At 61.5% G+C, this 45,264-nt stretch carries 43 protein-coding genes; 13 read left to right on the plus strand and 30 right to left on the minus strand.

Annotated features, from left to right (window positions below):
• Nucleotides 1–509: 509 nt before the first annotated feature.
• On the minus strand, nt 510–1,109 hold the full coding sequence (locus tag BUB04_RS14860) for a hypothetical protein (RefSeq protein WP_073040893.1): 600 nt from the start codon (nt 1,107–1,109) through the stop codon (nt 510–512).
• Between the two features lie 618 nt (nt 1,110–1,727).
• The gene (locus tag BUB04_RS14865) at nt 1,728–2,399 is read right to left on the minus strand and encodes a CBS and ACT domain-containing protein (protein WP_073040895.1); all 672 of its coding nucleotides are present in this window, start codon (nt 2,397–2,399) and stop codon (nt 1,728–1,730) included.
• A 276-nt stretch (nt 2,400–2,675) separates the two neighbouring features.
• Here BUB04_RS14865 and BUB04_RS14870 point away from each other — a divergent pair, with 276 nt between their 5' ends.
• Complete coding sequence (locus BUB04_RS14870) at nt 2,676–3,089, plus strand: hypothetical protein (RefSeq protein ID WP_073040897.1); 414 nt, start codon at nt 2,676–2,678, stop codon at nt 3,087–3,089.
• Between the two features lie 108 nt (nt 3,090–3,197).
• Here BUB04_RS14870 and BUB04_RS14875 read toward each other — a convergent pair whose 3' ends face one another.
• From BUB04_RS14875 to BUB04_RS14885, 3 genes are all read right to left on the minus strand, one after another.
• On the minus strand, nt 3,198–3,398 hold the full coding sequence (locus BUB04_RS14875; RefSeq protein ID WP_073040899.1) for a hypothetical protein: 201 nt from the start codon (nt 3,396–3,398) through the stop codon (nt 3,198–3,200).
• Between the two features lie 13 nt (nt 3,399–3,411).
• Nucleotides 3,412–4,434 carry a rod shape-determining protein gene (locus BUB04_RS14880; RefSeq protein WP_073040901.1) on the minus strand — a complete coding sequence of 341 codons (1,023 nt, stop codon included), beginning with the start codon at nt 4,432–4,434 and terminating at the stop codon, nt 3,412–3,414.
• Between the two features lie 127 nt (nt 4,435–4,561).
• Entirely contained in the window at nt 4,562–6,010 is a 1,449-nt protein-coding gene (locus BUB04_RS14885; RefSeq protein WP_073040903.1) for a sensor domain-containing diguanylate cyclase, read from the minus strand.
• A gap of 116 nt (nt 6,011–6,126) precedes the next feature.
• Here BUB04_RS14885 and mutL point away from each other — a divergent pair, with 116 nt between their 5' ends.
• From mutL to BUB04_RS19445, 3 genes are all read left to right on the plus strand, one after another.
• Nucleotides 6,127–7,998 (plus strand): DNA mismatch repair endonuclease MutL, encoded by a 1,872-nt coding sequence (gene mutL, locus BUB04_RS14890; RefSeq protein WP_073040905.1) that lies wholly within the window; start codon nt 6,127–6,129, stop codon nt 7,996–7,998.
• A 21-nt stretch (nt 7,999–8,019) separates the two neighbouring features.
• Nucleotides 8,020–8,988, plus strand: coding sequence for a tRNA (adenosine(37)-N6)-dimethylallyltransferase MiaA (gene miaA, locus BUB04_RS14895; protein WP_073040907.1), 969 nt, complete (start codon nt 8,020–8,022; stop codon nt 8,986–8,988).
• Nucleotides 8,989–9,552: 564 nt separating this feature from the next.
• Nucleotides 9,553–11,841 carry a dynamin family protein gene (locus tag BUB04_RS19445; protein WP_073040909.1) on the plus strand — a complete coding sequence of 763 codons (2,289 nt, stop codon included), beginning with the start codon at nt 9,553–9,555 and terminating at the stop codon, nt 11,839–11,841.
• Here BUB04_RS19445 and BUB04_RS14905 read toward each other — a convergent pair.
• The 4 genes from BUB04_RS14905 to speD form a co-directional block, all read right to left on the minus strand.
• A complete protein-coding gene (locus BUB04_RS14905; RefSeq protein ID WP_073040910.1) occupies nt 11,777–12,709 on the minus strand; it encodes an RluA family pseudouridine synthase in 933 nt (310 codons plus the stop codon). The genes BUB04_RS19445 and BUB04_RS14905 overlap by 65 nt on opposite strands.
• Nucleotides 12,687–13,064 carry an FmdB family zinc ribbon protein gene (locus tag BUB04_RS14910; protein WP_073040911.1) on the minus strand — a complete coding sequence of 126 codons (378 nt, stop codon included), beginning with the start codon at nt 13,062–13,064 and terminating at the stop codon, nt 12,687–12,689. Before BUB04_RS14910 ends, BUB04_RS14905 begins: the two co-directional genes overlap by 23 nt.
• A 67-nt stretch (nt 13,065–13,131) precedes the next feature.
• Nucleotides 13,132–14,052 carry a fused MFS/spermidine synthase gene (locus BUB04_RS14915; protein ID WP_073040912.1) on the minus strand — a complete coding sequence of 307 codons (921 nt, stop codon included), beginning with the start codon at nt 14,050–14,052 and terminating at the stop codon, nt 13,132–13,134.
• A complete protein-coding gene (gene speD / locus BUB04_RS14920) occupies nt 14,049–14,429 on the minus strand; it encodes an adenosylmethionine decarboxylase (RefSeq protein ID WP_073040914.1) in 381 nt (126 codons plus the stop codon). The genes BUB04_RS14915 and speD overlap by 4 nt, the downstream gene beginning before the upstream one ends.
• A gap of 485 nt (nt 14,430–14,914) precedes the next feature.
• Between speD and BUB04_RS14925 the strand changes: the two genes are divergently transcribed.
• Nucleotides 14,915–16,477 (plus strand): 2-isopropylmalate synthase, encoded by a 1,563-nt coding sequence (locus BUB04_RS14925; RefSeq protein WP_073040916.1) that lies wholly within the window; start codon nt 14,915–14,917, stop codon nt 16,475–16,477.
• Nucleotides 16,478–16,782: 305 nt separating this feature from the next.
• A complete protein-coding gene (locus BUB04_RS14930; RefSeq protein WP_073040918.1) occupies nt 16,783–18,078 on the plus strand; it encodes a D-alanyl-D-alanine carboxypeptidase family protein in 1,296 nt (431 codons plus the stop codon).
• A 516-nt stretch (nt 18,079–18,594) separates the two neighbouring features.
• Here the strand turns inward: BUB04_RS14930 and BUB04_RS14935 are convergent.
• Nucleotides 18,595–18,801 (minus strand): FmdB family zinc ribbon protein, encoded by a 207-nt coding sequence (locus tag BUB04_RS14935; RefSeq protein WP_073040920.1) that lies wholly within the window; start codon nt 18,799–18,801, stop codon nt 18,595–18,597.
• A 102-nt stretch (nt 18,802–18,903) separates the two neighbouring features.
• A complete protein-coding gene (locus tag BUB04_RS14940) occupies nt 18,904–19,326 on the minus strand; it encodes a carboxymuconolactone decarboxylase family protein (RefSeq protein WP_218588483.1) in 423 nt (140 codons plus the stop codon).
• A gap of 128 nt (nt 19,327–19,454) precedes the next feature.
• Here BUB04_RS14940 and BUB04_RS14945 point away from each other — a divergent pair, with 128 nt between their 5' ends.
• Complete coding sequence (locus tag BUB04_RS14945; RefSeq protein ID WP_073040924.1) at nt 19,455–20,342, plus strand: Mrp/NBP35 family ATP-binding protein; 888 nt, start codon at nt 19,455–19,457, stop codon at nt 20,340–20,342.
• 59 nt (nt 20,343–20,401) lie between these two features.
• Here BUB04_RS14945 and BUB04_RS14950 read toward each other — a convergent pair whose 3' ends face one another.
• The 7 genes from BUB04_RS14950 to BUB04_RS14980 form a co-directional block, all read right to left on the minus strand.
• On the minus strand, nt 20,402–20,824 hold the full coding sequence (locus BUB04_RS14950; protein ID WP_073040926.1) for an arsenate reductase ArsC: 423 nt from the start codon (nt 20,822–20,824) through the stop codon (nt 20,402–20,404).
• Between the two features lie 33 nt (nt 20,825–20,857).
• Nucleotides 20,858–21,382 carry a (Fe-S)-binding protein gene (locus BUB04_RS14955; RefSeq protein ID WP_073040928.1) on the minus strand — a complete coding sequence of 175 codons (525 nt, stop codon included), beginning with the start codon at nt 21,380–21,382 and terminating at the stop codon, nt 20,858–20,860.
• 137 nt (nt 21,383–21,519) lie between these two features.
• The gene (locus BUB04_RS14960; RefSeq protein WP_245795211.1) at nt 21,520–21,897 is read right to left on the minus strand and encodes a putative zinc-binding protein; all 378 of its coding nucleotides are present in this window, start codon (nt 21,895–21,897) and stop codon (nt 21,520–21,522) included.
• Between the two features lie 314 nt (nt 21,898–22,211).
• Nucleotides 22,212–22,448, minus strand: a complete 237-nt coding sequence (locus BUB04_RS14965) for a thioredoxin family protein (protein WP_073040931.1) — start codon at nt 22,446–22,448, stop codon at nt 22,212–22,214.
• Between the two features lie 22 nt (nt 22,449–22,470).
• Nucleotides 22,471–22,989, minus strand: coding sequence for a thioredoxin family protein (locus BUB04_RS18855; protein ID WP_084076538.1), 519 nt, complete (start codon nt 22,987–22,989; stop codon nt 22,471–22,473).
• A gap of 7 nt (nt 22,990–22,996) precedes the next feature.
• Entirely contained in the window at nt 22,997–23,344 is a 348-nt protein-coding gene (locus BUB04_RS14975; RefSeq protein ID WP_073040934.1) for an ArsR/SmtB family transcription factor, read from the minus strand.
• Nucleotides 23,345–23,473: 129 nt separating this feature from the next.
• Nucleotides 23,474–26,374, minus strand: coding sequence for an insulinase family protein (locus BUB04_RS14980; RefSeq protein WP_073040936.1), 2,901 nt, complete (start codon nt 26,372–26,374; stop codon nt 23,474–23,476).
• A 174-nt stretch (nt 26,375–26,548) separates the two neighbouring features.
• Between BUB04_RS14980 and BUB04_RS14985 the strand changes: the two genes are divergently transcribed.
• Complete coding sequence (locus BUB04_RS14985) at nt 26,549–27,430, plus strand: lytic murein transglycosylase (RefSeq protein ID WP_073040939.1); 882 nt, start codon at nt 26,549–26,551, stop codon at nt 27,428–27,430.
• 365 nt (nt 27,431–27,795) lie between these two features.
• On the opposite strand, the gene coaD is transcribed toward BUB04_RS14985, so the two are convergent.
• The 10 genes from coaD to ilvB form a co-directional block, all read right to left on the minus strand.
• Complete coding sequence (coaD, locus tag BUB04_RS14990) at nt 27,796–28,287, minus strand: pantetheine-phosphate adenylyltransferase (protein ID WP_073040941.1); 492 nt, start codon at nt 28,285–28,287, stop codon at nt 27,796–27,798.
• Between the two features lie 101 nt (nt 28,288–28,388).
• Entirely contained in the window at nt 28,389–28,937 is a 549-nt protein-coding gene (gene rsmD, locus BUB04_RS14995; RefSeq protein ID WP_073040943.1) for a 16S rRNA (guanine(966)-N(2))-methyltransferase RsmD, read from the minus strand.
• Between the two features lie 33 nt (nt 28,938–28,970).
• Entirely contained in the window at nt 28,971–29,990 is a 1,020-nt protein-coding gene (locus BUB04_RS15000) for an aspartate-semialdehyde dehydrogenase (protein ID WP_073040945.1), read from the minus strand.
• Nucleotides 29,991–30,074: 84 nt separating this feature from the next.
• Nucleotides 30,075–30,605 carry a 3-isopropylmalate dehydratase small subunit gene (gene leuD, locus BUB04_RS15005; RefSeq protein ID WP_073040947.1) on the minus strand — a complete coding sequence of 177 codons (531 nt, stop codon included), beginning with the start codon at nt 30,603–30,605 and terminating at the stop codon, nt 30,075–30,077.
• 23 nt (nt 30,606–30,628) lie between these two features.
• A complete protein-coding gene (gene leuC / locus BUB04_RS15010; protein WP_073040949.1) occupies nt 30,629–31,891 on the minus strand; it encodes a 3-isopropylmalate dehydratase large subunit in 1,263 nt (420 codons plus the stop codon).
• Between the two features lie 72 nt (nt 31,892–31,963).
• A complete protein-coding gene (gene pssA, locus BUB04_RS15015) occupies nt 31,964–32,809 on the minus strand; it encodes a CDP-diacylglycerol--serine O-phosphatidyltransferase (RefSeq protein ID WP_084076539.1) in 846 nt (281 codons plus the stop codon).
• Nucleotides 32,794–33,459: a phosphatidylserine decarboxylase family protein gene (locus BUB04_RS15020; RefSeq protein WP_073040952.1), complete on the minus strand. Its 666-nt coding sequence runs from the start codon at nt 33,457–33,459 to the stop codon at nt 32,794–32,796. Before BUB04_RS15020 ends, pssA begins: the two co-directional genes overlap by 16 nt.
• A 385-nt stretch (nt 33,460–33,844) precedes the next feature.
• A complete protein-coding gene (gene ilvC / locus BUB04_RS15025) occupies nt 33,845–34,846 on the minus strand; it encodes a ketol-acid reductoisomerase (protein WP_073040954.1) in 1,002 nt (333 codons plus the stop codon).
• A 489-nt stretch (nt 34,847–35,335) separates the two neighbouring features.
• Nucleotides 35,336–35,818, minus strand: coding sequence for an acetolactate synthase small subunit (gene ilvN, locus BUB04_RS15030; RefSeq protein ID WP_073040970.1), 483 nt, complete (start codon nt 35,816–35,818; stop codon nt 35,336–35,338).
• 20 nt (nt 35,819–35,838) lie between these two features.
• A complete protein-coding gene (gene ilvB / locus BUB04_RS15035) occupies nt 35,839–37,557 on the minus strand; it encodes a biosynthetic-type acetolactate synthase large subunit (RefSeq protein WP_073040956.1) in 1,719 nt (572 codons plus the stop codon).
• Between the two features lie 241 nt (nt 37,558–37,798).
• On the opposite strand from ilvB, the gene BUB04_RS15040 reads away from it, so the two are divergent.
• Nucleotides 37,799–38,275 (plus strand): FKBP-type peptidyl-prolyl cis-trans isomerase, encoded by a 477-nt coding sequence (locus BUB04_RS15040; protein WP_073040957.1) that lies wholly within the window; start codon nt 37,799–37,801, stop codon nt 38,273–38,275.
• Between the two features lie 153 nt (nt 38,276–38,428).
• Nucleotides 38,429–39,049: an HD domain-containing protein gene (locus tag BUB04_RS15045; RefSeq protein WP_073040959.1), complete on the plus strand. Its 621-nt coding sequence runs from the start codon at nt 38,429–38,431 to the stop codon at nt 39,047–39,049.
• Between the two features lie 555 nt (nt 39,050–39,604).
• Here BUB04_RS15045 and BUB04_RS15050 read toward each other — a convergent pair.
• Nucleotides 39,605–39,973 carry a hypothetical protein gene (locus BUB04_RS15050; RefSeq protein ID WP_073040960.1) on the minus strand — a complete coding sequence of 123 codons (369 nt, stop codon included), beginning with the start codon at nt 39,971–39,973 and terminating at the stop codon, nt 39,605–39,607.
• Between the two features lie 147 nt (nt 39,974–40,120).
• Entirely contained in the window at nt 40,121–41,029 is a 909-nt protein-coding gene (locus BUB04_RS15055) for an ADP-ribosylglycohydrolase family protein (protein WP_073040961.1), read from the minus strand.
• A 160-nt stretch (nt 41,030–41,189) separates the two neighbouring features.
• Between BUB04_RS15055 and BUB04_RS15060 the strand changes: the two genes are divergently transcribed.
• From BUB04_RS15060 to BUB04_RS15070, 3 genes are all read left to right on the plus strand, one after another.
• Entirely contained in the window at nt 41,190–41,906 is a 717-nt protein-coding gene (locus BUB04_RS15060; protein ID WP_143156513.1) for a hypothetical protein, read from the plus strand.
• Between the two features lie 925 nt (nt 41,907–42,831).
• Nucleotides 42,832–44,142 (plus strand): hypothetical protein, encoded by a 1,311-nt coding sequence (locus BUB04_RS15065; RefSeq protein WP_073040964.1) that lies wholly within the window; start codon nt 42,832–42,834, stop codon nt 44,140–44,142.
• 107 nt (nt 44,143–44,249) lie between these two features.
• Nucleotides 44,250–44,996, plus strand: coding sequence for an SAM-dependent methyltransferase (locus tag BUB04_RS15070; protein WP_073040966.1), 747 nt, complete (start codon nt 44,250–44,252; stop codon nt 44,994–44,996).
• The last annotated feature ends 268 nt before the right edge of the window (nt 44,997–45,264 follow it).

Genomic DNA, 45,264 nt, shown 5'->3' on the forward strand with positions numbered 1-45,264 from the left:
GGACGTTTCCCCGTCTCGACTCATGGGTTCGTCGGCGACTGCGCAGTATTCTGCGTAAGCGCAGCGGACGAAAGGGGATCAGCCGAGGCCGCGATCATAACAGATGGCCGAATGCTTTCTTTGAGCGCCATGGGTTGTACAGCCTCGTGGCAGCCCATCGCGCAATGCTCCAGTCCTCAGCGGGGTAAAACCACCAACCGGAGAGCCGTATGCGGGAGATCCGCACGTACGGTTCGGAGGGGGGAGGGACTCGGCAACGAGTCCTTCCTACCCCTATCAGGGGGCTTCTTCCCAAAGGAGCGTTTCATCCTTCGTTGTCACGGCCCGTGCGTGATGGGTGCTGATCGGAAAGAACAGTGCTTCCGACTCCTTGTAGGAGCGGCCTTGGCCTCGATTGGGATCCCCGGCAAGCCGGCTACTACAGAGGATGCTTCCTGGTTCACTCTTTCATCCCGGCGTGGTGGCGAGCCTCGCCATGATCGTTGGGTCACAGGAAGGACGGCTCTTGCTCAGAGTGCCTTGAAGCACCGGGGGACATAAATGACGTAGTGGGATCCCAGAAGGTCGAATTGGCGATCGGTTTCCTCTTCGATGACCCTGAAGAGGTTCTGGAGGGATTCGGAAGTGCGGATCCGGGCCAGGAGCCGATCGCCACCGCCGTGTTCCGGATACAAGGGCAGCAGGTAGTGATCCACGGCGCCCTTCCAGGAAACCCCCAGGGCGTCGCGCTCCCGCACGATGGTCTGGTAGAGGCGCCGCAGAAGATCCGTTCTGAGGACCGGGGCCGTTCCCCGGGTGACGCACTCCATCATGGCGGCCAGCCGGTACACTCTGCGCATGGAGGTTTCGTTGTCCCGGTGCCGGAAGAGCCCGGCAACGGTGAAGTGGCTCCCCCCCGCCAGCTTCAAGTGGTTGGGAACCCAAGCCACGTGCTGATGCCCCGGGGTGCCGCGGGCCTCCTGGCGGTGCTTTTCGAACCGCACCGATTCGCTTCGCGTGCACAGCAAGGCCACCCCGGTGGTCCAGTCGCCCCAGCGGAATTCCAGGGGGCGACTGGTGATGAGGTTCGCCCCCCTCTTCCATTCGTCGATGTGGATCAGGTCCGCCATGGGGTTCCTTGATGGACGCCGGCCAACTCTTCTTTCCCAAACTTGGCCGAAAGGGATTCGTCAGCGGCCGCGAAAGGGTTTCCTTTCGGCGGTCGGTTTCATGAAGGGGCGGCTCGCCGCCTCCCCTGCGGGCCGGAGGCCCGCCCTCCAGGGAAGAGGCTTTCGTGTGCGTTATGGCACACGCCGCGGGAAGGCTGTCCGACAACGCCGGCGATGACCGCCTTTCCCATAGCGCAGCCCTTTAGGGCTGCGGAAAAACCCTCGGATCTTGGGGATGGGCCGTCGCGCATTTCCTGTCACTCCATGGGGCTACGATGGCCCTTCCCGCGGGGCTCAAGCCCCGCGGCTACGAAGAGATCGGAAAGTCACCGGCCTCTTGAGCAGGAAAGCCGCCGCCGGACAAGCTTCTGGTAGAAAGCGGCAGCGTTCTTCCTGCGCCTAACCCCATCTTGGCCTCTTCAGTGGGGGGTCCAAGGAGGCTGCCCGACAATTCTATCTTCCTGGGAGCGCGGGCGTCTCGCCCGCTTCTCGTGCGGGCCGGAGGCCCGAGCTCCCAGGAGAAGAGGCTCTCGGGTTCGTTCTCGGACAAGCTCCAAGGGTGTGTTCCGTTCTTCCGCCTCAATTGGGCAGGAAGGGGGTGATGTCCTCCACATAGTGCGTGATCACCTTGAAGCCCTTGGCTTCCAGGGCCTGCACGGCCTTCTCGTGCACGTTCATGTTCACGCGCATGATGAGCTGCCACAGATCCGCATAGCCCCGCAGCGGGAAGGTGATGACGCTCCGGATATTGATGCCGGCTTCCTGCATGGTCCTGCCCACCTCGGCCAGAATGCCGATGCGGTCTTTGACGATCATGGAAATACGACCGCTGTCGTCGCTCATTCCCAGTGCGGTGAGCAGGACCTCCATGAGGTCGGTGGCCGTGATGATCCCCACCACCTTGTCGTCTTTCACCACCGGCAGTGCCCCGATGCGGTTGTCATGGATGATACGGGCCGCCCTTTCGATGGTCATGTCGGGGGTGGCGGTGAGCACGTCCTTGGTCATGATGCTTTCCACTTTGAGCTTCTGCAGCACGTAGGTGAGTTCGTAGACGCTGAGGGTGCTTGCGGGAGACGCCCAAGCCGCCTTGAGATCCCGGTCCGTCACGATACCCAGGAGCCGGGCCTTTCCGTCCGTGACGGGAAGATGCGAGATTTTCTTGGTGTCCAGGATCTCTCGGGCCTTCAAGACCGGCGTGTCCGGCGAGACGGTGATCAGGTCCGTTTTCATGTGCCATCCGACATACATGGGCGTTTCCTCCGTCGTTCGTGTCGCGATTTCCGTTCCTTCGTTTCGATGTGCGCAAAAGCCTGGCTGCGTGAAGGCAATCTACAGATTGAGAATAAGCTGTGGCGCAAGGGCTGTCAAACAAGGTTCGCCTGCTGCGAAGTCTTGCCTCATGGGAGATTCGCGGACGCGATGGGGAAGAGACGATTGCGCCCCGGGGGCAGGGCCTTTAGTTTTATCCAAGAATGGTGGAATATCGCTTTCCGGGCGCACAAATTGGAAGAAAGGGCGGTAGCCATGGGTGAGTCCCGCAAAGAGTTGAGCCAAGTCCTGGCGGAGCTCCGGGAAGAAGTGGGGCGATGGGAAGATTCGCCCTACCACTTGGCGGAGGAAGATCTTTTTGACCTGAAAAGGTTCCTGGAAGACCGGGGCCGGCAAGACCTGGTGGAGTGGCTGGAATCCGTCCACGGGAGGCCGCTCAACCGGGCCTTCTGGGGGCGGCTCCTCCCCTACCGGCGACTGCACAAGATGCGAGTTCTGCTCCAGGAGAAGGAAGAAGAGCGCCAAAAAGAGCAGGCCAGGTATTTGAGGGCCTTTCTGGAATACCAAGAGGAGCTGGGGTTGTTCCTGGAGCGGCTCCGGGAGGAGGCTCCTCCACGACCACCGCGGCTTCGGATCGTCCCCAAAGAAACATCACCCGCCGACGGATAGGAATTACCGGGGCCGCCGCCCGCGCAGCTGAGGCAGGGGCGGCGGCCCGACGGCCTCCTGGATATGTAGGGAAAACCCTTGAAAGGAAGGGGTCTCGCGCAAGATCCGTCAATGGAGTTCGGTTCTGCAGGTTGAAAAGTCTGTCAGCGTGGCGTGCGCCCAGTGGGATTCCTCCACGCCCCTGGCTTTGAGAATGGCGCAGTCGACGTTCAAGGCACAGTGGGCGACGCAAATGGAGTCTTCCCGGTTGAAGGTCCCGTAACAGTCCATCTTTCCCTCGACTTCCGCTGCCGTGAACACCCTTTCCATGGAATGGCTCCTTTCAGTTCACGAACACGTCACGGAAATAGTCAAAATGCTCTATGACAGACCCGGCCCCCCGCACGATGGCTGTCAGGGGGTCTTCGGAAATGTTGACCTTCAGCCCGGTGGCCTCGTGAAGGAGGCGGTCCAGACCCTTGAGAAGGGCGCCGCCGCCGGCCAGCCAGAAGCCGTTCTGGCCGATGTCCGCCGCCAGCTCCGGAGGGGTCTTTTCCAGGGCGCGCCGTACCGATTCCACGATGGCTTCCACGGGTTCCTGGATGGCGTTGCGGATCTCTTCGTCGGTGATCGTAAAGGTCTTGGGAATTCCCGAAAGGATCTCCTTGCCGGGTATCTCCATCTTTACGGGCTTGTCCAGAGGGTAAGCAGAGCCGATTCGAATCTTGATGTTCTCGGCCATGACTTCGCTGATCATGATCTGGCGTTCACGCTGAAGATAGCGCAGGATGGCCTCGTTGGCCTCGTCGCCCGCGACTCGCACCGATTCGCTGTAGGCCACGGCGAACATGGAGATCACGGCCACTTCCGTGGTTCCGCCTCCGATGTCCACCACCATGCTGCCCACGGGCTGGTCGATGGGAAGCCCCGTGCCGATGGCCGCCGCCATGGGCTCCTCGATCAGATGCACCTTGCCCGCCCCGGCCTGCTCGGCGGCCTCGATGACCGCTCGTTTTTCCACGGAGGTGATCCCGGTGGGAACGGCGACCACCAGTTTCGGGCGTAGGAGGGGTCGGCGGGACAGGACGCGGGAAAGGAAGGTCTTGATCATCACGCTGGTGACTTCGAAGTCGGCGATCACCCCATCTTTCAAGGGGCGGATGGCCACAATGCCCTCGCCGGTTCGGCCCATGAGCTTCTTGGCCTCATGGCCCACGGCCACCACCTGCTGCTTGTCCTTGTCGATGGCCACAACGGACGGTTCGTTGAGGACGATGCCTTTTCCGCGAAGATAGATGAGGGTATTGGCCGTGCCCAGATCCATGGCAAGGTCTTTGGACAGGAAGCTCAGTAGCCGGTCCAGCATGTAGTTCCTTTCTGCGCTCGTCAATGCTTGTCCGGATCCCAACACATGGCTGGCGAGAGTCTAGCCCTCGGGCCCTGTGCCGTCAATGCTTTTCCCGCGACGGCCGCGGGCGGAGGGGAGGAGGGTCCTACACAGGGGCGGAGCCGGGGCGAAGGCTTGCCTGGCGAAACGATGCGAGAAGCCTCCGGTAGGCCGTCTGCCACAGTTCGTCGGCCGTGGTGCCGTCCGGGGGAAGGGACGCCCAGCCCACGTGGACCTTGAGGTGAACCCCTTTCCTTCGAGGGGAGGAGAGCCTGGCGCAGGCCCCATCCAAGGCCTCGGCGGTCAACAGCAATTGTTTCAGGTCCCCTTCCGGGTGAAGGACGGCGTATCGGTTCTGGCTCAATCTCCCCCCCAGAGCATCGGGAGGAATCGTGGCGCGAAGAGCCGCCGCCAGAGCCAGCTCCCATTTCTCCATTTCGGAAGGGGGAAAGAGGCTCTGGGCGTATTGCCAGGGCTCGCACTGGAGCACCACCAGGGCCAGGGGCCGGCTGTTTTGGATCGCCGTCTGGACCCATTCCTGAACCCGTTCGGCCAGGGTCCATTCGTTGAGCAGCCCCGTGGGGCCGTGGGTGCATGAAGAGCGCAGGTAACAGGAGCGCCAATAGGCACCGTCGAAAAAGGCGCTGAAGATCTTCAGGGCCTTCTCCACGGCATAACGGTCGTCGTTGGGCCAGGAGAGCTTCCTTTTGGCAAGCAGGGCCAGGGCGAGGCGGCCTCCGCCGGGTCTGTCCGCCGTCAGCACCCACAAGGATCCCTGATGGGGAAGGTTCTCTCCCGGAAAGAAAAGGTAGTGTTCGTCGGAGTCGGGGTTGAGGGCGGGGATGAAGAGCTGACCGCCCTTTCGGATCGTTTCGGCCACCAGGGCGGGCGAAGCGGCGGGGATGGGCCTTTGCAGGAGTCCCCGGGGCAGCTGTCCGGAAGCGCTAAGGATGGTGCATTCGCCGGCGCCCGGTTCCTGTTGCAAGCAGAAAGCCCATTCGGTTCCCAAAAACGTTCGGATCTTTTCGGTCAATGCGTCGGAAGCGTCCACCGGGTCCGTCGTCTGCTGCCAGGCCTCCGTGAGCTCGTGCCATAGGGTGAGGATCCGTGAATAGCTGTTGCGCTCGAAAACGCACTGCTGCTGCTCCAAGAGCTGGCGCAGGACCTTGGCGGTTTCCAATATCCATTTCTGCTGCTTGTCGTTGAATCCCCAGTGACGCTTGGTATCGACGTACAACAGGCCCTGGGCGTTGCCCACCGGCGTGGCCAAAAGTCCCTTGATGCCCCCCTCCCCCTCACGATAAAAGGGCAGAGACGCTGCCAGCTTGTCCACGTCCATTTTGCTCAGGTGCACGGTGTGCCCCACCTTGTGCACCTGGGACAGAATGCCGCTGCCGTCCTTGGGAAGAGAGACCTCCGTCTGGAGATGCTTGCTGAGGGAATGGGCGGCCAGGAGGCGAAAGGCGGCACATGGCGGATCGTACTGAAAAAACGCCACGGTGTAGGCGTCAAGGACATTACTCAGCAACTGTACGACGGACTCGAAGGTGTTCATGGGCTATCCTCGCCGCCGGAAACGGGCGGTTACGGGCTTTAGGGACTTGGGGAAACGTGCCGGGAGCCCATTCATAGTGACGGATCGTTTGCGCCACTGTCAATAAGGGATCCAGCGTGGGTCGGATAAAAGTTTTACCCGAAACCTTATGCAACCAGATCGCCGCCGGCGAGGTGGTGGAACGGCCTGCGGCGGTGGTCAAGGAGCTGGCGGAAAACAGCCTGGACGCGCAGGCCTCCCGCCTGGTCGTCTCGCTGGAACGGGGCGGCCGTTCGGAAATCCGCGTGGTGGACGACGGGGTGGGCATGGATGCAGACGACGCCCTGCTCGCCCTGGAGCGCCATGCCACCAGCAAGATCGCCTCCGTATCCGATCTGCAGGCGGTCCGCACCCTGGGTTTCCGGGGGGAGGCCCTGCCCAGCATCGCCGCGGTGAGCCGCTTCGAACTGGTGACACGGGAGCGGGATGCGGTGGCCGGCACCCGCATCCGCGTGGAGGGAGGGATGATCCGCTCCGTGGAGGAAACCGGATGCCCGCCGGGAACGGCCATCACGGTGCGGGACCTCTTTTTCAACGTGCCGGCCCGGCGAAAATTCCTCCGGTCCGTCGACACGGAATGGGCGCACATCCTGGATCTGTGTCTCCGCCTCGCCCTCGCTCGCCCCGACGTTCACCTGCAGATCCACCATCAGGGACGCCGGACCCACGACTTTGCCCGGACGGGGTCCCTGGCGGAGCGGGTCGGCCAGGTGTTGGGGCACGATACGGCGCGACTCCTCATCCCCGTGAGTACCGAAAAAGAGGACGTGCGGGTGGAAGGACTGCTGGGACCCCCGGAACTCCAACGGGCCAACACCAGGGGGATCTTTCTTTTCGTCAACAACCGCCCGGTGAAGGACCGGGTGCTCCAACACGCTCTTCTCAGCGCCTACGACACCCTCATTCCCAAGGGTCGATACCCCTCCTCTGTTCTCTTCGTGTCCGTTCCCCCGGATCAGGTGGATGTGAACGTGCACCCCACCAAGCGGGAGGTGCGGTTTCGGCGCCCGTCGGATGTGGTGGGCGCCGTGCGCGAGGCCGTCTTGGAAGCCTTGTCCAAGGGGATCCAGTCGGGCTGGACCCGCCCCCTTCCCACCGGGCCCGTGGCGTCCGTCTCCCGCGCTCCGGCCCACGTTCGCGAGTGGCAAAGTGGTCTGGACCGGGAACAAACCATTGAGCCGGGTTCCGAACCTCCTGGGCCGTGGGGCCCGATGGAAGGACACCCGGCCGAAGGAACCCCGGCAACGGCGCCTTCCACCGGCCGGAATATGGAACCTCCGGGGCTTGCCCCCCTTCCCAGGCAGGCGTCCCTCTTTTCCCGGGAGGATGCGCCGGTCGAACCGGGCATGGAGGGCGGACGGGAGGAAGCCCCCTTGAGCCTCGCGTCCCTGCGCATCCTGGGACAGGTGGCCCGGTCCTATATCGTGCTGGAAGCTCCCGACGGCCTGGTGATCGTGGATCAGCACGCGGCCCACGAACGGATCCTCTTCGATCGCCTGGCGGAGGCGGGCTCCCGCAAAGCCGGGCAACGGCTGGCTCGCCCCGTGGTGCTGGATCTGCCCCCTCTGGAGGCCGCCGCCTTGAGGCGGTGGCTTCCCCAGCTGGCGGAATTGGGCTTCGAGGTGGAACCCTTCGGAGGCGACAGCTTCGTGGTGCACGCCGTTCCGGCGGTCCTGGGACGCACGGATCCCCGGGAAGTGATCCGAACCGTCGTGGAAACGACTCCCGAGGAGGCGGATTCGCCCCGACTGGAACTCCTGGCCCGCCTGGCCAAGACCGCGGCCTGCCACGGGTCGGTGCGCGCCGGGCAGAAATTGAACCCGGACGAGATCCGCCTCCTTCTAAAGGATCTGGAAAGGACGCGATTCGGGGCCACCTGCCCCCACGGGCGGCCCCTGTGGCACAAGATCACCGTGGCGGATCTGGAGCGCACCTTCCACCGGTCGTGAAAATGGACGCCGACCCTTGTCATGAATTCGTACGATCGTGAAAAGACACCCCATCGCCAAGGGAGACTCCCCATCGTGCTCCTGGCCGGTCCCACCGCCGTGGGAAAGACGGCCCTGGCATTGGAATTGGCCCGGAGGCTGGGCACCGAGATCGTCAATGCCGATTCCATGCAGGTCTATCGGCACATGGATATCGGCACGGCCAAGCCCAGCGCCGAAGAGCAACGGCTGGTCCCCCACCACCTGCTGGATGTGGTGGATCCCGACGAGCCCTTCGACGCCGCGCGTTATGTGGCCATGGCCCGGCCCGTTATCGACCGGTTCCACCGTCGCGGGCGCATCCCGCTGGTGGTGGGCGGAACGGGCCTCTACATGAAGGCGCTCACCCGGGGACTCTGCCCCGGCGCGCCGGCGGCTCCCGAGGTGCGTCGCACCCTGATGGAGGAAATGGCCCGGCGGGGATCCGCGGCTCTCCACGAGGAGCTCTGTCGGGTGGATCCCGTCTTGGGGCGGCGCCTCCACCCCAACGACCGCCAGCGCATTTTGAGGGCGCTGGAAGTCTATCGCGCCACCGGAAGGCCCCTTTCCCACTGGCAGGAGCAGCACCGCTTCCAGGTGAGCCTCTATCCCGGCATCAAGATTGCCCTCTTTCGGGACCGCGAGGATCTCTATGAGCGAATCAACCGCCGCACCTGGATCATGATGGAGCAGGGCTTTCTGGACGAGGTTCGAAACCTGCTGGCCATGGGCTACGCCCCTTCGCTCAAGCCCATGCAGTCCTTGGGATACCGGCACCTGTGCGACCATCTCTCGGGCCGGAGGGATCTGGACGAGGCGGTGGCCCTGATTCAGCGAGACACCCGCCGCTATGCCAAGCGGCAGATGACCTGGTTCAAGGGGGATCCGGAATTCCATTGGTTCCACGCCGACGATCCGGATCCGGTGTTCCGGTGGGTCGAAAGGCGGCTGGGCGAAACCGATGCCGGTTGAGAACAGGCAAACGAATGATCCGAGGAGCCTGTCTGACAGCGGGTTTCAGGCGTAAGAGTTCAGGGGATTTCCGTTTTTTCGTAGCCGCGGGGCTTCAGCCCCGCGGGGAAAGGTCTTCGTAACCCCTTGAAGTGACGAGCCGAATCCGACGGCCTATTCGACGGTCGGTGGGTCTTCCGCAGCCCTAAAGGGCTGCGCTACGAGAAAAGCGGCCACCCCCGGCGTTTTCGGACAGGTTCCTAGGAAGACTTGCTGCTCCCGCATCCCCGCCATTTCCATCGAGGCGCGTTGGCACTCATTGGCGGTTTACGTGGGAGGGGAAATGCGCTAGCATGCCGCGGCCGCGGGGCCTGCGCCCGGGGCCGGATTTGCCACGGTAACGGTAGCGGCCGCCTTTGCGCTACCAGGCACGCATGACGGAGCGAACCAAGGGGATTCTTTCGGAGGAGGCGATTGGACGGCGATGCGAGTCGCACCCGAGGCCGCTCCTGCCCTTGAAAAGACCCGATTGCGTCGATTCGCGTTCATTCGCGGTTTTCCTTCACATTGATATTCTGGAGTCCAATGAACGAATTTTTGCGATTCAAGGACAGCATCGCCCAGCGCTCGGCCTCGCTGCGCTCCGCCGTGGAGAGGCTTGCGGACGATCGGCTCATCGATCCTGAAAGGGCGGGCCTCTGGTTGGAACACCTGGATCTGGTGTCCGGCGCCCTGCACGACCCGCTGGTGCGGGTGGCCGTGGTGGGTTCCGTGAAATCCGGGAAGAGCACCCTCATCAACGCCCTTGTGGGACGCGATCTGTTGCGTCGAGGTGCGGGCATCATCACCTCTTTTATCACCCGAATCCGGTCCGACGCCCAGGAAGGCGGATGGGTGGAATTGAAGTCGTGGGCGGAGGTCCACCGGGAGGTGCGCCAGGCGGTGGCCCTGCTGCCCCCCACGGAGGACGGGGTCCTGCCCGACGAGGAGTGGGATCTTCGCAATGCAAGCCACCGACGGATGCTTCAGGAGCGGCTCCGGGCGGTCCAGCGGGAATGGCAGCAAAGTCGGGGGAACCTGGAAGCCCACTTCGTGCTGTTGCACGCCTTTCTCAGCGGGTTCCAGGATGTGGAAAAGATGGTGGGCGAGCAGCCCAACCGTCTGCTCTTCGACGGCGCTACGCTGGAGCAGCACCAGCGGTTCGTGGGGCGCGAATCCCATGCGGTGTATCTGCGGGATGTGCAGCTCCACCATCCGGTCCCGTGGCTGGGAGCCCAAGTGGAGATCGCCGACTGCCAGGGGAGCGATTCGCCGAATCCGCTTCATTTCGCACTTTTGCAGGCCTATCTCCTGAGGGCGCATCTCATTGTCTACGTGGTGAGTTCGCGCACGGGGCTCCGGGAAGCGGACCTCAAGCTTCTTCACTTCATCAAGACCCTGCGTATGCTTCCCCATACGCTCTTTGTCCTGAACCTGGATCTGGACAATCATCAGGGGCCCGAGGACGTTGGGGAATCCATCGAGCGGCTCAAGGCGGAGCTGGAATGGACGGTGCCCCAGCCCCAGGTGTTCCCCCTTTCGGCCCTCTACCATCTGATCGAATCCCAGGGGAATTCGGCCGGTGGCAAGGACCGGCGCCGTTACGACATCTGGCGTGAGGAGCCCTTCGAATCCGAGCTGACCCGGGCCGGGTTTTCGCAGTTGCAAGAGGCGCTCTCCGAACGGGTGGGAAGGCAAAGAATCCGCGTTCTTTTCGGAACCGGATTGAATCGGCTGGGAGTGGTGGCCCAGGCTCTGTCGGATACCACCCGCACGCAGCGCCGGCTCCTGGGGCAGAACCTGGACCAACTGAAGCATTCCGCCAGGCGCTTGCAGGATCGTCAGGAGGCGCTTTTGGGGACCCTGGGAACCCTGGAGAACGCCATCTCCGGGCTCCGGGACACCCTCCGTCAGGAGCTGGACGCCGCCGTCGGGACCTTCTTCGATCTGAGCTACGGGCGGGTGGTCCAGGAAACCCTGCAGATGGTGGAAAACTATCCCGTGGACCCTTCGTATCTCAAGGATCTGAGCGATCCGGCCAAGGTTCTGAAGCAGCTCCACCGCTACTACCTGGAATTCCGCCGGTCCTTGTCCGTCTTCCTGGTGGAGAAGGTGAACCTGGAGACCATCGAGTTCGCCAAGGAGCAGGAGGAGCACCTGAAGCGCCGTCTGAGGCAATCCTCCAAGGCCTTCTGGGCCCTCTTCGAAACGGCCATGGAAGAATACCACCGGGAACTGGCCTCCTTCGGTGTGGAGGTCCGGGGGGTTGAACGGGCTCACGATACCGGGTGGAGCGACTGGGAGGAGATCACGCCGCCCGCCTTCAGCGGCTTCGTGGAAGAGAACGCCGTGAGCCGCGGCGCGCTGCTCATGAAATTCGGCATCGGCAGGGTTACCCGACTCCTGGGGACCCTGAAGGCGCGCCTGGGAAGGCGCCGCCCCGCTGCGGAGAAAGCCTCCGAAAGCGACACCCTTCGGGAAGCCATCGAAACGGTCAAGGCGGAAGCCAGGGCCGAACTGGTCTATGCGTTTCGCGACTACCGTCAGAACTTCCGATTCCAGTACCTGCACCGGCTGCTGGACGTGGGAACGGCCAAACTCTTGGAGGAATTCAGGCTGCGGGCGCGCATGGCCCAAATGGACTTTACGGATCTCCTGCGGCAGGGCCACCAGGAAGAAAGCGTGCGCCGGCGCCACCTGGAGACCCTGGAGGAGATCTCCCGGTTCGCTCAGGAGCAGCTGGAGGCCGTGGAGCAGCTACGCAGGGCCCTCAATCTGGAATGGTTCCCTGAGGAACAGGGGGCCAGTCCTCCGGAACGGGCGCTTTCAAACTGAGAGGCTCGCCGGTGACCGGATGGGGAAGGTCCAACCGGTAGGCATGGAGGTGCAGCCTTTGCGAACGGGTTCGGGCGGCATCGTTCCCGTAGAGCCGGTCGCCCAGCACGGGGTGGCCTTCGGAGGCCAGGTGGAGCCGGATCTGGTGGGTTCTTCCGGTGAGGGGGCGGGCTTCCACCAGCGCCGCGTCCTGGGTGCGCCAAAGGACGCGGAAAGAAGTGCGGGCCGTTCGGCCCAGGTTCCTGCCGCAGACCCGATAGACCCCCTCTCCTCTTCCGATATCCTTGTCGGTCACCCACGCATCCCGTGACGGAACGCCCACCACCCACGCCAGGTAGACCTTCTTGACCCGGCGGGCCTGGAAGGCCGCTCCCAATCCCTTGTTGGCCTTCCTGTGAACGGCAAGAACCATCACCCCCGTGGTGTCCCGATCCAGGCGCTGATGGAGGGCCACATAGGCCGGGGAGCCTTCGGCGGACAGGTGGCGCAGGACGGCGGCATAGACGTTGTTGTAGGCGTCGGAAGGGGTTGCCTGACTGGGAATCCCCGGCTCCTTGTCGTAGGCCAGGATCCAGGAATCCCGGTAAAGGATCCGTTTCGGGTCCAGTTCGTAGGTCCGGGCCGTTCCCTGCCAAGGCCAATAAATGCGGACCTGACTGCCCTTTTGCAAAGGAAAATCGCCCCGGGTCCGCCTGCGGCCGTCCACATGGACGGAACCGAATTGGAGGAGGTCCTCCGCTTCCCGGGGATCCAACAGGCACACACGTTCGAGCAGTTCCCGCAGCGGGCGGCCGACCAGCTCGGCAGTAACATGTACCGCCTGGAAGGATTCCCTGCCGCGGCCTTCAGTCCAGGTCTTCGGTGCCATCGTCTCCGGCCCCGGAGCTTCCCTCGCCGCCTCCGGCGGCCTCTTCTTCCATGGCCTCTTCAATGAGGGAATCCACATCCTCGTCCAGGTCGTCGCCCATCTCGTGGGTCATGGCTTTCATGAACCTGGCCATGCTCTTGGGGTCGTTTTCGTCCAAGGATCCAAAGCGGGACGGGTCGGCAAGCCTTTCGAGACGTGTTTCTTCCGACAGGCGCACCCGCACCCGGGAAGGAATCCGCCGAAGGCCGGTCTGCTCGCAATGGGCGCAGGTGTCGGGCACGGGCTCGGACACGCGGAAGGTGATGAACTCGTTCCGTTTGCCGCAGTGTGTGCAGATGAATTCGTAGATGGGCATGGGTTCCTCCTTCGTTTCACCGGCACGATTTTCGCCTGAGCGGACGGCGGCACAAATTCTCGTCGCGCTAAAGGATCTCGTCAATAGCGATGTGGTGGTCCGCGTCGGTCAAGGGGCGGCGGTGGAGGGCATAAGCTTCTTCCAGGTAAGGCGGTACGGCGAAAAGCCGGCGCATCACGGCGGGGCTGAGGTACCGAAGGGGTAAGGAGGAGGCTTCCGCCCGGCGGGCGATGCGTTCCGCCGACCAGCCGGCGTCCAGGGAAGCCAGCAGATGGGCGTCCGGCCGGTGGAAGCTGTGGAGCATGTACGGGCAGGTCTTCACGACGGGAAAGGAGGCGGCCAGGGTGTTGTAGATACGCGCGTGGACGGCGCACTGTTGGGGGCTGATGGATTCGGCCTGCACGGCGCACGCCCCCCCGGGCCGGAGGCGGCTGCGGACGATTTCGTAGAATTCGGTGGTGTAGAGAAGAGCCGCGGGGCTGTCCTGAAAGGGATCACTGAGGTCCAGGATGATGACATCGAAGCGCTGATCAGTCGTTTCCAGGTACCGGCGTCCGTCGGCGAAGACGAGTTCCAAGCGGGGGTCCTCGAACGCCCCCTGGTGCCATTCGGGAAGGAACTGTTGGGCGATGTGGATGAGCTGGCCGTCGATTTCCACCATGACCACACGCTCCACGCCCGGGTGACGCAGAACCTCGCGGAGTGTGGCCCCTTCCCCGCCCCCGATGATCAAAACGGATCTCGGCTTTGCCGCACTGAAGAGCGCCGGGTGGACGAGGACCTCGTGATAGATGAACTCGTCTTTTTCCGCGGATTGGAGGACCTTGTCCAGGAAGAGCACCTTTCCATGGAGCGGCGAATCCACGATGTCCACCCGCTGATACTGGGTTCGGCCGCTGAAAAGAATGGAACGGCATAAGTGGGCAAGGTCCACGCCCCCGCTGCTGAGTTCGCGGAACCAGTAGTACCCGCTGCACTCCTCGATCACGGTTTGTGCCTCAACTCCTCGGCCGGCAGATCCAGCACGCCGCGCTTGATCTCCATGACGGACATGCTGCCGGCCTTGAAGGCTTCTTTCAGATATTGGAGTGATGCGTCGGAATCGATGAGATCGCCACAGGTAAAGATATCCAGCGCGCAATACCCATATTCCGGCCACGTATGGATGGTGAAATGGGATTCGGCGATGACGACGACGCCGCTGACGCCGTGTGGGGAAAACTGGTGGAAGACGGGTTGAACAATGGTTGCCTTGGAAATGGCGACCGCCTCCACGAGGATCTTTTCGACTGAACCCACCTCGTTGATGAGGTCAAAGTCGCACTCGTACAGCTCGACGATAAGGTGTTTTCCTAGTGATTTCATCTTTTTCTCTGCTTCCTCACGTCATGGTTTTACCTTTTTTAAGGGTTCACAAAACAAAAAACCTCCAATTCATGGGGGGGTAATTATGCGGTATCCCGCATGATCCCAACCGAACGCCATAAACGGAGGCGGGCCAAACGCACCCACTATACTCAAAAACCTTCCGGGCGCAACAAAAAAGTACACGGGCGTCCATAGGAAAAGATCGGGGTCGCATCGTCAGGCACATCGGCCCTCCTTGGCTTGCCGATCGTAAGGTTTCCAAATAGGTTGACAACGGCGGACACCCTTGCAAATATCTTTGGCGTCACGAGTTTTCCCCGGTTCGCCGAAAGTAGCCGACGACGGTGGCCGCATCTGCTTCCCCCCCATTCCGGAAGGCCCCCCATGGCCCGAAGCCCCGAACCAAAGCAGAGATCCAAGCCGTCCCCACCCATCCCGTTCCAACATGTCTGTTCCATGTAAAACCCCAAAGGAGGTGCCAGATGACCGCGATCCGGATCTTCGATACCACGCTACGTGATGGAGAAAAATCCCCCGGTACCGTCCTCAGTGTGGAGGAAAAGCTGCGGCTGGCAAGGCAGTTGGCGCGCCTGGGAGTGGATGTGTTGGAGGCGGGGTTTCCGGCGGCCTCCGAGCGGCAGTTCGAGGCCGTGCGTCGTATTGCCGAGGAAGTACAAGGTCCTGTCATCGCTGCGCTGGCTCGCCCCACCCACCCCCGGGATTTTCAGGCGGCCGCCGATGCGCTGGCGGGGGCCGCGAGACGGAGGATCCACACTTTTGTGCCGGTCTCCCCTTCCTACCGCCGTCATTTTCTCCAAATGGATCTCGGGGAAGCGTTGGGTCTGGCTGCAAAGGGTGTGGAGCTGGCCCGCGAGAAGGTGGAGGACGTGGAGTTTTCCCTTGTGGATGCCTTGCGGGCGCCGCTGGATGATGTGACGGCCATGGCCCGCGCGGCGGCGGAAGCGGGCGCCCGGATTATCAACATCGCGGATACCGTGGGGTACGCCACTCCGTCGGAAGTGGAACGGCTCGTGGAGGCGGTGGCCAAGGTATTGGACTCCTTCGACGACGTGCACTTGAGCATCCATTGCCACAACGACCTGGGCCTGGCCGTGGCCAATTCCCTTGCGGCGGTTCGTGCGGGAGCGCGCCAAATCCATTGCACCGTGAACGGCATCGGGGAGCGGGCCGGCAATGCTGCCCTGGAGGAAGTGGCGGCAATTCTCAAGGCTCGGAGGGACCATTTCGGCTGCGAGACCGGAATCCACCTGGACCAGATCGGCCCCACATGCCGCCTGGTCAAGAGGATCACCGGGATCGGGATCCAAGCCCACAAGCCCATCGTGGGGACCAACGCCTTTTTTTATGAGATCAGCGTGCCCCAGATCGCCGATGCGGAGGAACAGCCTCCTTACCAGATCGTGTCGCCGGAGGAACTGGGGCTACTGGACCACGGCGGTGAGATCCCCCGCCACATCACCCGGGATCAGTTTGCAGAACTGGCGAAACGGCTGGGGTATGTTCTGGACGGGGATTGCCTGGATCGGTGTTGGGCCGCGTTCCGGAATCTTTTGGATCGCAAGGAGAACGTCTACGAGACGGATCTGGAAACCATCCTCGATGAGCACGCCATGGCTCCGGAAGGCCGATACAGGCTCCTTTACCTGAACGTCTCGGCAGGCTCCATCTCGGTGCCCAACGCAACGGTTCAGATGGAAGTGGACGGGGAAGTGATTCAGGATGCCGGCTTCGGCCAGGGGCCCGTGGATGCCACGTTCAAGACCATCTGCAAGATCGTGCGGCGTTTCCCCAAGCTGGTGCGGTACGAAGTGAGCGCAGTCACCTCGGGAACGGATGCCCTGGGCGAGGTGAGCGTCCGGCTGGAAGAGGACGGTCAGTTGGTGCAGGGCCGCGGCGTGGCGGCCGACATCGTCATGGCCAGCGCCAAGGCCCTGATCGATGCCATGAACAAGCTGGAACAGACCGGCAGACAGGAGCCCGTTTCCGAGTTCGCCCTGGTGGAGAGCTGGCAGCCTCGCCTCTGATTCTCCGGCCTTTGCGTAGGGGCGGTTCCCGAACCGCCCCTACATAGAGTACCCGTGATTCAGAAGACTTTTCGCCACGTTCCCACCGTGGTCACGTCTTTTTTTATCTGTTTCCAATGGATTTTCTGCCGAGTTCCCGTTCCGGTCGACTCGTAACCCCGACCAATGCCCTTCGCCCCCTCCCCCTCTTGAAATTGCCCACCGAGTCCTGCTAAGAGTCTCCCCTGTTGGGCTTCAGAGAACATGTCGTTTGCTGGGACTCAGAAAAACGAGCGGCTATTGCCAAGCCGGAAGGAAAGAGTGGAATGAAAACGGATTGGAGGAGAAAAGAGGCAGCAGGGCTGGGTGTCGCTGTCACGGGCGTGGTCTTCGCCCTCCTGGTTTTTCTTGTGGGGTTGGGTTGTGGGTGGACGCAGGAGCCCCCGGAGGTGGAGGCCCGTGCCGCCGTCCTGGAAGAGGTCTCCACCGGCGAGGTGCTGGTCTCCCAGAACCCGGACGAGCTCATCGCGCCGGCGTCTTTTACCAAAGTCCTCACGCTCTACCTGGTTTTTGAGGCCTTGGAACGCGGAACCGCACGTTTGCAGGATCCCGTGTGGGTGAGCGAGAAGGCCTGGCGGACCGGCGGATCCAAGATGTTCATCGAGGTGGGAAAGAAGGTGCCCTTGGAGGAGCTCATCAAGGGCATCGCCGTGGTGTCCGGAAACGATGCGTGTGTCGCCGTGGCGGAGCACTTGTACGGGTCCGTGGACGCATTTGTGGAGGCCATGAACCGCAAGGCCCGGGAGCTGGGCATGGCCCGCAGCCATTTCGAAAACCCCCACGGTCTGCCCGCCGAAGGGCAGGTCACCACGGCCCGGGACATGGCCACGCTGGCCAGATCCTACATCCAACGGTTTCCTCAGGCGCTCCGATACCACTCCATGACGGAGTACACCTTCAACGGCATCACGCAGCCCAACAGAAACCGCCTGCTTTTGAAGGATTCCACTGTGGACGGGCTGAAGACGGGCTATGTGGAGTCCGCGGGTTACCACCTGGCCGCCACGGCCCGGCGGGACGGCATGCGCCTGCTGGCCGTGGTCATGGGGGCGGCCTCTCCCGCCGTGCGGGAACGCGAAGCCCACAAGCTTCTCAATTACGGGTTCCGCCGGTATGTGTCCGTGGCGCCGCCGGATCCCTCCACCCCGGTGAAGGTCGTTCGTGTCTGGAAGGGAACGGTGGATCAAGTTTCCTTGTTTCCGCAGGCGGCCCATCCCATCATCCTCAAGAAAGAATCGGCCCAGGGCATCCGCTGGGAATCGAACGCGCCGGATTGGGTGACCGCCCCCATCCAAGAGAATCAAGTCCTCGGAGAAGCTCTCTTGAAATCAGGGGATGCGGTAGTGGCCCGCATCAACCTGGTGAGCCGCCAAGAGGTGCCTTTGGGTGGATTTTTCAAGAGGTTGTGGCATTCGGTGCTTCAAGTGCGCTGGACGGGTTGGGCCCACTGGGGGAAGGCCCTGGCGGGTGTGGGAGCCGGTGCGGTGGTGCTCCTTGGGGCCATCGGCTGGATCCGGGCCAGGGGACGCCGCCGGAAGCGGGGCAGATGGTATCTCGACTGAGGCAACGGGTCTCGGGGAAACCACTCAGAGCCGATCCGAAGGAGGTTTCCACCCTTTCCTGTTAACGGTCATGGTCTCCCTTGCGCCACCCCGCAGGCATGAAGATAGAAAAGACTCCCTGGCGTCCATTCGCGTTCATTTGCGGTTCTTCTTCGCATGAACCCCCATCAGGGGGAGTCGGTGACAACGAAGGATGAAACGCACCTTTGGCGAGCAGGCCCCTGTAGGGGCCCATGATGTTTCGCCCCTCCGGGCCGCGCGCACGAACGGAAGAAAACGGATCACAAGAAAACGCCGGACCTTCTGGTCCGGCGTTTTCTTATTTCTTTTTTTGCGGATCACCGATCTCGCAGCTGGGGGACATTCACGTGGAGACGCCCATCTTGGGGAGCACCCACTTGTTCAAAAGGACCCACACGGCCACGATTCCAATCAGCCACAACAGATCTTCGCTCATGCTATCCCCGATCATTCAGGTTGTCCGTTGCCGGTGTCCCACCGGCTGAGGGGCTAGGCTCAGCCGAAGCCGCCCAATCCGCCGCTCCCACAGCCGGAGCTCAACACACCCGCCAGGGATCCCTTGCTGCTGAAGGAGGAAAGGAGTTTCTTGACCTCCTTGGCATCGCACTTGGGGCAGCTCAGGGATTCCTCATCCCGGGACGACCAGACGAACGTTTCGAATTCATGGTCGCACTTCCGGCACCGGTATTCGAAAATGGGCATCTGTGTTCACCTCCACTCCGCCATTTGTTCTTCCGCAACGCCCTGGGCAGTTCCGGAAATTCCACGAACACGTTTCCATAGACATTAGTAATCCGAAGGGAATCATGCAAGAGGTTCTTCCGATCCTCCATCGGAAGGCGGCCATTGCCCCCTTTCTTGGAGGACCGCCTTGAGCGTGGCGAGGGCCGCATTGACCACCGGAAATCCCGCGTACACGCCCACCTGGAAGATGGCTTCCGCGCAGGTTTTCCAGGAAACGCCCACGTTGAGGGCCCCGTGCAGGTGGATGCGCAATTCCTCCGTTCGGCCCAGTGCCGCAAGGGCCGAAACCGCCACCACCTGCCTTTCGGCGAGAGTGAGCACGGTCCGCGAATACATGTTTCCCGTGATGAACAGGGACAGCTCCCGCGCCAGCTCGGAGTCGAACTCCTTCCAGAGCTGATAGGGAACCTCCACCTCCACTGGGCCGGAAAAGAGTCTGGCGGCCGTTGTCTTCGTTCTTTCCTTCAGAATTTCTTCCTTCATGGGATCCTCTCCTTCCATTCCCTGCAGTGGCACGGCCTTTGTCCTGTGAGTTGACAACGAGTTGGCAACTCTTTACCTTAGCGCCGGCCCAAAGGGAAACATTTACGGAAATGAAGAGGAGACAGGTTATGGCTTCGTGCGAAGGGAAATCCTGCTCGACCTGTGAACATCGCTCCAAGGGCACCAAGGACGAGCTGTTGGAGTGCAAGCTGTCGCGCATCAAGCACAAGATCATCGTCATGAGCGGCAAGGGGGGTGTGGGAAAGAGCAGCGTGGCGGTCTACATCGCCCTGGCCTTGGCCAAGAAGGGCCATCGGGTGGGGCTCATGGACATCGATCTCCACGGGCCGAGTATCCCCAAGATGCTGGGCCTCCATGGACTGCTTCGGATCAGCAAGGACCAGGAGATCCTCCCCCATGAATACAGCCCGAACCTGAAGGTGGTGTCCATCGAGTCCATGCTGGAAGACACCGACTCGGCGGTCATCTGGCGCGGACCTCTCAAGCACGGGGTCATCCAGCAGTTTATCAGCGACTGCACCTGGGATGACCTGGACTTTCTGGTGGTGGACTGTCCTCCGGGGACCGGCGACGAACCTTTGAGCATCGCGCGGATCATTCCCGATGCCAAGGCCGTCATCGTGACCACGCCCCAGGAAGTGGCCCTGGCGGACGTGCGGAAATCCATCAACTTCTGCAAGAAGGTCAAACTGGACATCGCCGGGCTGGTGGAGAACATGGCGGGTCTTTATTGTCCCCACTGCAACGAGTTCATCCCCATCTTCCGAACGGGCGGCGGTGAAAAGACGGCCGAACGGATGCAGATCGACTTCCTGGGATCCCTTCCCTTCGACCCGGCGGTGGTGGTGGGAGGCGACCAGGGGCGGCCCATCCTGGAAGACGCGGAATCGGATTCGCCCTTCCGAAAGGCCGTGGAAGCCCTTGCCGATGCCGTGGTGGCACGCTTTGAAAGAAACGGGGCGACGGGTGCGGAAGAAAGCCGAGCGGTGCACTGATCGGTCCAAGTAGGGGCGAAGGGCCTTTCGCCCCTACAGCCCCTACGTCCCTACAGCCCCTACAGGTCCAACCCTTCCACAAACTTTCGGATCTCGTCCCGCACCCGCCGATAGTGATCCAGCGCCTCTTCTTCCGACGCGGCATCCTTGGCCAGCAGGGGGGGATCATCGAAGGGAACATGCATGCGGCGGGTGGACGCCGGGAAAAAGGGGCAGGATTCCTGGGCGTGGCTGCACAACGTGATGACGAAATGGAAATCCACCTTGGGCAGATCCTCCACGCTCTTGGACCGCTGCCCTGAGAGGGGCACACCCGCCTCTTCCATGACCCGAACCGCCCGGGGGTCGATGCCCTTGGGTTCCACACCTGCGGAGAATACCTCGTAGCGGTCTCCATGGATCGCCCGGGTCCAGGCTTCGGCCATCTGACTCCGGCAGGAATTTCCCGTACACAGGTAGAGAATGCGCTTGCGTTCGCTCATGTCCTCTCCATTTCCGTCCCGACCCTGATCCCGTCATCCGTTCCTGTCGAAAGGTTCCAGGTAGGCGTTGAGCGCCTGCCGGTCATCCGGGGATAGGTGCGGACAATCCTCCGGGTCCCTCCCCCCTTCCGCCACCTGAACGGCAAAGACCGTGCAGGTGGGATAACCGCAATCCTTGCAGTTGGTCTTGGGAAGGCGCTTCAGGATCGTAAACACCTGAGGTTTGCGAAGCGGCTCGTACTTGGGGGTGATTTCCGAACGCTTTTCCCAGACGTTGTTGATCTCTTCCTTGAGCCACTCCAGGATGCGGTCCGCTTCCTCCGGCTCCTTCAAGGCGTTGATGGCGATCTGGCGCGGATGAACCGTGATGAGCTTTCCGTGGGCCTTGAAGGTCACGGAAGGCGGTTCGCGGGTGAACTGGGAACCGCCCAAAACGGCATTGAGGTAGGGAATGACCTCGCCCACGTCCTGATCCAGATGAGCGATGCAGTGAAGGGACTGAAATTTGGGGTTGCACTCGGGGCGAAAGACTTCTTTTCGATAGCTGGTGAGCAGCATGGGGCACCTCGCTTTCCTGCGGCTCCGGAGATTCCCGTGGGAACTCCGGTCCGCGTTGCGGTATACCTTTCCCCGGGTTTCCCCGGGTTTCGGCCGAGGCACCGCACAGATCGAAGAGACCGTGGTGGACGCGAGGATCAGCTGCAGCAAATCTCTTGGCCGGGTGCCTCGGTGGGCAGGTCCTTGCACGCCTCCTTCACGGCGGCCTTGACGGCGTCGATGGTTCCCCGTTCCAGATCGAAGTTCTTGTTCTTTTCGATGCCCAGGTCCGTGATCACCAAGTAGGCCTTGAGGGGGACTTCGGCGTGTTCCAGAACCGCCTTGGCGCATCCGACGGAACAGCCGTCAATGGCCACCATGGCCGGCACGTCCCGAGCCGACTGGACGAAACCCGAAAGATGGCCGCCGATGCCGGCCAGGCAGAACATCTTGCCGAAACCCTCGCGGGTCAGCTCCACCGCCGCCTGGTTGGAAAGCTGTCCCACGTTGGATCCTCCCGAGCAGGCAAGGATCATGACATTGCCTGCTGGCGATTTGGCAGTCGCACAACAATTTTCAGCCATCGCTAGACCTCCTTCCGACAGGGGTCGTTGAATTCCTGTTGGGATCCTGGAAAGTTGGACGCTCAACGGCGCGTCTCGCGCAGCATCCCTTGGTGCAGCTGATTGTAGGGCCGCTCCGAACCGATGGGCCTTTCCGCGGGGCCAAAGCCCCGCGGCTACCAATCGAAGGGAAATTCCGCCGCCTCATGAGCCGGAAGAACCTTCCGGGACAGCCTCCTGGGGCGCCCTTCCCAGCAGGCGCGGACGGGGAAATTCCGCACGGCTTCTCACGCCTTCTTGAGCCAGCCGATCACTTCCTCTTTCTTGGGGACCTTGCCTACGCATTTGACCTCCCCGTCGATCACCACCGCCGGGGTGCCGAAAACACCGTAGCTCGCAATTTCCATGGCATCGGTCACGTGCCCCACCTGGGCGGCCACGCCCGCCTCGGCCACCGCCTCCTTTACGATCGCTTCCGTCTGCTGGCATTTCTTGCAACCGGGTCCAAGTACCTTGATATCCATTGCAACCTCCCCTTTTGTAGAATCACCGTTCGTCTCCATGGGAACCGGACGGACCAAGTGCCGAAAGAAGCAGCTTCCTGACCTGCCCCTTGGGGGGAACGCGTCCCGCAAAGAGAACACGCCGGCCCACCATAAGGGCGGGGACGGCCACAATTCCCATCTCTCCGATGGCCGCCGGGTCACGAACGTGTTCCACGACCGCCTGGAGTCCCTCCTGGTTGAGGATCTCCAGGACCGTGCGTTCCAGATTGTCGCACTGGGCACATCCGGGGCCCAGGATGACCACCGTCGGTTCCGCCTGGTCGTCGGTGGGGACGGGCAACCCGGCAAAGCGCAGAAGCTCCCGGTAGAAGGCCTCCCCATAGGCGTCCCGGACTCCCGCCGGAATGTAGTTGTCCCGGGAAAGCGCCTCCAGCATCTCCTTCCTGGCGGCTTCGGGCGGCAGCTGGGCCAGCTCCCGCCCCCGCTCTTCCAGGAGCTCGTCCAGGCCTACGACGCCCACCTTGCGGCCGGCCACGTTCAGAGGGCGAACCTTTTTCACGGGTCCCTCATTGTCTCGAGCAGATCGCGTCCCGATTCAGGTCGGGCACCTGGGCCAGGATGGCCGAAATTTCGGGGTCGTCGTTCAGCCAATGCTTCAGATTGCCGAGAAGCGTTGCCGCGTAGGGACTGCTGTCGCCGTCTCCCAGGCGGTAGTTGACCCACAACCCTTCCTTGCGCTTCTGAACCAGCCCGGCATCCTCCAGGATCTTGAGGTGCTTGGAGACCGTGGGCTGGGCAAGGCCCAGGCCGGCTTGGATTTCGCACACGCAGAGCTCGCGCCGGTTGAGCATCTTCAAGATCTTCACGCGATTGGGGTCGGAAAGCGCCTTCATGACGCGGATGAATTCCTTCATGCCGTCTCTCCTATATGCCCATGTATTCATATATCCGGTCCCGTCGGATCGTCAAGCCCAATGGTACCCACGGCCGCCCTTTTCGCGTTCATGGGCACCTGGGATGTGGAAGCGAAGGATCATGGAAGTCTACAGCACCTGGGTGATGGTCAGACGATCGCGCAGACGGCGCAGCGCCTCTTCGGGGCCCAGCACGGCCACACGCCCTCGATCCCGAACCACTTCCAGGGCGTCGGCGAACCGGCGGAAGTCCTCCGGCGAGGTTTCCAGGACCTCTTGGCGCATGCGCTGGCGGCTCTCCTCGTCATCTCCCGTCAGGTGTCGGACGAACGAAGTGAAGCCCTTGGCGTCGGGCAGCAGGTGGCGGTCCAGGTCCCCGATCACCCCGATGATGCTCTTGGTCAACTCTTCCCGGGGAAGGGCCAGGTTTCTCAGGAAATCCACGGTCCGGTCATAGACTTCCAGGGTTTTTTCCAGGTTGGGGTCGCGGTACGAAACGAAAGCGAAGGTGCCGGCGAAACGGTCCAGTTGGCTGAAGGCCCCATAGGCCCCCCCCTGAACACGTACCTGGTCCCACAGCCAGGCCGTACGCAGAAAGTGAGACACGACGAGATCGGAACCGCGGAACCGGAAGCCGTGGGAGCGAAGCGGGGCCCCTTTGGCCACGTAGTGGACCTGAGCCGGCACGGCCAGGCCTTCGTGGGCCGGGAGGGCATCCGGTTGCCAGGCCGCATCCGGCCCGCCGTGGTCGGGTACGGCCTGCAGCAGCTCCTCCACGGTGGACCGGATATCCTTCCAGGATGCAGCGTCCAGGGTGACATTGGCCCGAAGCCGGGACCGGTCTAGGATGCATCGGCGGAGCGCTTCCAGGTCTTCCAGAACGGACGGCCAGTCCGATTCCACGCGTTGGGCCAGCTCCCGCAAGAACGGGAGGGAATCCACCCCCTTCATCTTTTCCTGGACCCAGTCCGCCGGATGGAAAGCCGCCTTGAGGCGCCGGGATACGAACCGGTGCCCTTCCGGGATGAGGCGAGCCTCGCGCCGCGCCTTGGATTCCAGAACCATCTGGCGGAAGCGCGTGCGGTTGTCCAGATGGACGGCCGTGACGACGTCCCTAAGAATCCCGCAGAGATCCGGTGCCTGGCGGACCATGGCCTTGCCGCGGACGAACATCCAGGCGCCGAATTCTTCCCCGTCGGAAAAGGCGCCCGCGTTGGTCTGGGTGAAGATGCCGCCCGTGGTCCGGCTGATGCGCTGAGTCAGGGAAACGTAGTCTTCCTTTTCCGTGCCCAACTCCAGGAGCGCTCTGCCGAAGAGGGGCACATAAGGCAGCAGGCGCTGCGGGACGGCCTTGAGATCGAAGGCCAGATCCAGGTAAAGGATTCCTCCGGTGAAGAGATCGTGGGTGAGGGCCGGGACTCCGGCCAAGGCCCCTTCCTCGGCCGGGATGATCTTGTTGTGGCGATCCAGGTCTTCCAAGCGGAGCCGGGGGATGGAAGCCAGGGCTTCCGGGGGATCGGGTTTCTGCTGCATTTCCCGAAGCATGCGGGTCTCCTCGATGATTCGCTCCACTTCCTCGGGACTCAGCGAAGCCTTGACGGCTTGAAGCTTTCGGGCCTCCTCTTCTTCCCGACGCCGTTCCAGCTCCGGGTCCGGCAGAAGGATCACCGTGGTGCGGTGGGGGTTGTGGAGCCAGTGGGTTTCCAGGAGCCCTTCCAGGTAGCGGGCATCGCTGAGGATCTTCCGCTTGGCCTCCTCCAGCGGTCTTTCAAAGGCCACCAAGGACAGGGGATGGCCGTCGTAGAGCCAGGTGGAGAGCGACCGGAGCATGAGGGCCAGCCCGCGGGGATAGCTGCCGGTGTTGTTTTCCCGAAGGCGGAATTCCACGGTGTTCAGGGCCGCTTCCACGGTCTCTTCAGGAAGACCGGTCCGGGCCAGGCCTTCCAGCGTGTCCAAAATGAGGGATTCCACCTTGTCCACGTTCTCCTGCAGGACTCCGCGAAGGCCCGTGGAAAACATCATCTGGCGCAGCTCGCCCTCCAGGCCCACGCCGCACAGGTCCTCCCCCAGCCCGGAGTCGATCAGGGCCTTTCGAAGGGGAGAGGCCGGCATGCCCAAAAGGGCGTATTCCAGGATGTGCAGCGCCAGGTTCTGTTCCGGAGGCTCCGTTTCGGGAAGGAGCCAATTGACTGTGACGAAGGCTCTGGCGGTCTGGGCTTCTCCCGCCGCGTAGGTCCGGGTGAGGCGCACCGGTTCGGTGAACCGGGGCTGCAGGGGAATGGCGCTCTCCACCGGCCGGGCGTCAAAGTCCTTGAGGTAGTCCTGGAGGATCTGGAAGCGGCGCTCCGGATCGTCGTCCCCGTAGAAAAAGAACCAGGCGTTGGAAGGGTGATAGAAGGTCTCGTGAAATGCCTTGAACTGTTCGTAGGTGAGCGTGGGGATGACCCGGGGATCTCCCCCGGAATCCACGCCGTAGGGCGTGTCGGGAAAGAGGGAGTGTTGCGCGTACTCGATCACCAGGCGGTCCGGCGACGAATAGGCCCCGCGCATCTCATTATAGACCACGCCCTTGTAGGTGAGGGGATCTTCGGGCTTTTCCAGTTCGTAGTGCCACCCTTCCTGCTTGAAAACCCAGGGCGTCAGGCGAGGATGGAAGACGGCGTCCAGATAGACGTCGATAAGGTTGTAAAAGTCCTGGTGGTTCTGACTGGCCACCGGGTAGCAGGTCTTGTCCGGGTAGGTGAAGGCGTTGAGGAAGGTCTGGAGAGAGCCCTTGAGCAGCTCCACGAAAGGTTCCTTCACGGGATACTTGCGGGACCCGCAAAGGACGGAGTGTTCCAGGATATGAGGGAGGCCGGTGGCGTCCCGGGGCGGCGTGCGGAAGGTGACGCCGAAGACCTTGTTCTCGTCGTCATTTTCCATGCTCAACAGGCGGGCGCCGGTAGGCTTGTGCCTGTAAATGGAAGCCCGGGTCCGAATTTCCTCGATGAAGGTCTGTCCCACCGGCTCAAAAGCGTCGCTCCAGCTCATCCGTTCCTCCCTGCACGTCGCTTTCCCGGCGCCGTTCCGGCGCCGGGGCGAAGATTGGTGTTTGTCAAAGGGCCTTGGCTTTCATAACATGGGCGGAGTCGGCCGTGAAACCATTCTCCGTTGGTTGTGAACCCCGTCCGAGGACGGCCTGGAACAGGTGAGGTTGTATAATCCATGAGACGATGTCCCGGCAAGAATCGCATTCTGCGGGCGATTTGGATTTGGGTGGTGGTTGTGGGTTGCGCCGGTGCGACGGTGCCCGCTTTCGCGACAGGCGGCTACGATCTCTTGCAAAAGCGGCTGAGCGCATCGGGGCGTTCGTCCGAGGCGGTCCGAACGCTCTTTTCCGGGACGGAGCCTCCACGGCTTAAGAACGTGGCCCTCTACATGCGCATCCGGGAGAGCAAACTCAACTACCACCGGTTCCTGGAACCGGATTACCTGGCCATGGCGCGACGATTCCTGGAAACCCACGCGGAGGCGCTTCATCGGGCCCGAGAAGTCCATCAGGTGGATCCAACGGTGGTGGTGGCCATCCTGCTTGTGGAAACAAGGCTCGGCACCAACACCGGGAGCCATCCCGTGGTGCCTTCCCTGGCCGCCTTCGCCCTCATGGAGCAGAAGACCTACCGAGACCGGGTGTGGCGGATGCTTTCGGCCAAGGACCGCAAGCGATGGGGCCGCAAGCGCTTCGACGACAAGCTCACGGCCCGTGCCCGATGGGCCCTTCAGGAGCTGGATGCCCTGGCGAGGCTCGCCGAACGCGGTCAGAAGGTCTCCGGCCTGCAGGGGTCCTTCATGGGGGCCGTCGGATGGGCCCAGTTCATGCCCACCAGCATGCTGCGCTATGGAGCGGACGGAAACGGAGACGGCGTGGTGGATCTCTTCGCCCCGGAAGATGCCTTCATGAGCATCGCCAACTACCTCAGGAGCCACGGCTGGAAGGATTCCGCCCCCCTGCCCCACCGGGAGAAGGTGCTGCTGCGCTACAACAACAGCTCACCCTATGCGCGCACGGTTCTGGAGATCGCCCGGAGATTGAACCGTAATCCGTAAGAAGTGATGGGTGATGAGTGATGGGGGTCAATATGAAAGAACTGTGTTTTCGGTCTCTTGTAGGAGCGGCCTTGGCCGCGATTGGGATCGCCGGCAAGCCGGCTCCTACAGAAAGGACTCTCCCTTGACGACATCTTTCATCCATGCGGGGTGGCGCAAGGTGGGCCATGAAGGTCGGGGGGATAAACCACGCCCCTAACGATGGGATAGCGATCTTGATAGGGGCGGGCTTTACGCCCGCCCGTCAGGGCTTGTGAAAACCTCCGGGGGCGGGGGAGATCGCCCGTGATCGGCTGCCGGTGATTCGATACATCGGACCGATAGACAAAAAAGGTGCCGCGGGGCTTACGCCCCGCGGGGACGGTTCAGGAAAGCAGACGGGCCTTGAGCTTGGCTTCCACCACATCGGGGACCAGCCCCTGGACGTCCCCGCCCGAGACCACCACTTCCTTGATGATTCGCGAGCTGATGTAGATCCAGCGCATGCCGGTCATGAGATAGAGGGTTTCTATGTTGTTGTTGAGCTTGCGGTTCATGAGCGCCATCTGGAATTCGTATTCGAAGTCGCTGACTGCGCGCAGGCCCCTCAAAATGGCCTTGGCGCCCACCCGGTCCACGTAATTGACCAGCAGGCCATCGAAGGTGTCCACCGAAACCCGCTTTTCCAGAGGGTGCCCGGCCAGGGACTGGCGGATGAGCTCCATGCGCTCTTCCAGGCTGAAAAGAGGCTTCTTGGCGGGGTTGCTGGCCACGGCGATGATCACGTGGTCGAAGATCTTGAGGGCGCGCTCCAGAAGATCCAGGTGTCCGTTGGTGATGGGATCGAACGATCCGGGATAGACGGCCAGCTTGTCCATGACCCCTCCTTCTCATTGTTTGCACGGCGTTTTCGGATGGACGAAAGGGCATGAAAATAGCGCCATCGGGCCGGAAAGTCAAAGGCCTGTAGGCTGCGACTTCAAGGTAGGACGAAGAAGCTGAGCGTCGTGTCGCCGTATCGGCGCTGGTCCTGGATGGTCCAGCCGTGGCAGGGGGAAGGAACGGGGTCCTGGGGGGCGTGTTCCGCCACCACCAGGGTATCGGGAGTGCTGACCTTGTGCAGGGGCTCCAGGGTTTTTGGAACAAGCCCCTTGCCGTAGGGCGGATCCATGAAGATGAGGTGGAAGGTTTCCTCCTCCCTTTGAAGCAGTTCCACGGCCGCCAGGGCACTCATGCAAAGGACGCGCACGGTGCCCTCCTGCAGGCCGCAGGCGCGGATGTTCTTGCGGACCATGTCCACCGAATTGGGGTGGCTATCCACAAAGACCGCCCGGGCGGCTCCCCGGCTCAGCGCTTCCAGCCCCAGGGCGCCCGTGCCGGCGTAGAGGTCCAGGACGTGGGCATCCTGGACCCGGCGGCCCAGGATGCTGATCAGGGCTTCCCGCACGCGGTCCGGTGTGGGCCGGACGCGCCGCGAGGGCGGCGCCGCCAGGCGTCTTCCGCGAAATCGGCCGGAAATGATGCGCACGGCGAACCCGTTCCTTGGCGCTTTTCCTGCTGGTTACAGAAGCTTTTCTCGAACCAGGAGTTCCGCGATTTGAACCGCGTTGGTGGCGGCGCCTTTTCGGATGTTGTCGGCCACGATCCAGAGAACCAGGCCGTTTTCCACGGAGATGTCCTTCCGGATACGGCCCACGAAGGTCTCGTCCCGCCCCGCCGCGTCCAGCGGCATGGGGTAGCGTGCCGCCAGCGGTTCATCCACCACCTGCACGCCATCGGCTCTTTTGAGAAGGGCAACGGCCTCCTTCACGTCCAGCGGCTTTCGGGTTTCCACGGCCACGGATTCGCTGTGACCGTAGTAGACGGGAACCCGCACGGTGGTGGCGCACACCTGGATGTCCGGATCTTCGAAGATCTTTCGGGTCTCGTTGACCATCTTCATCTCTTCTTCCGTATAACCGGAATCCAGGAAGGAGCCGATGTGAGGCAGGCAGTTGAAGGCGATCTGATGCGGATAGACCTGTCTGGGGAGGGGTTCGCCTCGGACGAGCGCTTCCACCTGAAGGCGAAGTTCTTCGATGGCCTTCATCCCCGTTCCCGAAACGGCCTGAAAGGTGGTGACCACGATGCGCTTGATGCCGGCCGCATCCTGAATGGGCTTGAGCGCCACCACCATCTGAATGGTGGAACAGTTGGGGTTGGCGATGATGCCCTGGTGCCCGCGCACCGCGTGGGGATTGACTTCCGGGACCACCAGCGGCGTCTGGGGATCCATGCGGAAGGCGCTGGAATTGTCCACCACCACGCAGCCGCTTCGGGCGGCGATGGGAGCGAATTGGCGACTCACCGACGCACCCGCCGAAAAGAGCGCCACGTCCACTCCCTCAAAACTCTTTTCCGTGAGCTCCTCCACGGCCACCTTGTCCCCGCGAAAAGTGAGCTCCTTTCCCACCGACCGGGACGAAGCCAGGAGCTTCAAATCCGACACCGGGAAGTTTCGCTCCTCCAGCACCCGCACCATGGTGGTGCCCACCGCCCCGGTGGCCCCGACAACCGCCACGCGATAACCGTTCCGTGCCATATCTTTCCCTCTTTCTCGTGCCCAATGAGGAAAGGCGCATCCCGCCCAAGGGGATGCGCCCGTTGTCCTTGCCAAACACGCTCTTCAGGCGGCCTGGACCCTCTTTTTCACGTAGGCCATGAGCCCCCCCGCGTCCAGGAGCTCCATCATGAACGGCGGAATGGGCTGAGCCTGGTAGGTTTTGCCCGTGGAAAGGTTCCGGATGGTTCCCGAGCGCAGATCGATTTCCACCCGGTCGCCTTCCTTCACCTCTTCCGCCGCCTGAGGGCACTCCAGGATGGGAAGTCCCATGTTGAAGGCGTTCCGATAGAAGATCCGCGCGAAGCTCTTGGCCACCACGCACGCCACCCCGGCGCCCTTGATGGCGATGGGGGCGTGTTCCCGGGAGGAGCCGCAGCCGAAGTTCTTGCCGGCCACGATCACATCGCCCTCCTGCACCTTGGAAGGAAAAGCGGGGTCGGCGTCTTCCATGCAGTGGGCGGCCAGTTCACGGGGGTCGGAGGTATTGAGGTAGCGGGCGGGAATGATGGCGTCGGTGTCCACATCGTCACCGAAGACCCAGACCCGCCCGTTCAGGACGTTGCCTTTCTTGGTGTCGCAACATGCACAGCTCATGTGAGTCCCTTTCGTCTGGTTGCCTAGCGCACTTCGTCCGGATGAGCGATACGTCCCAGGACGGCCGATGCCGCCGCCACCGCCGGTGAGCTGAGATAGACCTCGCTTTCGGGGTGTCCCATGCGTCCCACGAAGTTGCGGTTGGTGGTGGCCACCGCTCTTTCGCCCTGTGCCAGGATGCCCATGTGACCTCCCAGGCACGGCCCACAGGTGGGAGTGCTCACCGCGGCCTCCGCCTCCAGAAAGATCTGGAGCAGCCCCTCGTCCATGGCTTGGCGGTAGATCCGCTGGGTGGCCGGAATGACGATGCAGCGCACATGGTCGCTCACCTTGCGGCCCTTGAGCACCGCGGCGGCTTCCCGAAGGTCGTCCAGCCGGCCGTTGGTGCAACTTCCGATGACCACCTGGTCGATGGGGATCTCGGGAAGTTCGGTGACGGGTTTCACGTTTTCGGGTAGATGCGGCAGGGCCACCATGGGATCCAGTTGAGACACGTCCCATTCATAGACCGCTTCGTACCGGGCTTCGGGATCGCTGTGGTGGAAGACGAACGGGCGTCGCGCCCTGCCGGCCACGTAATCGTGGGTCACTTGGTCGGGGGCGATGAGCCCCACCTTCGCCCCCGCTTCGATGGCCATGTTGGACATGGTCATGCGGTGGCTCATGGGGAGATCCTCCACCACGGGTCCCGTGAATTCCATGGCCATGTAGCGCGCCCCGTCCACTCCGATCTGTCCGATGGTGTGGAGGATCAGGTCCTTTCCGCCCACCCACGGCTTGCGCTTCCCGCGATAGACGAACTTGACGGACGCGGGCACCTTGAACCACGTGGTGCCCAGGATCATGGCCGCGGCCAGATCCGTGCTTCCCACCCCCGTGGCGAAAGCCCCCAGCGCCCCGTAGGTGCACGTGTGGCTGTCGGCGCCTATCACCACGTCGCCGGGAAGCACCAGGCCCTGCTCGGGCAGGAGCGCGTGTTCGATGCCCATGCGGCCCACTTCGAAGTAGTGGGAAATGCCCTGCTCCCGGGCGAAATCGCGGAGCATCTTGACCTGCATGGCGGAGGCGATGTCCTTGTTGGGGACGAAATGGTCCGGAACCAACGCGATGCGCTCCGGATCGAAGACCTTTTCCACACCGGCCTCCCGAAAGGCCTTGATGGCGATGGGGGCGGTGATGTCGTTGCCGAGGCAGAAGTCCACGGAGACCTCCAACAGCTCTCCGGGCTCCACCCGCTCGCGGCCGCTATGGGCGGCGAGGATCTTTTCTGCAAGAGTCATGGCCATGTTCGTTCACCCTCTCATGATCGATTCCAGAACGTGTCGAGAGATTTCCGCTTGCGATTTCACCGGGGCGTGTCAGCCGGAATTCGCCGGCGGCAAGTGCTCCTCGGCGGCGGCGCCTTCAACGCCCGGATCCTTCGCCCGCCTCCTTCGCAGGATCCTCACCAGTTGGGATACCGGCCCGGAAAGGACATAGGCGCTGAAGAGGAGGAAGAGCATCACCGGGGGTTTGGCGGCCACAACGGTCAAAAGAAGGACCAGGACGAAAAGGGTCGGCAGAGGCTTTCCCTTGATCACCTCCAGTTCCTTGAAGCTGTTGAAGGGAATGCTGCTGACCATGAGGAAGCCGAGCACGTAGGTTTCCAGAAGGAAGAGGACGTGCGTCGGATCGTAGTCCTTGCCCTTGAGCTTGAGAAAAAAGAGGACGGTGGTGGCGATCATGCAGGCGGCGCCGGGAATGGGCAGGCCCACGAAGTACTTGGAGCTGCCCTGCCCCGCCTGAACGTTGAAACGCGCCAGCCGCAACGCTCCGCAAGCCACGAACAGGAAGGCGGCCAGCCAGCCGAGGCGGCCGAAGGGCTGCAACGCCCAAAGATAGATGAGCAGGCCGGGGCCCACGCCGAAGGCCACCAAGTCCGCCAGCGAATCGTATTCCACTCCGAACCGGCTGGTGGCCTTTGTGAATCGGGCCACCTTGCCGTCCAGAATGTCAAAGACGCAGGAAACCAGGACGGCCACCGCGGCGTGGAAATATTGGCCGTTGATGCTGCTCACGATCCCGTAGAAACCGGCAAAGAGATTTCCCGTGGTGAAGAGATTGGGCAGGATGTAGGTGCCTCGGGACGTTTCGTCGGCGGAGCCCCTCCTCTTCTTCCTTTTCTTCCTGCCCGGATTACGGTTTTCGTTCATTTGAGTCGACATAGAACCGTCTCCCCGGCAAAGACCTTTTGGCCCTTGGCCACCAGGACCTCGCCTTCCAATGGAATGTAAAGGTCCACGCGGGATCCGAAACGAATCATTCCGAAACGTTCCCCGCGGCGGACCGCGTCGCCCACTCGAGGCCAACAGACGATGCGGCGGGCGATGAGCCCGGCCACCTGAGTCAACACTACGTCCCGGCCGTCGTCGGATTGAATCCAAAGCCAGTTTTGCTCGTTTTCCAAGCTTGCCCGTTTCCTGTCCGCCGCCAGGAAGCGGCCCTTGCGGTAATGGAGCCCCGCCACGCGGCCGCTCACCGGAACGCGATTCACGTGCACATTGAAGATATTCATGAAGATGCTGATCTTCCACATTTCCCGGTTGGTGAAGCACGTCTCCTTCCGGCGCTCCACGGCGATGATTCGTCCGTCGGCCGGGCAGACCACGTCCCCTTCCCCGGCGTTGGACCAGCGCACGGGGTCCCGGAAAAAGTGGACCATGAGCAGCGTGGTCGCCAGCAAAATCACCGTGAGGGGGTGCCAGTGGGAAACGGCGCTCACAAGGGTTGTGAAGGCCGCGGCCGAAACATAGGGCAGGCCCTCGCGGGCGAACGGGATGTGGCGGGCACGCTTTCGGAAGTCATCTTCTGGCAATGGTTCGATCCTTTCAGGTCGATTCGGGAGCAACGGTTCTCCATACAAAACCACCGCGGGAGCCGCAAGGGTTTTTCTCCCGGCGGGCAGCTCCGGCGGTGGAAGGTCTTCTAAGGCAACATTTGCAAGCCGAGGGGCTTGTCCCAAAACGGATGACTCGCCACTCCCGGCACCCTTCCGCAGCCCTGAAGGGCTGCGCTACGGGAAAAGCGGCGATTCCCGGCGTTTTCGGACCGCCTCCTAGGAGCCTGTTCGAGAATGGCAGATTTGCGCCGTTCAACGCCCCTTCGTCATCCCCGCGGAAGCGGGGATCCAGAATTTCCAGTAAGTTATGGACTCCCGCTTGCGCGGGAGTGACGGTTTGCAGAGTTCTCGGCCAAACCTCCTAGTCGAACTTCTTGGCCTCCAGGAAGGGCATCATAGCCCGCAGGCGCGCTCCCACCTCTTCCACCAGGTGGGCCCGCTCGCGGCGGCGCATGGTGCGGAACATGGGCGTTCCCGCCTGGTTTTCCAGGATCCATTCCCGGGCGAACTGCCCCGTCTGAATCTCCTCCAGGATCTTCTTCATCTCCTTGCGGGTTTCCTCGGTGATGATGCGCTTTCCCCGGGTGTAGTCGCCGTATTCGGCCGTGTCGCTGATGGAATAGCGCATGTAGGACAGGCCGCCCTGGTAGATGAGGTCCACGATGAGCTTCAGCTCGTGCATGCACTCAAAGAAGGCGATCTCCGGCTGGTATCCGGCTTCCACTAGGGTCTCGAACCCCGCCTTGATGAGCTCCGATACGCCGCCGCACAAGACGGCCTGCTCGCCGAAAAGGTCCGTTTCGGTCTCTTCCTGAAAGGTGGTCTCCATCACTCCCGCCCGGGTGGCTCCTATGCCCTTGGCGTAGGCCAGAGCGGTCTGGAGAGCCTGTCCGGTGGCATCCTGATGGATGGCCACCAGCGCGGGCACGCCGGCTCCCCGCACGTATTCGCTTCGCACCAGATGGCCGGGGCCCTTGGGGGCCACCATCACCACGTCCACGTCTTTGGGCGGGACGATCTGCCCGAAATGGATGTTGAACCCGTGGGAAAAGAGGAGGGTCTTGCCCGGGGTCATGAACGGGGCCACATCGTCCCGGTAGAGCTTGGCCTGAATGTGGTCGGGGACGAGCATCTGGATGACATCGGCCGCCTCGGCGGCTTCCCGGGCGCTCACCGGCTCGAAACCGTCCTCCACCGCCTTTTCATAGTTGGCCGATCCGGGGCGCTGGCCCACGATCACCTGGACACCGCTGTCGCGCAGATTCTGGGCCTGAGCGTGGCCCTGAGAGCCGTAGCCGATGACGGCCACCTTCTTTCCCTGCAAAACCTTTGCATCCGCATCCGCATCATAGAAAATCCGCATTCACTTTCCTCCTGCTTTTCCCATTCCAAGGGATCGTTTCCTAAATGGAGCGATTCTTTCGTTGTGTTGTTCCTATGTCCGCGCGGTCAGCGGGCGGGGATAAACCCCGCCCCTACGCAGCCTGTTCATCCACCTTCGTAGGGGCGGGCTTTATGCCCGCCCGTCGGAACCTTGCGATGGGGGAGAATCGTCCCATTTAGGTGTTTTCGAGAAGGTCCCCCTCCGGTGGAAGGCCTTCCTGAACCATGGGGGCTCGCGCAAGCGCGGTCCCACGACTTTCCGCTTTTCGACGCCATCCCCGCCCGGCTTCCGAAAGGAGCCTGCCCGGCAGTGGCTGATCCGGAGCGTTCAACGCCCCTCCGTCATCCCGGCCAAGCCTTTGCCTGGTTTGAACGGGGAACGGAAGTCCAGGCTTTCAGGCGTGTTCCGGGCTTCCGTTCAGGTGGGGCGACGGTTGGATACGCCGCAGGGCGGGCCATGCGTCCCGACTCAGCGCTTCTTGGCGCGGGCCAAGGCGGCCTTTCCCGTCCTCGCCACCTCCACGATGCCGATCTGGCCCAGGAGTTCCAGAATGGCGTTGATTTTGCCATCATCCCCGGTGACTTCAATGGTGTAAAAGTTCGGACTCACATCCACCACCTTGGCCCGGAAGATGTCCACGATCCGCAAGACCTCGGCTCGGGTGTGTTGCTCCGCCCGCACCTTGACGAGAGCCATCTCCCGTTCCACGAACTCGGTCTCCCGAAAGTCGATGACCTTGATCACATTGATCAGCTTGTTGAGCTGCTTGATGATCTGTTCCAGGATGTGCTGATCGCCCGTGGTGACCAGGGTGATGCGGGAAAGGCCGGGTTCGTTGGTGACCGCCACCGTGAGCGATTCGATGTTGAAACCTCGTCCACTGAAAAGCCCCGCCACTCGGGAAAGCACGCCGGGCTGGTTTTCCACCAGTACGCCGATTGTATGTCTCAGTCCGTTTTTCTTTTCCATAATCACACCAGCAGCATTTCCGAAATGTTTTTGCCAGCAGGCACCATGGGATAGACGCCCTCTTCGGGACTGACCCAAAAGTCCATGAGAACCGGCTTGCGGATGGACAAGGCCTCGCGAAGGACCGGCTCCACTTCCTCCATGGTCTTGGCGCGAAGCCCCACCGCTCCGTAGGCTTCGGCAAGGCGGACAAAGTCCGGAGACGCATCCAGGCACGTGGCGCAATAGTTCTTTTCGTAGAAAAGCTCCTGCCATTGACGGACCATGCCCAGAAACCGATTGTTCAGGATGGCCACCTTCACGGGCAAATCGTGGCACACGGCGGTGATCATCTCCTGGATGTTCATCTGGATGCTGCCGTCGCCGGCCACGTCGATCACCAGCCGGTCGGGAAAGGCCGCTTGGGCTCCGATGGCCGCGGGAAGGCCGTAGCCCATGGTCCCCAGTCCGCCCGATGTGAGCAGCGTGCGCGGCTTGGCAAAATGGTAGTACTGGGCGGTCCACATCTGGTTCTGGCCCACCTCGGTGGTGATGATGGCGTTCTCGTCGGCCAGCTCGAAGATCTTTTCCACCACGTACTGGGGTTTGATGCCGTTTCCTTCCTTCTTGTAGGCCAGCGGATAGGTCTCGCGCCACTGTCGTATCTGGTCCAGCCACGGAGCGCGGGTTTCCGTCACGTTTTCGATGGGGTCCTTCTTGGCGATTTCATTGAGCTTACGCAAGGCCGCCTTGCAGTCTCCCACGATGGGGATGTCCACAAGGACGTTCTTGGAAATGCTGGTGGGGTCCACATCGATGTGGACGATCTTGGCCTTGGGGGCGAACCCGTCGATCTTGCCCGTCACGCGGTCGTCGAAGCGCGCTCCCACGGCGAAAAGCACGTCGCAGTTCTGGACCGCCATGTTGGCCCGGAAGGTTCCGTGCATGCCCAGCATGCCGAGCCACAGCGGGTGCATCTCCCGCTCCCCCTTGGCGTTTCGAACCACCGCCGGAAATCCTCCCAGTCCCATGAGGGTGGTGGTCACCGGGGCCTGGAGGGCTTCCGCCAACTGGGTCAGCTCCTGGTGAGCGCTGGAGATGATGACGCCCCCGCCCGCGTAAATGACCGGCCTCTTCGCCTTCTTGAGCAACTCCCATGCCCGGTTGATCTGTCCCGTGTGGGGTTCCACGGTGGGACGGTAGCCGGGAAGCTGGACCTTTCTGGGATATCGGAACTCCGTGGAGGCCTGGATCACGTCCTTGGGAAGATCCACCAGGACCGGCCCCGGACGGCCCGTACTGGCCAGGTAGAACGCCTCCCGAATGACCCGGGCCAGATCCCGAACATCCTTGACCAAATAGTTGTGCTTGGTGCAGGGGCGCGTGATGCCCACGATGTCCACTTCCTGGAAGGCGTCGTTTCCAATGAGCGCCGTGGGGACCTGGCCGGTGAAGACCACCATGGGTACCGAGTCCATGTAGGCGGTGGCGATCCCGGTCACCGTGTTGGTGGCGCCGGGCCCGGAGGTGACCAGACACACGCCCACCTTCCCCGTGGCGCGCGCATATCCGTCCGCCATGTGTGCGGCGCCCTGTTCGTGGCGCACCAGGATGTGACGAATGTCGTGCTTGGGCATTTCGTGGTAGATGTCGATCACGGCGCCCCCCGGAAACCCGAAGATCACCTCCACGTTCTCCCGCTTCAAACATTCAAAGAAGATCTGCGCCCCTGTGAGTTTCATGGCCTCCCTCAAAGACTGGCGAGGACACCTGAGGCACGGGGCCGCGGCGTCCTTCCGAAAAAAGTTTCTTGATAGCTAACCAATGTTCATCATTAGCAATTCATCGGATGAACCGACACTTTAGAGAAAAGCCGAAGGTCTGTCAACAAGACCAAGAAAGCGTCTTTGTTCACAAAAAAGCGCCTCGTTTGACAAACGGATGGGACTGTATGATCTTGAACGGCCGGAGGGAATTCTTGCCATGAAGATCCAACCCAATACCATGATCACGGTTCGCTACACGTTGGAGCCCGTGGGCTCGGAGGCTTTTCCCTACCCCAAGGGCCCGTACAGGATGGAAGCCCTGGTGGGGCATGGAAGGCTGCTTCCCGGCCTGGAAGAGGCTTTGATGGGCGCCGAAGAAGGGGCGGCCGTCGAGGTGGTCCTGGATCCGCAGGACTTTGCCGGCGAAGTGGGCGCCGAAGCCCATATTGCAAGGGAGGATGTGGTGGAAGAGGGGCCGCTGGAAGTGGGCGCCGTTCGCCACACCATGGACGAGAACCGGTGTTTGCGGCCTTTCCGGATCCTGGCGGTGGAAGGGGATCGACTGCGCGTGAGCTTCGGCCACCCTTTCGCCGGAAAACCTTTCCTGTTCCGGGTGGTGGTGGAAAAGGTCCGGTGGGCCAGTCTGGAGGAGATACGGGCCGCCAGGACCCCGGTGCGGGGTGGAGGCCTTTGAATGGGAGCCTGCCGGCTGTCGAGCCGGGGGCGCCCGATCCGAGGCACACCTCCGTGTGAAAGAGAACCGCGAATGAACGCGAATAAACGCAAAATCGAAAAATCGCTTCATTCAGGTTTGAAGCGCCTGACTTTTGGAGGATGCAAGGTGTTTATGGACAGCAAAAAAACGGCCCAGGAGACGACCCCGAACCAGCGTAGCCATCCGAATCCACTGAAGGCCCTGGCCGACTTTTTCTTCGAGGTGGGCATGCTCAAGCGAACGCCGCGATCCGGCTTTCAGTTTCTGGGCACGGGCCGCGAGTCCGTGGCGGACCACTCCTTTCGCGTGGCGGTCATCGGATTTTCCCTGGCGCGGCTTGCCGACCATCCCGACCCTTTCCGCGTCGTCTGCCTCTGCCTGTTCCACGACGTGGCGGAAGCCAGAACGGGCGACATGAACTACGTGAACAAGCAGTATGTGAAGGTGGACGAGGAAAAGGCCGTGGCCCATCTGGCCCATGCCCTTCCCTTTGGCGGCGAACTGCGGGCTTTCCTGGAAGAGTACCGCGCGGGGGAAACCGATGCGGCACGCCTCGCCCACGACGCGGACCAACTGGATCTCATCCTGGAATTGAAGCAGCAAAAGGATCTGGGAAACGCCTATGCCCAGGAGTGGATCCGGTATGCTCTCGAGCGGCTCTGCACGGAGACGGGACGACGGTTGGCGAACCAGATTCTGGAAACCGATTCGGCCGCCTGGTGGTTCGACGGAAACGACCACTGGTGGACGTGAGTCTCTTTTACCGGTCCTAGACGGAAAGCCGTTCAGCTCCCGTTCGTCATGCCCGCGAAAGCGGGTCCCTGTAGGGGCGAATGATCATTCGCCCCTACAGGCAGGGCGCAGCAACGGGACAGGCGGGCGCCAAGCCCGCCCCTGAGAAGGCCGATTGGACCTGTCGAGTAGGGGCGGGGTTTATCCCCGCCCGCTGCGCGGAGACGGGAAGAAGACGGCGAAAGAATCTCCCCATTGAGGCGGAACCCATTTTTCCCGAAGCTGCGGAATCCCCAGGGCGTCGGGCGGGCCATGGGGTGTTTGGCTGTCTGGTCATGGGGACCGGTAGGAAACAGCGATCCTTGATTGACAACGGGGACGCGGTGCGTTTCCGACAATGGCTGATTTCCATCGTTCAACGCCCCTTCGTCGTCCCCGCCAATCTTGTCCCGGCTTGAACGGGGAGCGGGGGTCCGGAATTTCCAGTAAGTGGGCTCCCGCCTGCGCGGGAGTGACGGCCTCGCAGGTTTTCGAACCCATCTCCCGACGGCGTGGCCCACCTCTGGCCGTGGGTTCCTAACGCTTCTTGGGCTTGCGATCGAAGAGCGAGACCACCTTCCCGTCCGGCGTGCCGGGAGTGTCGTCTTCCGGCCCTTCCGGCGGCTCGGTTTCCTTCGATTCTTCGGTCCCTTGGGCTTCCTCTTCCGCTTCGGGAGGCGCTTCCACCTTGACCAGCCGAATGGGGTGCCCCCCCATGGTGAACTCTTCCCCGTTGATGTAGGCCTCCCTCAGGATCCAGGTGACCACCATCAGGGGCACCTGAAGCACCAACATCTTCACCTGCCACCAGTCCGGCTTGGGGTCCGGAGAGATCTTTTCGATCCTGGCGAAAAACGCCGGCTTGTCGTTCATGTGGACCAGCACCACATCCCCTTCGCCTGTCATGAGGGCTCCTTTCTGCCGTTTGTTCGACGGGACGCCCGACAAAGGGTCCCGAAACGTGGGGCCTTCATGCCGATATCGCGGCGCATTGTCAAGAAGCCTGACGGGATGTCCTGTCTTTCTTCACCCTGCCCCGCCCTGCCGTCGGGATCAGGCCATGGCCTGCAGGAACGAAGCGATGGCCGGGCGGGCGCGGAGCCCTTCGATCCAGTCCGAGGGCACCGCCTGGAGGCCGTGGTGGGCTCCCAGCACCATGCCCACCAGCAGCCCGCGGGCGGCCGAATCCCCGCCGGCCATCACGTTGGCCGCCAGCGCCTGCCGAAAGTCCTTCTCATGGCGCGCGAGCAAATGGACGGTGGCGGGAAAGGCCGCCTGCACGGGGCAACCCCGGCCGAAGGCTCCCACGGCTTCCACCGTCTCCTCGGACGCGCTCTCCAGCCCGCGCCGGACCCATTCCTGAAGCCGGGGCGATGCGGGCATTTCGGAGGCCACTTCGGCCAACGCCCGGCTGGGCCGCCGCCCCTGAAGAACGCGCAGGGTCGTCAGGGCAAAGAAGGCGGCCGCCTCCACCACCTGGGGATGGTTGTGGGTCATGGCGGTCTGGGCCCGGGCCGCGTGCAGGCAGGCTTCGGGATCGTCGGCCAGGGCAAAGACGATGGGAGCGATCCGAGAGGCACCCGCCAGGTCGCTGGAAGACGATCCCGATTCTTGGGGGCTGTTCCCCTCCTCGAATTTCTCAAGGGTCCCGCGGGTGGCCTTGTCCACATAGCCCCGGTAGTCCCGGAAGAGTCCTCGCCACCTCTCGGAAAAATCGAGGAGGTCGAAGGCGCCCCCCTTGGCGGCCACCGATTCCAAAAGGACCAGGGTCTGATCTCCGTAATGGGTCAAATCCCCTCGGCGTTTTCCCGCATGATAGGAATCGGGCGGGGGCTCCAAGAGACGGTCCACGGTGCCGAACCGTTCCCGGATCGCTTCGGGGTCGTAGATCCAGTGCGCGCCCAAAGCCAGGGAATCCGCCACAAACGCTCCCCACACCAAGGCTTCCCTCTTGTCGGTCATAGGCCCCTCCTTCGAATCAAAGCGGTCCAGGAATCAGGACTCTTCGGTGCTCGTTGGAAACCGGCACGATCGCCCATTTCACCGGGAGCTTGCCCTGCTCATAGCAAAAGGCTAGCGTGAGGGCGAGGATTATTCACTCGAGGGCGAAAAGGAATTCATCATGGCGATGCGGCGGATTGTGGGCATCGGGACGGCAAGGGGCGTGGATGTTATGGAACGGGTGGTGGAACTCCTGGAGATCGCCTCGCCGGCCATCCTGGCTCTCGACGAAAACCCCGTCTGGTTCAGTACCCTGATCCACATGCGTAGTTCCCGGGAGCTCTTCACGGAGGAGTTTCTTTTCGACCAGAAGCGTCACATCCTCCGACGCGGGGGCGACGTGGGAAAACTCGGTGCCCTGCTCTATGCCCTGCGCCACGCCGGCACACCGGTCCATTTCGCGGACGGCGTCTCGGGCGACATCCTTTCGGATGCAGGGGAGCTCATCGGCGTCTATCCCTATGTGGGCGATGTGGAGTTTGCCGCCTCCACGGACATGATGAGGACTCCCATGGAACTCATCAAGCAGCGCATCCCCCGCTACCCCGGGATGGATTTCGATTATGAACTGATCCACGCCTATCAGGTGGAAGCGCCGGACGACATTCGGGACCGGGCCCTGGGGCCTCGAAACGTCTTCACCGCCCGGGTGCTGAACAGGATCCTGATGGAAAAGACGGGGGACACCCTGGCCTTCGTGGGACACTGCAAGCGCTTTCTCAAGGAAGCCTTTGAGGAGACCCCGGGACTGACGGAGGAAGAAAAGCTCGCCTACAGGCCGCTTTTCGACCTCCTGGATGCGGAATCGAAGGAATTCTTCGACGCCGCCGCGCCGTGATCCAGGAGACTGTCCGACAATGGCTCTGCGACTTACAAGGCCGAAGGATTTTGGTCCTCCTCGTAGCCGCGGGGCTTCAGCCCCGCGGAAAGGCTCATCGCCACTCCATGAAGTAACAGGAAATACGCGATGGCCTATCCGACGGCCGGGGGCTCCCCCGCAGCCCTGAAGGGCTGCGCTACGAGAAAAAAGGTCGTCCGCGGCGTTCTCAGACAGCCTCGTAGGGCCCTTTTCTTTGCGGCAAAGGATTCCAGATCCCCAGAACCAGTGAGGGCCTCTTGAAAGGGCCACGCCCTGAGCGGAGGTGCCGCCTATCTGGCCTTGAGCGCGATCCCCGATTCCTTGCATGAGGCCGCCGCCGGGAGAAAGCACGCGTCGGAAAAGGCCAACCGCCGGACAACCCTCCTACCTTCTCGGACTCCGAGGGCGACGTCGCGGGAGCCTCTCAGGAAGGCGGCGGAGGACTCCGGGATCACCACGCCTGCCTTGGGGAAGCGGTGCGCCCCATCGTGCCTTTAATTCTCTGCATCGGCATACCAACAGGCACAATCCACTTGCACCAAGCTGGGAAATTTGGCATTAGTTTGTGAAACATGCGACATTGTCAGTAACCGACACAACACCCTAGATTTCATACCAAGTTGATTTAACAAGGGGGATCCACCTTATCGCCTGTTCAAAAATGCAGCGAGGGAGGTCCCGCTGAATCGAACAACCGATTATCTCCAATCTCCATAACAGGGGGAATAGATAGCCAAAGGTAACCGGAAGATTTTGAGCGTGGTGACGTGATCACCATGTTCTCAATGCCTGCAAGCATAAGCAGCCCGGTGGCGCTTGATACTGCTGGCCTTCTGCCGATCGGGGCTCGCAGGCTAAGGGAGATTGTGTAGAATAACAAGTTAGCGCATAAAAGGAAACAATAATGACAGATGTAACACTACCGGCAGTTGTTGACAGCACATTGCCTGTACTTGATGAATTAACATCAAGCCTTGGCGTTCCAAGAGATATTCTGGCGTCGACTGACGAGATCCAGACTGCTTGGGAAAATTTGCCAGGCGTTATGAGAAAGATTCCGCCTGCTTTGCGAACCGAAAGCCTTGCAAGGATGTGTGTCGCTGTCGCCTCTGGTCTTTTTGATAGTGCCATAAACTATATATGGAACGCTTCAATTATCGAATTACGAGAAAAGGTCAGAAAGTTTGGCCTAAATGTTGTTGAACAAATTACAGGAAAGTCCAATTTTGACGAGCAGGCTTTGCTTGACTTGAAAGATGCTGAATTACTTAGTTTGTGTCTCAAATTAAATCTTATAACGGAAGATGGATTTTTCTTCTTAGACCAATGTAGAGATATCAGAAATAATTTCTCAGCTGCCCATCCAACAGTTGGAAAAATTGACGATCATGAATTTATAGCTTTTGCTAATCGGTGTGCCAAATATGCTCTGGGGGACGAGCATAGCCATGTAGGTGTAGATATTCAAGCTTTCATGGATGCAGTGAAAGGATCAAAGTTTTCCAATGAGCAAAAACAACAGTGGGTACAGCGTATAAGTCAAACCCATGAAGCTCAGCAATATTTATTGTTTGGCTCATTGCATGGTATTTATTGCGATCCTTCCAGTAATGAAGAGGCGAGAGTAAATGCCTTAATGATTTCTGCTGAGTTTGCACCGCATTTCACCCCCAAGGCAAAGTCTGATCTTATAAATAGACATCATGAATACATAGCTAAAGGGGATGAAAAAAGGCATAAGGCATCCCAGCAATTTTTTGAAAAACTAGGGATGCTGTCGTTGTTAGGTGAGCACGAGATGCACTCTATGATTTCTGCTGCATGTCAGCGCATGTTGAGTGTTCACCAAGCATTTGATAATTTTTATAATGAACCGCCTTTTGCAGAGAGATTACTGCAACTTTCATCGCAGGGTGAAGTTCCAGATACTGTTAAAGACGAATTTGTAAATACGGTGGTCACATGTGCCGTAGGGAACCCGTATGGAGTGTCCAATGCGGCTATGCCGTATTATCTTAAGATGATACAAAGTTTTTCGCCCCGTGAGGTTGAAATAATGCTTAACTTGCCAAAGAAAAAAAATATTGTTGGAGAACGCATAAAAAGGCATCAAAGGTGTAAGAGCCAGTTTAAAGAAATTGTGAGGATGGTTGATCCGAGTTCTGTACCGACATCAGTGGCTACTACCTACAACTATTGGATACAGCAGCGCTAACAAGGCGCTGCACTGGACGCCAATTCCGCTGCGCTCCATTGGCGCCAGTGAGCTTTGTCGTTAGGCAGTTACCGAATCTATTCATACCAGTAAGGAGATTTTCTGCAATGGATATTCCACAGATCTTCAACATCACCGAAAGTGCTCACCGCATCCATAACCCGTTCACACCCGAAAAGCTCGCCACTCTCGGCGCGGCGCTGCGTTTGGAAAGGGGAACCCGAGTGCTCGACCTCGGCAGCGGTTCGGGGGAGATGCTATGCACCTGGGCACGCGATTACGGAGTCATCGGCACCGGCATCGACATGAGCCGGTTGTTCACCGATCAAGCGAAACTCCGCGCTGAAGAACTCGGTGTCGCCGACCAAGTCAAGTTCATTCATGGCGATGCTACCGGCTACGTCGCCGACGAAAAGGTAGATGTGGCAGCCTGTGTCGGCGCCACGTGGATTGGGGGAGGTGTAGACGGTGCTATCGAGCTTCTATTGCGGAGCTTGCGCACCGGCGGGATCATCCTCATCGGCGAACCTTACTGGCGGAAGTTACCACCGACCGAAGACTTTGCCAAAGGGTGTCTTGCCGGCTCAATCTCCGACTTTCTTCTGCTTCCAGAACTTCTCGCGTCTTTCGGCAACCTCGGCTACGACGTCGTGGAGATGGTTTTGGCAGACCAAGACAGCTGGGACAGATACGAGGCGGCCAAGTGGCTCACCATGCGCCGATGGCTTGAAGCCAATCCCGACGACGAACTGGCGAAAGAGGTTCGAGCCCAACTAACCTCGGAACCCGTGCGCTACGCCACTTATACACGTGAATATCTTGGCTGGGGTGTGTTCGCATTGATGAGGCGATGAAGAGAGGAACTATCAGATAACCCAGAAAATGACTGAAATTCCATCATGCCTAACAATCGCATCAACTCGGACTGGCAATTCCGCTGCGCTCCATTGCCAGCCGGTTATGCGGATCGTTCGTGGGACGCTGCGCGTCCCACGAACGGGCGCCGCGGATTGGCATCCACGTGTTCGGGGACGCGCCATGCGCGCCCTCGAACACGCGGCTGCAGCGGACGGACGCTGCGGCGAGAAGGCTCGCCTCCGCGTCCGCCGCTGATCCGCGGCG

The organism is Desulfacinum infernum DSM 9756, assembly GCF_900129305.1.
Taxonomy (GTDB): Bacteria; Desulfobacterota; Syntrophobacteria; order Syntrophobacterales; family DSM-9756; genus Desulfacinum; species Desulfacinum infernum.

Bases quoted from the DNA above. Each gene is read 5' to 3' on its own strand.
- BUB04_RS14860 (WP_073040893.1), bottom strand. From the start codon at position 1,109: ATGGCGGACCTGATCCACATCGACGAATGGAAGAGGGGGGCGAACCTC.
- BUB04_RS14865 (WP_073040895.1), bottom strand. From the start codon at position 2,399: ATGTATGTCGGATGGCACATGAAAACGGACCTGATCACCGTCTCGCCG.
- BUB04_RS14870 (WP_073040897.1), top strand. From the start codon at position 2,676: ATGGGTGAGTCCCGCAAAGAGTTGAGCCAAGTCCTGGCGGAGCTCCGG.
- BUB04_RS14875 (WP_073040899.1), bottom strand. From the start codon at position 3,398: ATGGAAAGGGTGTTCACGGCAGCGGAAGTCGAGGGAAAGATGGACTGT.
- BUB04_RS14880 (WP_073040901.1), bottom strand. From the start codon at position 4,434: ATGCTGGACCGGCTACTGAGCTTCCTGTCCAAAGACCTTGCCATGGAT.
- BUB04_RS14885 (WP_073040903.1), bottom strand. From the start codon at position 6,010: ATGAACACCTTCGAGTCCGTCGTACAGTTGCTGAGTAATGTCCTTGAC.
- miaA (WP_073040907.1), top strand. From the start codon at position 8,020: ATGAATTCGTACGATCGTGAAAAGACACCCCATCGCCAAGGGAGACTC.
- BUB04_RS19445 (WP_073040909.1), top strand. From the start codon at position 9,553: ATGAACGAATTTTTGCGATTCAAGGACAGCATCGCCCAGCGCTCGGCC.
- BUB04_RS14905 (WP_073040910.1), bottom strand. From the start codon at position 12,709: ATGGCACCGAAGACCTGGACTGAAGGCCGCGGCAGGGAATCCTTCCAG.
- BUB04_RS14910 (WP_073040911.1), bottom strand. From the start codon at position 13,064: ATGCCCATCTACGAATTCATCTGCACACACTGCGGCAAACGGAACGAG.
- speD (WP_073040914.1), bottom strand. From the start codon at position 14,429: ATGAAATCACTAGGAAAACACCTTATCGTCGAGCTGTACGAGTGCGAC.
- BUB04_RS14925 (WP_073040916.1), top strand. From the start codon at position 14,915: ATGACCGCGATCCGGATCTTCGATACCACGCTACGTGATGGAGAAAAA.
- BUB04_RS14930 (WP_073040918.1), top strand. From the start codon at position 16,783: ATGAAAACGGATTGGAGGAGAAAAGAGGCAGCAGGGCTGGGTGTCGCT.
- BUB04_RS14935 (WP_073040920.1), bottom strand. From the start codon at position 18,801: ATGCCCATTTTCGAATACCGGTGCCGGAAGTGCGACCATGAATTCGAA.
- BUB04_RS14940 (WP_218588483.1), bottom strand. From the start codon at position 19,326: ATGAAGGAAGAAATTCTGAAGGAAAGAACGAAGACAACGGCCGCCAGA.
- BUB04_RS14945 (WP_073040924.1), top strand. From the start codon at position 19,455: ATGGCTTCGTGCGAAGGGAAATCCTGCTCGACCTGTGAACATCGCTCC.
- BUB04_RS14950 (WP_073040926.1), bottom strand. From the start codon at position 20,824: ATGAGCGAACGCAAGCGCATTCTCTACCTGTGTACGGGAAATTCCTGC.
- BUB04_RS14955 (WP_073040928.1), bottom strand. From the start codon at position 21,382: ATGCTGCTCACCAGCTATCGAAAAGAAGTCTTTCGCCCCGAGTGCAAC.
- BUB04_RS14960 (WP_245795211.1), bottom strand. From the start codon at position 21,897: ATGATCCTTGCCTGCTCGGGAGGATCCAACGTGGGACAGCTTTCCAAC.
- BUB04_RS14965 (WP_073040931.1), bottom strand. From the start codon at position 22,448: ATGGATATCAAGGTACTTGGACCCGGTTGCAAGAAATGCCAGCAGACG.
- BUB04_RS14975 (WP_073040934.1), bottom strand. From the start codon at position 23,344: ATGAAGGAATTCATCCGCGTCATGAAGGCGCTTTCCGACCCCAATCGC.
- BUB04_RS14980 (WP_073040936.1), bottom strand. From the start codon at position 26,374: ATGAGCTGGAGCGACGCTTTTGAGCCGGTGGGACAGACCTTCATCGAG.
- BUB04_RS14985 (WP_073040939.1), top strand. From the start codon at position 26,549: ATGAGACGATGTCCCGGCAAGAATCGCATTCTGCGGGCGATTTGGATT.
- coaD (WP_073040941.1), bottom strand. From the start codon at position 28,287: ATGGACAAGCTGGCCGTCTATCCCGGATCGTTCGATCCCATCACCAAC.
- BUB04_RS15000 (WP_073040945.1), bottom strand. From the start codon at position 29,990: ATGGCACGGAACGGTTATCGCGTGGCGGTTGTCGGGGCCACCGGGGCG.
- leuD (WP_073040947.1), bottom strand. From the start codon at position 30,605: ATGAGCTGTGCATGTTGCGACACCAAGAAAGGCAACGTCCTGAACGGG.
- leuC (WP_073040949.1), bottom strand. From the start codon at position 31,891: ATGGCCATGACTCTTGCAGAAAAGATCCTCGCCGCCCATAGCGGCCGC.
- pssA (WP_084076539.1), bottom strand. From the start codon at position 32,809: ATGTCGACTCAAATGAACGAAAACCGTAATCCGGGCAGGAAGAAAAGG.
- ilvC (WP_073040954.1), bottom strand. From the start codon at position 34,846: ATGCGGATTTTCTATGATGCGGATGCGGATGCAAAGGTTTTGCAGGGA.
- ilvB (WP_073040956.1), bottom strand. From the start codon at position 37,557: ATGAAACTCACAGGGGCGCAGATCTTCTTTGAATGTTTGAAGCGGGAG.
- BUB04_RS15040 (WP_073040957.1), top strand. From the start codon at position 37,799: ATGAAGATCCAACCCAATACCATGATCACGGTTCGCTACACGTTGGAG.
- BUB04_RS15045 (WP_073040959.1), top strand. From the start codon at position 38,429: ATGGACAGCAAAAAAACGGCCCAGGAGACGACCCCGAACCAGCGTAGC.
- BUB04_RS15050 (WP_073040960.1), bottom strand. From the start codon at position 39,973: ATGACAGGCGAAGGGGATGTGGTGCTGGTCCACATGAACGACAAGCCG.
- BUB04_RS15055 (WP_073040961.1), bottom strand. From the start codon at position 41,029: ATGACCGACAAGAGGGAAGCCTTGGTGTGGGGAGCGTTTGTGGCGGAT.
- BUB04_RS15060 (WP_143156513.1), top strand. From the start codon at position 41,190: ATGGCGATGCGGCGGATTGTGGGCATCGGGACGGCAAGGGGCGTGGAT.
- BUB04_RS15065 (WP_073040964.1), top strand. From the start codon at position 42,832: ATGACAGATGTAACACTACCGGCAGTTGTTGACAGCACATTGCCTGTA.
- BUB04_RS15070 (WP_073040966.1), top strand. From the start codon at position 44,250: ATGGATATTCCACAGATCTTCAACATCACCGAAAGTGCTCACCGCATC.